50 protein-coding genes, 2 rRNA genes and 1 pseudogene (1 of these 53 cut by a window edge) are annotated in these 57671 nt (G+C 63.5%); 24 read left to right on the top strand and 29 right to left on the bottom strand.

The window, feature by feature from the left end; genetic code table 11:
• The 5 genes from tolB to ftsH all read left to right on the top strand — a co-directional run.
• Positions 1-1168, top strand: the 3' portion of a protein-coding gene (gene tolB / locus AB6N07_RS05215; RefSeq protein ID WP_370676751.1) for a Tol-Pal system beta propeller repeat protein TolB. The gene continues 149 nt to the left of window position 1, outside the view; 1168 of the gene's 1317 nt are visible here — the last part of the coding sequence; the start codon falls outside the window, past its left edge; its stop codon occupies positions 1166-1168.
• Between the two features lie 168 nt (positions 1169-1336).
• Positions 1337-1843, top strand: coding sequence for a peptidoglycan-associated lipoprotein Pal (gene pal / locus AB6N07_RS05210; RefSeq protein WP_370676750.1), 507 nt, complete (start codon positions 1337-1339; stop codon positions 1841-1843).
• A 287-nt stretch (positions 1844-2130) separates the two neighbouring features.
• On the top strand, positions 2131-3276 hold the full coding sequence (gene ybgF, locus AB6N07_RS05205) for a tol-pal system protein YbgF (RefSeq protein WP_370676749.1): 1146 nt from the start codon (positions 2131-2133) through the stop codon (positions 3274-3276).
• 1 nt (position 3277) lies between these two features.
• Positions 3278-4585: a tRNA lysidine(34) synthetase TilS gene (tilS, locus tag AB6N07_RS05200; protein WP_370676748.1), complete on the top strand. Its 1308-nt coding sequence runs from the start codon at positions 3278-3280 to the stop codon at positions 4583-4585.
• A gap of 81 nt (positions 4586-4666) precedes the next feature.
• Positions 4667-6589, top strand: a complete 1923-nt coding sequence (gene ftsH / locus AB6N07_RS05195) for an ATP-dependent zinc metalloprotease FtsH (RefSeq protein ID WP_370676747.1) — start codon at positions 4667-4669, stop codon at positions 6587-6589.
• A 170-nt stretch (positions 6590-6759) separates the two neighbouring features.
• Here the strand turns inward: ftsH and AB6N07_RS05190 are convergent, their stop codons facing one another.
• Entirely contained in the window at positions 6760-7602 is an 843-nt protein-coding gene (locus AB6N07_RS05190) for a tetratricopeptide repeat protein (protein ID WP_370676746.1), read from the bottom strand.
• 206 nt (positions 7603-7808) lie between these two features.
• Positions 7809-8036, bottom strand: coding sequence for a 30S ribosomal protein S21 (gene rpsU / locus AB6N07_RS05185; RefSeq protein ID WP_370676745.1), 228 nt, complete (start codon positions 8034-8036; stop codon positions 7809-7811).
• A gap of 400 nt (positions 8037-8436) precedes the next feature.
• Here rpsU and AB6N07_RS05180 point away from each other — a divergent pair, with 400 nt between their 5' ends.
• Positions 8437-9246 (top strand): class II glutamine amidotransferase, encoded by an 810-nt coding sequence (locus AB6N07_RS05180; RefSeq protein WP_370676744.1) that lies wholly within the window; start codon positions 8437-8439, stop codon positions 9244-9246.
• 2 nt (positions 9247-9248) lie between these two features.
• Here the strand turns inward: AB6N07_RS05180 and AB6N07_RS05175 are convergent, their stop codons facing one another.
• From AB6N07_RS05175 to AB6N07_RS05165, 3 genes are all read right to left on the bottom strand, one after another.
• Positions 9249-10331: a 5-(carboxyamino)imidazole ribonucleotide synthase gene (locus AB6N07_RS05175; RefSeq protein WP_370676743.1), complete on the bottom strand. Its 1083-nt coding sequence runs from the start codon at positions 10329-10331 to the stop codon at positions 9249-9251.
• Positions 10321-10815 (bottom strand): 5-(carboxyamino)imidazole ribonucleotide mutase, encoded by a 495-nt coding sequence (purE, locus tag AB6N07_RS05170; RefSeq protein ID WP_370676742.1) that lies wholly within the window; start codon positions 10813-10815, stop codon positions 10321-10323. Before purE ends, AB6N07_RS05175 begins: the two co-directional genes overlap by 11 nt.
• Before the next feature lie 207 nt (positions 10816-11022).
• Positions 11023-11235, bottom strand: a complete 213-nt coding sequence (locus AB6N07_RS05165; protein ID WP_370676741.1) for a YdcH family protein — start codon at positions 11233-11235, stop codon at positions 11023-11025.
• A 500-nt stretch (positions 11236-11735) separates the two neighbouring features.
• On the opposite strand from AB6N07_RS05165, the gene AB6N07_RS05160 reads away from it, so the two are divergent.
• Both AB6N07_RS05160 and AB6N07_RS05155 read left to right on the top strand, forming a co-directional pair.
• On the top strand, positions 11736-12533 hold the full coding sequence (locus tag AB6N07_RS05160; protein WP_370676740.1) for a sulfite exporter TauE/SafE family protein: 798 nt from the start codon (positions 11736-11738) through the stop codon (positions 12531-12533).
• 120 nt (positions 12534-12653) lie between these two features.
• Positions 12654-13847, top strand: a complete 1194-nt coding sequence (locus AB6N07_RS05155) for an OpgC family protein (protein WP_370676739.1) — start codon at positions 12654-12656, stop codon at positions 13845-13847.
• 85 nt (positions 13848-13932) lie between these two features.
• On the opposite strand, the gene AB6N07_RS05150 is transcribed toward AB6N07_RS05155, so the two are convergent.
• Positions 13933-14115, bottom strand: a complete 183-nt coding sequence (locus AB6N07_RS05150; protein WP_370676738.1) for a YdcH family protein — start codon at positions 14113-14115, stop codon at positions 13933-13935.
• 299 nt (positions 14116-14414) lie between these two features.
• On the opposite strand from AB6N07_RS05150, the gene AB6N07_RS05145 reads away from it, so the two are divergent.
• The gene (locus tag AB6N07_RS05145) at positions 14415-15407 is read left to right on the top strand and encodes a hypothetical protein (protein WP_370676737.1); all 993 of its coding nucleotides are present in this window, start codon (positions 14415-14417) and stop codon (positions 15405-15407) included.
• Between the two features lie 63 nt (positions 15408-15470).
• Here AB6N07_RS05145 and AB6N07_RS05140 read toward each other — a convergent pair whose 3' ends face one another.
• The 3 genes from AB6N07_RS05140 to AB6N07_RS05130 form a co-directional block, all read right to left on the bottom strand.
• Entirely contained in the window at positions 15471-16166 is a 696-nt protein-coding gene (locus AB6N07_RS05140) for a DUF1013 domain-containing protein (RefSeq protein ID WP_370676736.1), read from the bottom strand.
• Positions 16167-16300: 134 nt separating this feature from the next.
• Positions 16301-17299, bottom strand: a complete 999-nt coding sequence (locus AB6N07_RS05135; protein ID WP_370676735.1) for an NAD(P)H-quinone oxidoreductase — start codon at positions 17297-17299, stop codon at positions 16301-16303.
• A 221-nt stretch (positions 17300-17520) separates the two neighbouring features.
• Complete coding sequence (locus tag AB6N07_RS05130; protein WP_370676734.1) at positions 17521-17814, bottom strand: hypothetical protein; 294 nt, start codon at positions 17812-17814, stop codon at positions 17521-17523.
• Positions 17815-18019: 205 nt separating this feature from the next.
• Between AB6N07_RS05130 and AB6N07_RS05125 the strand changes: the two genes are divergently transcribed.
• The gene (locus AB6N07_RS05125) at positions 18020-18211 is read left to right on the top strand and encodes a DUF1192 domain-containing protein (RefSeq protein ID WP_370676733.1); all 192 of its coding nucleotides are present in this window, start codon (positions 18020-18022) and stop codon (positions 18209-18211) included.
• Between the two features lie 451 nt (positions 18212-18662).
• Positions 18663-19196, top strand: a complete 534-nt coding sequence (locus AB6N07_RS05120; RefSeq protein ID WP_370676732.1) for a DUF1465 family protein — start codon at positions 18663-18665, stop codon at positions 19194-19196.
• A 234-nt stretch (positions 19197-19430) separates the two neighbouring features.
• On the opposite strand, the gene rpmE is transcribed toward AB6N07_RS05120, so the two are convergent.
• The 3 genes from rpmE to AB6N07_RS05105 all read right to left on the bottom strand — a co-directional run bounded on the left by rpmE (position 19431) and on the right by AB6N07_RS05105 (position 21969).
• A complete protein-coding gene (gene rpmE / locus AB6N07_RS05115; RefSeq protein ID WP_370676731.1) occupies positions 19431-19658 on the bottom strand; it encodes a 50S ribosomal protein L31 in 228 nt (75 codons plus the stop codon).
• Between the two features lie 247 nt (positions 19659-19905).
• Positions 19906-20802 carry an RNA polymerase sigma factor RpoH gene (rpoH, locus tag AB6N07_RS05110; protein WP_370676730.1) on the bottom strand — a complete coding sequence of 299 codons (897 nt, stop codon included), beginning with the start codon at positions 20800-20802 and terminating at the stop codon, positions 19906-19908.
• 135 nt (positions 20803-20937) lie between these two features.
• Positions 20938-21969, bottom strand: a complete 1032-nt coding sequence (locus AB6N07_RS05105; RefSeq protein WP_370676729.1) for an RluA family pseudouridine synthase — start codon at positions 21967-21969, stop codon at positions 20938-20940.
• Between the two features lie 183 nt (positions 21970-22152).
• Here AB6N07_RS05105 and AB6N07_RS05100 point away from each other — a divergent pair, with 183 nt between their 5' ends.
• Complete coding sequence (locus AB6N07_RS05100) at positions 22153-22506, top strand: hypothetical protein (RefSeq protein ID WP_370676728.1); 354 nt, start codon at positions 22153-22155, stop codon at positions 22504-22506.
• A gap of 74 nt (positions 22507-22580) precedes the next feature.
• Here AB6N07_RS05100 and AB6N07_RS05095 read toward each other — a convergent pair whose 3' ends face one another.
• Positions 22581-24434: a hypothetical protein gene (locus tag AB6N07_RS05095; RefSeq protein ID WP_370676727.1), complete on the bottom strand. Its 1854-nt coding sequence runs from the start codon at positions 24432-24434 to the stop codon at positions 22581-22583.
• 131 nt (positions 24435-24565) lie between these two features.
• The gene (locus AB6N07_RS05090; RefSeq protein WP_370676726.1) at positions 24566-25861 is read right to left on the bottom strand and encodes an adenylosuccinate synthase; all 1296 of its coding nucleotides are present in this window, start codon (positions 25859-25861) and stop codon (positions 24566-24568) included.
• Positions 25862-26116: 255 nt separating this feature from the next.
• On the opposite strand from AB6N07_RS05090, the gene AB6N07_RS05085 reads away from it, so the two are divergent.
• Complete coding sequence (locus AB6N07_RS05085; RefSeq protein WP_370676725.1) at positions 26117-27037, top strand: DMT family transporter; 921 nt, start codon at positions 26117-26119, stop codon at positions 27035-27037.
• A 70-nt stretch (positions 27038-27107) separates the two neighbouring features.
• Here AB6N07_RS05085 and AB6N07_RS05080 read toward each other — a convergent pair whose 3' ends face one another.
• The 5 genes from AB6N07_RS05080 to AB6N07_RS05060 all read right to left on the bottom strand — a co-directional run bounded on the left by AB6N07_RS05080 (position 27108) and on the right by AB6N07_RS05060 (position 32047).
• The gene (locus tag AB6N07_RS05080; protein WP_370676724.1) at positions 27108-28475 is read right to left on the bottom strand and encodes an outer membrane beta-barrel protein; all 1368 of its coding nucleotides are present in this window, start codon (positions 28473-28475) and stop codon (positions 27108-27110) included.
• Between the two features lie 152 nt (positions 28476-28627).
• Positions 28628-29086, bottom strand: a complete 459-nt coding sequence (locus AB6N07_RS05075) for an NfeD family protein (protein WP_370676723.1) — start codon at positions 29084-29086, stop codon at positions 28628-28630.
• Between the two features lie 14 nt (positions 29087-29100).
• Positions 29101-30084: an SPFH domain-containing protein gene (locus AB6N07_RS05070; protein ID WP_370678191.1), complete on the bottom strand. Its 984-nt coding sequence runs from the start codon at positions 30082-30084 to the stop codon at positions 29101-29103.
• A 211-nt stretch (positions 30085-30295) separates the two neighbouring features.
• Positions 30296-30820: a GNAT family N-acetyltransferase gene (locus tag AB6N07_RS05065; protein ID WP_370676722.1), complete on the bottom strand. Its 525-nt coding sequence runs from the start codon at positions 30818-30820 to the stop codon at positions 30296-30298.
• A gap of 81 nt (positions 30821-30901) precedes the next feature.
• Entirely contained in the window at positions 30902-32047 is a 1146-nt protein-coding gene (locus AB6N07_RS05060) for a type III PLP-dependent enzyme (RefSeq protein WP_370676721.1), read from the bottom strand.
• Positions 32048-32951: 904 nt separating this feature from the next.
• Here AB6N07_RS05060 and AB6N07_RS05055 point away from each other — a divergent pair.
• The 3 genes from AB6N07_RS05055 (at position 32952) to AB6N07_RS05045 (ending at position 35711) form a co-directional block, all read left to right on the top strand.
• Positions 32952-33911: a LysR family transcriptional regulator gene (locus AB6N07_RS05055; RefSeq protein ID WP_370676720.1), complete on the top strand. Its 960-nt coding sequence runs from the start codon at positions 32952-32954 to the stop codon at positions 33909-33911.
• Between the two features lie 70 nt (positions 33912-33981).
• Positions 33982-34647 (top strand): DUF1007 family protein, encoded by a 666-nt coding sequence (locus tag AB6N07_RS05050; protein ID WP_370676719.1) that lies wholly within the window; start codon positions 33982-33984, stop codon positions 34645-34647.
• On the top strand, positions 34638-35711 hold the full coding sequence (locus AB6N07_RS05045) for a nickel/cobalt transporter (RefSeq protein ID WP_370676718.1): 1074 nt from the start codon (positions 34638-34640) through the stop codon (positions 35709-35711). Before AB6N07_RS05050 ends, AB6N07_RS05045 begins: the two co-directional genes overlap by 10 nt.
• A 23-nt stretch (positions 35712-35734) precedes the next feature.
• Here the strand turns inward: AB6N07_RS05045 and AB6N07_RS05040 are convergent, their stop codons facing one another.
• Positions 35735-36481, bottom strand: a complete 747-nt coding sequence (locus tag AB6N07_RS05040) for a gamma-glutamyl-gamma-aminobutyrate hydrolase family protein (RefSeq protein WP_370676717.1) — start codon at positions 36479-36481, stop codon at positions 35735-35737.
• Positions 36482-36769: 288 nt separating this feature from the next.
• On the opposite strand from AB6N07_RS05040, the gene AB6N07_RS05035 reads away from it, so the two are divergent.
• Positions 36770-37876 (top strand): TRAP transporter substrate-binding protein, encoded by a 1107-nt coding sequence (locus AB6N07_RS05035; RefSeq protein WP_370676716.1) that lies wholly within the window; start codon positions 36770-36772, stop codon positions 37874-37876.
• Between the two features lie 69 nt (positions 37877-37945).
• Here AB6N07_RS05035 and AB6N07_RS05030 read toward each other — a convergent pair.
• Positions 37946-39495: pseudogene (locus tag AB6N07_RS05030) on the bottom strand (TRAP transporter large permease subunit).
• 19 nt (positions 39496-39514) lie between these two features.
• Entirely contained in the window at positions 39515-40054 is a 540-nt protein-coding gene (locus tag AB6N07_RS05025) for a TRAP transporter small permease subunit (protein ID WP_370676715.1), read from the bottom strand.
• 275 nt (positions 40055-40329) lie between these two features.
• On the opposite strand from AB6N07_RS05025, the gene hemH reads away from it, so the two are divergent.
• The 3 genes from hemH (at position 40330) to AB6N07_RS05010 (ending at position 43742) form a co-directional block, all read left to right on the top strand.
• Positions 40330-41343 (top strand): ferrochelatase, encoded by a 1014-nt coding sequence (hemH, locus tag AB6N07_RS05020; protein WP_370676714.1) that lies wholly within the window; start codon positions 40330-40332, stop codon positions 41341-41343.
• Between the two features lie 285 nt (positions 41344-41628).
• Entirely contained in the window at positions 41629-43059 is a 1431-nt protein-coding gene (locus tag AB6N07_RS05015) for a homospermidine synthase (RefSeq protein WP_370676713.1), read from the top strand.
• 305 nt (positions 43060-43364) lie between these two features.
• The gene (locus tag AB6N07_RS05010) at positions 43365-43742 is read left to right on the top strand and encodes a hypothetical protein (protein WP_370676712.1); all 378 of its coding nucleotides are present in this window, start codon (positions 43365-43367) and stop codon (positions 43740-43742) included.
• On the opposite strand, the gene AB6N07_RS05005 is transcribed toward AB6N07_RS05010, so the two are convergent.
• From AB6N07_RS05005 to AB6N07_RS04995, 3 genes are all read right to left on the bottom strand, one after another.
• Entirely contained in the window at positions 43743-44873 is a 1131-nt protein-coding gene (locus tag AB6N07_RS05005) for a radical SAM protein (RefSeq protein ID WP_370676711.1), read from the bottom strand.
• Positions 44873-45844, bottom strand: coding sequence for a WD40 repeat domain-containing protein (locus tag AB6N07_RS05000; RefSeq protein WP_370676710.1), 972 nt, complete (start codon positions 45842-45844; stop codon positions 44873-44875). The genes AB6N07_RS05005 and AB6N07_RS05000 overlap by 1 nt, the downstream gene beginning before the upstream one ends.
• Positions 45845-46046: 202 nt before the next feature.
• Positions 46047-47120, bottom strand: coding sequence for a GTP-binding protein (locus tag AB6N07_RS04995; RefSeq protein ID WP_370676709.1), 1074 nt, complete (start codon positions 47118-47120; stop codon positions 46047-46049).
• 187 nt (positions 47121-47307) lie between these two features.
• Between AB6N07_RS04995 and AB6N07_RS04990 the strand changes: the two genes are divergently transcribed.
• From AB6N07_RS04990 to AB6N07_RS04975, 4 genes are all read left to right on the top strand, one after another.
• Positions 47308-47847 (top strand): MarR family winged helix-turn-helix transcriptional regulator, encoded by a 540-nt coding sequence (locus AB6N07_RS04990; RefSeq protein ID WP_370676708.1) that lies wholly within the window; start codon positions 47308-47310, stop codon positions 47845-47847.
• 119 nt (positions 47848-47966) lie between these two features.
• Positions 47967-48896 carry a DMT family transporter gene (locus tag AB6N07_RS04985; RefSeq protein WP_370676707.1) on the top strand — a complete coding sequence of 310 codons (930 nt, stop codon included), beginning with the start codon at positions 47967-47969 and terminating at the stop codon, positions 48894-48896.
• Positions 48897-49007: 111 nt separating this feature from the next.
• Positions 49008-50042 (top strand): LacI family DNA-binding transcriptional regulator, encoded by a 1035-nt coding sequence (locus AB6N07_RS04980; protein WP_370676706.1) that lies wholly within the window; start codon positions 49008-49010, stop codon positions 50040-50042.
• A gap of 114 nt (positions 50043-50156) precedes the next feature.
• Positions 50157-50789, top strand: coding sequence for a bifunctional 4-hydroxy-2-oxoglutarate aldolase/2-dehydro-3-deoxy-phosphogluconate aldolase (locus tag AB6N07_RS04975; protein ID WP_370676705.1), 633 nt, complete (start codon positions 50157-50159; stop codon positions 50787-50789).
• A 67-nt stretch (positions 50790-50856) separates the two neighbouring features.
• On the opposite strand, the gene AB6N07_RS04970 is transcribed toward AB6N07_RS04975, so the two are convergent.
• The 4 genes from AB6N07_RS04970 to AB6N07_RS04955 form a co-directional block, all read right to left on the bottom strand.
• A complete protein-coding gene (locus tag AB6N07_RS04970; protein ID WP_370676704.1) occupies positions 50857-53106 on the bottom strand; it encodes a putative bifunctional diguanylate cyclase/phosphodiesterase in 2250 nt (749 codons plus the stop codon).
• Positions 53107-53284: 178 nt separating this feature from the next.
• On the bottom strand, positions 53285-53863 hold the full coding sequence (locus AB6N07_RS04965; RefSeq protein ID WP_370676703.1) for a biotin transporter BioY: 579 nt from the start codon (positions 53861-53863) through the stop codon (positions 53285-53287).
• Positions 53864-54553: 690 nt separating this feature from the next.
• Positions 54554-54669, bottom strand: a 5S ribosomal RNA gene (gene rrf, locus AB6N07_RS04960).
• A gap of 142 nt (positions 54670-54811) precedes the next feature.
• Positions 54812-57639: ribosomal RNA gene (locus tag AB6N07_RS04955) — 23S ribosomal RNA — on the bottom strand.
• Positions 57640-57671 lie beyond the last annotated feature (32 nt).

Genomic DNA, 57671 nt, shown 5'->3' with positions numbered 1-57671 from the left:
CGCCGACACTGCCGCCATTGGCCAGCAGATGTCCGGCGTCATTGCCGCCGACTTGCAGCGTTCCGGCCTGTTTCAAGTGCTGAATCAGGCCTCCTACGTCGACCGCATCACCGATCCCAACGCGGTGCCCAATTTCCAGAACTGGCGGGTAATCAACGCCCAGGCCCTGGTTTCGGGCGGCCTCATCCGCGCCGCCGATGGCCGGCTGCAGGCCGACTTCCGCTTGTGGGACGTATTCGGCGGCACCCAGCTCGCCGGCCAGCAGTATTTCACCACGCCCGAGAACTGGCGCCGCATCGCCCACATCATCGCCGACGCCATCTATGAGCGGTTGACCGGCGAAAAGGGCTATTTCGACACCCGCATCGTCTTCGTCGACGAAAGCGGCCCCAAGGGCAATCGCGTCAAGCGCCTCGCCCTGATGGACCAGGACGGCGCCAACGTTCGATTCCTGACCAATGGTAAGGACCTCGTGCTGACGCCGCGCTTCTCGCCGACCTCCCAGCAGGTCACCTACATGTCCTTCGGCACCAGCGATCCGCGCGTCTATCTTCTGAACATCGAGAATGGCCAGCGCTCGCTCGTCGGCAACTTCCCGAACATGACCTTCTCGCCGCGCTTCTCTCCGGACGGCGCTTCGGTGGTGATGAGCCTCGAGCAGGACGGCAACGCCAACATCTACGCCATGCCGATCGGCGGTGCTCCGGCGCGGCTGACCAACACGGCGGCGATCGACACCTCGCCCTCCTACTCGCCCGATGGCTCGCGCATCGTCTTCGAAAGCGACCGCGGCGGCAACCAGCAGCTCTATGTGATGAGTGCCGGCGGCGGCGGCGCCACCCGCATCTCCTTCGGCAACGGCCGCTACGGCACGCCGGTCTGGAGCCCACGCGGCGACCTGATCGCCTTCACCCGCCAGTCCAGCGGCGGCTTTGCCATCGGCGTGATGAAGCCGGACGGCTCGGGCGAGCGCATTCTCACCGAGGGCTTCCACAACGAGGGTCCGACCTGGGCTCCCAACGGCCGCGTCATCATGTTCTTCCGTGATGCCGGTGGCCCGAACGGCGGGCCGCAGCTCTTCTCGGTCGATCTGACCGGCCGCAACGAGCAAAAGATCCCAACGCCGAACTTCGCCTCCGACCCCGCATGGTCGCCGCTGCTCAAGTAATGAAATTATCGGCGCCGGAGGTCCTTCGGCGCCGATTCACCATCAAAAGGTCGGAAATTCGGGGCTTTATATTTTATTAACCATGTCTTTGAACGCGGGCTTAACCAAAGCCGTTTACCAAGACTCTCGAAACATCCGGTCAGAACGTATTCGAGGATTACCGGTATCATGACGACATCGACCAGAATTTTCAGCCGCCGTGGAGCACTTGCTCTCGGCCTTGCCCTCCTCGCCGCCGCTTGCGCGAAAAGCCCGAGCGAACTCGACGGCCAGCTCGCCGGTGGAGCGGGCGGTGCAGGCGCCGCGACGCCCGGCAGCGCCCAGGACTTCGTGGTGAACGTCGGCGACCGCGTTTTCTTCGACACCGACTCGACCTCGCTCAACACCGAGGCCCAGACCGTCCTCGGCCGTCAGGCTCAGTGGCTGGCGCTCTACCCGCGCTACACGGTCACCGTCGAAGGCCACGCCGACGAGCGCGGCACGCGCGAATACAACCTCGCCCTCGGCGCTCGTCGTGCCAAGGCAGCCCAGGACTTCCTGGTTGCCCGCGGCGTCACCAGCGTCCGTATCAAGACCATCTCCTACGGCAAGGAACGCCCGGTCGCGCTCTGCGATCAGGACAGCTGCTGGGCGCAGAACCGCCGCGCCGTCACCGTGCTGAACACGGGCGGCTAGTCTCCGTCCGTCGCCGCTGCCACACCCCAGGCACGATCATCCCGGAATCCCTCGTGGAGTCCGGGATTTTCGTTTGACGGCCGCAATGCCGCCGAAGTCCGGCGCTTTAGTCCGTGATGAGGGACCAAAGCAACCACCGCGGTGTCCGAAAGTCCGTCCGTCGCCATCCCCAGGGGTTGCGCCCGTGGCGGCATCATGGTCCTGTCTTCGATGAAGGCGTCCTCCGGCTGGCGGACCACCGGCCGTAAGGAAAGACGCCGCTAGATTTGTCTGGGATACTCGCGTTGATGACCAGCCGCCTTTTCCGCCCACCGAGCCGCTTCCGTTTCGCCGCGCTGGCCGTCGCCGCGCTGGGCACGGCTTTGCTCACCGCCGCCCCCGCCTCGGCCGGCTTGTTCGGCTCCGATCCGACACCACCGGCCATCGGCCAGCAGGACGCGGCGCAGCAAGCGGTTCGCATCGACAACATGGAACAGCAGGTGCGCACCCTCAACGGCCGCATCGACGAGCTGACACATCAGATCGAGCAGCTTCAGCTCATGTTGAAGCGCGCCCAGGAGGACAACCAGTTCCGCCTGCAACAGCTCGAAGGCGGCAAGGGACAGAAGCGGTCGGAGGTTGCTCCGTCGACAGCGCCCTCCGCCGGCAACGCGGCAACATCCACCGCCGAGGCACCGATGGACTCGGTCGGCGAAGGTGGCCCGCTGCCGGCTGGCTTTGCCATCGACGCGCCCGGAGCGGTGGCCCCCAGCCAAGCGGCTGGGAGCGCCCCGCTTGGCACGCCCCCTGCCCCGCTCGGCACCCTTCCTGGCACCATGGCGGCGGATACCGCCGCCCCCTCGGCAAGCGCCGTCGGCGGGCCTCTCGACCTGTCGGCGATTGCCCGCGGAGACTTGGGACCGAGCAATACCGACATCACTAACTCCGGCGGCCTCGCGGCCGCCGCCAGCCAGGATCTCGCGGCCGCCGGTACGCTGGCGCCGCCTCCTGGCGCCAATAGCGGCCCCGCGTCGCCACAGCAGATGGCCTCGGTGGCGCCGGCCGCCGTCGACCCTGGCGCCGACTACGACCGCGCCTATTCATCGATTCTCAACGGCGATTACGCGGCGGCGGAAAACGGCTTCAAGAAATTCCTCACCGATTTTCCCGGCGACGCACGCGCCGCCGATGCCCAGTACTGGCTCGGCGAGAGCTATTTCTCGCGCCATCAATATCGCGACGCCGCCACCTCCTACCTCGCTACCTACAAGAACCATCCGACCAGCCAGAAGGCACCCGACAGCCTGTTCAAACTGGGCCTGTCGCTCGAAGGCCTTGGCGAGACCAGCGCCGCCTGCGCCACCTATGGCGAATTGGGCAAGAAATTCCCCAAGGCCCAGTCTGGCCTTGTGACGCGTGTCGCCACGCAGAAGCAGAAGCTCGGCTGCAGCTGATATGAACGACTGGTCCGCCTCGCCCGATCTCCCCATGGCGAAGCTGCGCGACCGCCTGTTTTCTCCGCTCGCCGGCCTTTGCCGCGTCGGCATCGCCGTCTCAGGCGGCCCCGATTCGACGGCGCTGCTCGTGCTGTTCGATCTCTGGCAGCGCGAAAGTCCGGCCGCCCCAAATGTTTGCGTGCTGACCGTCGATCATGGGCTTCGCCCGGAAGCCTCGCAAGAAGCCGACACCGTCGTTGACCTCGCCAAGCGTCTCGGCCACCCGGCCGAAAAGCTCGTCTGGCATCATGAGGGACCGCCGCCGACAAGTGACATTCAGGCCGAAGCGCGCGTCGCCCGCTATCGCCTCCTCGTCGAAGCCGCCCACAGGCGCCGGCTGGATGCCGTCCTTCTTGCCCATACCCGCGACGATCAGGCCGAAACTCTGCTGATGCATCTGGCGCGTGGTTCAGGCGTCGCCGGCCTCGCCGGCATTCCAACAGAACGCATGATCGACGGAATCCGCTTTCTGCGCCCGCTCCTCGGCGTCGCCAAGACCGATCTCCTCGCCGTACTCCAGCAAGCCGGCGTCTCCTACATCACCGATCCCTCCAATGCGTCGGATCGCTACACCCGCGTCCGCATTCGCAAGGCCTTGCCCGCCCTCGCCGACCTCGGTCTTACCGCCGACCGCCTGGCCGGCACGGCCCAGCGCATGGCCCGCGCCGAGGTGGCACTACGATCATTCACCGACGATCTTGTTCGCCGGGCCGCCATCAATCACGACGGCGTCTGGTCGGTCGAGACGGCAGCGCTCGCCGCCGCGCCCGACGAGATCGGGCTCCGCCTTCTCGTCCGACTAATCCGCGCCATCCGTTCGTCGAACTATCCACCACGCGCCGACGCCCCGGAGAATTGGCATGCGGCGTTCCGTGCCGACGCGGCCCCGCGACGCGCCACCATGGCCGGCGTCGTGCTGCATCTTCGCAGTGATCGCTTATGGCTCTATGCCGAGGCCGGACGTACCGGCTTTCCGGAGGTCATCGTCGACGCCGACGGCGATTATCCCTGGGATGGCCGCTTTGTGGTCTCGATCTCCGGCGCGGACGGCCACCACCTCGTCATCGGTCCGCGCGGCTCTGCAGAGCGAAAAGGCGACATGCCCGCCGCCGCGATTGCCAGTCTTCCCGCCGTCAGCGCGGTCGATGGCGGGGACCTGCCAACCGGATTGGCGACCGTAATTCGTCCAATCGACCAGGAATCGTCCGCCGCAAGCGACGATTGCCGGCCCGTGGCTTGGCAAGGCGGCACCGACAACCTATCTTAACCCGACATGGGCTAGGGTGATGAAGGCCGGACCCACTCGCCCGCCCCTCCCGCATCGCGCGATGCGCTTCAAAGGTCGACGATGAACGCAAATTTCCGCAATTTCGCACTCTGGGTCATTATTCTGTTGCTGCTGGTCGCGCTGTTCCAGCTGTTCCAGGGCTCGGATACTCGCCAGCCCGGCAACGACGTGGCTTTTTCGGAGTTCCTCAAGAACGTCGATCAGGGCGCCGTGCGCGACGTGACCATCGTCAACCAGACGATATCGGGTCACCTGCAGAACGGTTCGGCCTTCCAGAGCTACGCGCCTTATAATGCCGATTACATCGGAGAGCTGACCAAGGCCGGCGTCACCATCGTCGCTCGCCCGCCCACCGAGAGCATTTCGCTGATCGGCACGCTGCTCAACTGGCTGCCGATGCTGATCCTGCTCGGCCTGTGGATCTTCTTCATGCGCCAGATGCAGGGAGGAGCCGGCGGCAAGGCGATGGGCTTTGGCAAGTCCAAAGCCAAATTGCTGACCGAAGCGCATGGCCGCGTCACATTCGAGGACGTCGCCGGCATCGACGAGGCCAAGGAGGATCTCCAAGAGGTCGTCGAATTCCTGCGCGACCCGCAGAAATTCCAGCGGCTCGGCGGCCGCATTCCGCGCGGCGTGCTGCTGGTCGGCCCCCCGGGTACCGGTAAGACGCTGACCGCCCGCGCCGTCGCCGGCGAGGCCAACGTGCCTTTCTTCACCATTTCCGGTTCGGACTTCGTCGAGATGTTCGTCGGCGTTGGCGCCTCGCGTGTCCGCGACATGTTCGAGCAGGCCAAGAAGAATGCCCCGTGCATCATCTTCATCGACGAAATCGACGCAGTCGGCCGTCATCGTGGCGCCGGCCTCGGCGGTGGCAACGACGAGCGCGAGCAGACGCTGAACCAGTTGCTGGTCGAGATGGACGGCTTCGAACAGAACGAAGGCGTCATCATCATCGCCGCCACCAACCGTCCGGACGTGCTGGACCCGGCGCTGTTGCGCCCCGGCCGGTTCGACCGTCAGATCACCGTGCCGAATCCCGACGTCAACGGCCGCGAGAAGATCCTGAAGGTGCATGTGCGCAAGGTGCCGATGGCGCCCGACGTCGACCTCAAGGTGCTGGCTCGCGGTACGCCCGGCTTCTCCGGCGCCGACCTGATGAACCTGGTCAACGAGGGCGCGCTGCTTGCGGCCCGCCGTAACAAGCGCATCGTCACCATGGCCGAATTCGAGGACGCCAAGGACAAGGTGATGATGGGCGCCGAGCGCAAGTCGCTGGCCATGACGCCGGAAGAGAAGCGCAACACCGCCTATCACGAGGCCGGCCATGCCGTCATCGCGCTGATCCTCGACAAGACCATCGACCCGATCCACAAGGCGACCATCATTCCGCGCGGACGCTCGCTCGGCATGGTGATGACCCTGCCCGAAAGCGACCGTTACAACTGGACCTACGAGAAGGCGGTGGCCCGCCTGACCATGCTGTTCGGCGGCCGCGAGGCGGAAATCCAGACCTTCGGCCCGGAAAAGGTGACTACCGGCGCTGCCGGCGACATCCAGATGGCCACCAGCCTCGCCCGTTCGATGGTGATGGAATGGGGTATGAGCGAGAAGCTCGGCCGCGTTCGCTATCGCCCCAACGAGCAGGAAGTGTTCCTCGGCCACTCGGTGAGCCAGTCGACCAACATGGCCGACGAGACCGCCAAGCTGATCGACGAGGAAGTTCGCCGGTACATTGAGGAAGGCGAGCAGAACGCCCGCCGCATCATCACCGAGAACCACGACAAGTTCGTCGCCATCGCCGAAGCGCTGCTGGAGTTCGAAACGCTGACCGGCGAGGAACTGCGCGGCATCATGGCCGGCCACCCGCCAGTGCGCACCACCTTCGACGACACGACGCCACCGCGCGGATCGGCGGTTCCGACCACCAAGCCGCGTCCCAAGGGCGAAGAGCCCGACGGCGCCGCGCCACAGCCGACGGCCTGATCGAGCCGGACGACAAAACCGCGTATGAAATTGAAAGGCGCCTGAACGCAAAGTTCCGGCGCCTTTCTCTTTAGCTCGCCATTGCCTTGGTCTGACACCGGCCCTCTGAAAGCAAAACGGCCGCCGAAACCGGCGACCGTGACCTTTCGACCAGGAAACTTTGTCGGGCGTCAGCCCTGCGCCGCCGCCGACTGCAACGCGTCGCGGGCCGGGCCATAGCCGGGCTTCAGCACCATGGCGCGGTTGATGGAATCGCGACCGCGCTGCGCGTCGCCAGTCCGGATCTGGGCGATACCGAGGTTGGTCCAGAATTCGGCCGACTGCTTGTTGCGGTTGACGGCCGCCGCGAAATCCTGCAACGCGTCCTTGTTCTTGCCGACCTGCAGGCGGCTGAGGCCACGCGCATTGTAGGGCTCGGAGGCATTGGCGTCGAGAGCGATAGCGGCATCGAGATCGGCGATGGCCCGGATATGATTGCCGCGGCTCTGGTAGATCAGCGCCCTGTTGTAATAGGCCTTGGCATCCGACGTATTGAGCGTCACCGCCTGATCGAAATCAGCCATGGCGAGGTCCAACTGGCCGGACTGGCGATAGAGGATACCGCGACCAAGATAAGCTGGCTGGTAGGCCGCGTTGAGTGTGATCGCCTGATTGTAATCGGCGAGCGCCGCCTGAGGCTGATCGAGCTGGCGATAGATCAGGGCGCGGTTGTTAAAGGCCTGTGAGAAACCGGGATTAAGCTGGATCGCCATGGTGAAGTCGGCAAGCGCAGCCTGAAACTGACCGGCTTGGCCGTAAGCCGAGCCGCGCACATTGTAGTTCACAGGGTTCTGGGGATCGCGCTGGATCGCCGCCGTCAGTGAACCGATATTAGCTGTCGAACCAGCGCTGGCGTCGATAACCCAGCTTGGCTCGTTCGTCGGGCCGGACGTCGTGCAGGCGGAAGCCAGAAGGCCGAGGGCGAGAGCACCCGTAAGACCGCGAAGAGCCGAAGACGTCGCAATGAACCGCATCAATCCATCCCTTTCAGGCGTTACCGGACAAGCCGGACCGGCGGGCACCCTTGCTCGGCGCTGTCGTCCGCACAATATAACCAGTTGGCAGCTCATTTGTGCCACCCCTAGCCAACTTTAGAAAGCGGACATAACAAAAGAGACGGTCGACTCGCGTGACCGTCCCTCGACTTCGACAAACAGCATCGGGCGACGGAGCCCGTATATTAGTGGGTGCGGGCCTTGACCGACACCAGACCCTCGCGCTGGGCCCGCTTGCGAGCCAGCTTGCGCGAACGGCGTACCGCTTCGGCCTTTTCACGGGCCCTCTTCTCTGACGGCTTCTCGTAATGGCCGCGCAGCTTCATCTCGCGGAAAATGCCTTCGCGCTGCATCTTCTTCTTCAGCGCCTTGAGAGCCTGGTCGACGTTGTTGTCGCGAACGAGTACCTGCACGCCTGTTCTTCCCGTGGTCGGTCACCGTGAAACCCACATGGCCGGGGGGCAGACACACCCGCGGCTTCGCGTCTCAGGCGACATGATGATTCCAATCTCGCGGGAACGACACATTCCCGCCGCAGCGCGCCAAGGCACCGCAAGAGTGGTGGTTCTCTAGCAAATCGCCGGGAGCCTGTCCACTATAGATCGGCGGGACAGAGCGGAAAATGCGCCGGCCTGCCGACCCGCTGTCGCAGGCGCAACCTCGAAGCCACAACTGAGCCGCCTTATGAGGCCAGTAGGTCGTGGTTAACGCATTTTCGCCAAGATGGTCGGCATGAGATTTGCGAAGATGGAATCGGGTCAGCACTGCTGCCCCGCTCTGAATTGAAGCGTCCGCGTTGGGATCGCCCTTACCATGTGTCGTTGGCTCGCATATTCCGGTCGTCCGATCTTCCTGGATACCTTGGTTTCCAAGCCCTGCCATTCGTTGGTCCATCAGAGCCAGTCGGCGACTGAATGCCTCGCGGCGACCAACGGCGACGGGTTCGGCCTCGGCTGGTACGGCGCCTGGGAAGAACCGGGACTGTTCCGCGACGCCATGCCTGCCTGGAATGACGACAATCTGAAGAGCCTCACGCATCAGATTTCATCATCGCTGTTCTTCGCACACGTGCGCGCCTCCACCGGCACGCCGACCACCCGCGTCAATTGCCACCCTTTTGCCAGCGGGCGCTGGATGTTCATGCATAACGGCCAGGTCGGTGGTTGGGACCGGATCCGCCGCCGTCTTGAGGCGCGCCTGTCCGATGCCCGCTATCATGAGCGCTGCGGCGCCACCGATTCCGAGGTGTTGTTCCTGCTGCTCGACGCCGACGACCTCGACGCCGACCCGATCGCCGCCATGCAGTCGGTGCTCGTCGAGACGCGGCGGGCCATGATCGATGCCGGCGTCGACGAACCGTTGCGGCTCACCGCCGCGCTCTCCGACGGCAGGAACCTGCACGCCTTCCGCTATTCATCCGACGACAAGCCGCCCAGCCTCTACTGGCGGCACGGCGACGACGGCATCACCGTGGTGTCCGAGCCGATCGACGCCGCCCACGATCAGTGGACCGCCGTTGCGCCCAACACGGTTTTGACGGTGGAGCCGGGCGGCCACGTCCGCCTCGACAGCTTCGAGGTGGAACTCGACCGCCGGGTCGCGGCTCGCGTCGCCATCGCCTGAGGTCAGACACCCACCCGGTTGACGTGCCCCATCTTGCGGCCGGGGCGGCTCTCGGCCTTACCATAAAGGTGGAGCCGCGCCCTGGGATCGGCGGTGATCGTCGCCCAGGCGTCGGCCTCGGCGCCAATCAAGTTTTCCATCACCGTCGGCGCAATGGTCGCCACCGAACCGATCGGCCAGCCGGCGATCGCCCGCACGTGGTTCTCGAACTGCGAGGTCACCGCGCCATCTTCCGTCCAGTGGCCGGAGTTATGAACGCGCGGCGCGATTTCGTTGACGACGAACCGCTCGCCTTTGTCGTCGCGCACCACGAACAACTCGACGCCGAGTACGCCGACATAGTCGAGCGCATCGGCGATGCGGCGACCGAGCGTCGCCGCGGCCCTAGCCGTGTCAGCGCTGATTCGCGCCGGCACGCGGGTTTCCTTCAAGATATGGTTGGCATGCGAGTTTTCGCCGATGTCGTAGACGGCGGTGGCGCCGTCGGCACCGCGTACCACGATGGCCGAGACTTCCAGAGCGAAGGGAACGAGCGCTTCGAGGATCAGGTCGCCGCCGCCGAGTTCGGTTACCGCGGCGGCAAGCGACTCCCGGCTCTCCACCTTGCGCTGCCCCTTGCCGTCATAGCCGAAGCGGCGCGTCTTGACGATGGCCGGCAAGCCGGTCACGGCGATTGCCGCGTCGATATCGGCCACCCGGTCGATCGGTGCGAAAGCCGCCACCTCGGCGCCGGCCTCGCGCAGGAATGTCTTCTCGACGAGCCGATCCTGCGAAGTGGCGAGCGCCAGCGCGCCGGGCCTCAGCAGGGTCCGCTCGGCGATCACCTCGGCGGCGCGGGCCGGCACATTCTCGAACTCGTAGCTGACGACATCGCAACGATCGGCAAAGGCGGCAAGCGCTGCCTCGTCGTCATAAGCGGCGATCGTATGCGCCTTGGCGACGTCGAAAGCCGGGCTCTCGGGATCGGGACAATAAACGTGGACCGAAAGGCCGAGCCGGGCGGCGGCGAGCGCCATCATGCGGCCGAGTTGACCACCACCCAACATGCCAATGACCGAACCGGGAGGAAGCATTTCAGGCGTCATTGACCGGTTCCTCGGCAACGGCCGCCGTCTGACGGGCGCGGAAATCATCGAGCCGAGTGGCCAGTGCAGCGTCCGACAACGCCAGAACGGCAGCGGCGAGCAGAGCGGCGTTGATGGCGCCGGCCTTGCCAATGGCCAACGTACCCACCGGGACGCCGCCAGGCATCTGCACGATGGAGAGAAGACTGTCCTGCCCCTTGAGGGCGTGGCTCTCGACGGGAACGCCGAGCACCGGCAGGGGCGTCAGCGCCGCCACCATGCCGGGCAAGTGGGCCGCCCCACCGGCACCGGCGATGATCACCTTGAAACCCTCGGCGCGCGCGCCCTTGGCAAAGGCAACCATGCGATCGGGTGTACGGTGGGCGGAAACGATCATCGCCCTGTGCGGCACGTCCAACGTGTCCAGCGTGTCGGCGGCGTACTTCATGGTCGACCAGTCGGACTGGCTGCCCATGATGATGGCGACAAGCGGTTTATCGGTCATCTCAGGAAATCCCCGGCTCGCGTCGTGGTGCCCATGGCGGTAGGGGAAATAACGAGCTCTGGCAAGCCTCGGGCGCAAATCTCCCGCCAGAAAGCAAGGCCCTGTCGCGCCCCTTCTGGCGTTGCGACATCTCCGCGCATCTCAGCGGGCTATCAAAGGACGGGAATCCACCGCTCATCTTCGACATTCGCCCGCATCAGGCAATCGTCAGGCAATGATGTCGGGAACCGTTTGATCCTCGAGTTGCTGTATCCGGTCCTTCAGCACAAGCTTGCGTTTCTTGAGGCGCTGGATCTGGATGGAATCGGCGGTGCCGAGCAACACCATCGCATCGATGGCGGCGTCGAGATCTCGGTGCTCCTGGCGGAGCCGCGCCAGTTCCAGCTGCACCTGCTCATTGGCTTCTTCCTGCCCGGTCATCCAGCAAACCCTTCGCCTCGTCCCCGCCGGCGACCACGCGCCGACATTTGTCACAGTCTAGCAGATCCGCGCCGCCTTTTCATGGCCCTCGGCGGGAAAGCCCCCGCCTTTCGAGAGCGACCCCGTCCGACCTTTGCTCGCCCGGCAGCGTTTTTGACCACGGCGAGCTCAGCCGTCGTCCCTCTCCCCTCAAGAGACGACGGGGCGGCAAACTTAGCCAGCTCACAGCCATTATCCCGCATTTTGGGGCGGAAGACCGGATAGTCGGCGTTTCTCTACCTTGCCGGCCTCATCGAATGTGTCTAACAACGATGGTTCCCGTGCCCGCCGTGAAGGGTGCGCACGGGCAATATGACCTTTCTCGGACCACCCATGACCGGTTGCAAGCCGGCGGCCCGCCCCATGCGACGCATGGTCCGTACCTGGGCTCCGAATCGATACAAGCCGGCTGCGACCATGCGAACCTGTCGCTTTTCCGCGCTGGAATAGGTGACGACGCAATGATCGACGACCCCTTGTTCTACCTCGCCGCCATCCCAGCCGTTATCCTCACCGGCCTGTCGAAAGGTGGGCTCGGAGCTGCCTTCGGCCTGGCGGCGGTGCCGATCCTTGCGCTCGTGGTCTCGCCGGTCCGCGCCGCCGGCCTGATGCTGCCGATCCTTCTGATCTCGGACGTGGTGGCCATGTGGTCGTACCGGCGGCATTTCAGCGCCGATCTCATCTGGCATCTGATGCCCGCCGCTGTGCTCGGCACGCTATTCGGCTGGGCGACCGCTCGCTACGTCTCGGATGATGCGCTCCGCCTCGTCGTCGGCGTCCTCGCCATCGCCTTTGTCGCCCGCATCTATTTCCTCGAGCGGGCACACGCACGCAAGGTCGCGGCCGGCACGGCGATCGGTGAACCGGCGCCGACCGGAAAGTCGGCCCTGGGCGCGGCGGTCTGGGGCACGCTCACCGGCTACACGTCCTTCGTCGCCCATGCCGGCGGTCCGCCCTTTCAGACCTATGTCCAGCCAATGCGACTCAGTCCCATGCTGTTCGCCGGCACCTCGGCCATCTTCTTCGGCGTGCTCAACATGATGAAGGTCATCCCCTACGCGCTGCTCGGCCAATTCACCACCGAAAATCTGCTCATGTCCGCCATTCTGGCGCCGTTGACCGTTGGCTCGACCTATGTCGGCGTGAAGCTGGTGAAGGGGATCGACCAGCGGCTTTTCTACCGAATCCTGACGATCTCGGTGTGCGCCGTCGGCCTCAAATTAATTTATGACGGCGCGATGCATCTTTTTGGCTTCTGACGCGTTAGTGCCGTTGGGCCACACTTCCGCCGCGTCTTCGCCGAGGTCGGAGCTTACGTTTTCCGTCGGAACTTGGTTTCCAGAAAGCCCGAAAGGGGCGCCCGAGAAGGGAGAAAATAGATGAATATCAAGCCTCTCGGCAAACGCGATCACCGTATCGACGTCCTCCGCGCCCTGGCGCTTCTGTCGATCTTCATCAACCACATTCCCGGCAACGTTCTCGAGCCTTTCACCCATAAGAACTTCGGCCTGTCCGATTCCGCCGAGGCTTTCGTGCTGCTGGCCGGCGTTGCCTCGGCCTTCGCCTACTTTCCCCGCTTTAATGCCGGGGCCATAGCCTTGCCGCTCGCCAAGATCGCCAAGCGCGTCGTGGTGCTTTATGTCGCCCACATCGCCTCCCTGATGGTCGGTCTTGGCATTTTCTGCTTTGCGCTTCAGCGGTGGGGCATGCCCATTCTCAACACGCCGCTCAACATCGACGCCATCTATGCCGAGCCGACCAAGGCCCTCATCGGCATTCCCCTGATGACCCAGCAGATCGGCTACCACAACATTCTGCCGCTCTATGTCTGCCTGTTGATTTTCCTGCCCGTGCTGATGGCGGTGGCCCGATATTTCGGCCTCGGCGCCATGCTGGCGACGTCCATCGCCATTTACGCCGCCGCCCAAATCTTCGGCCTCAATATGCCGAGCTATCCGAGCAGCGGCGGCTGGTTCTTCAATCCGTTCACCTGGCAGCTGATCTTCGGCGTCGGCTTTTTTATCGGCGTCCGCGTGTTGCGCGGGGAAACGCCAGTGCCCTTCTATCGGCCGCTCTGGTGGCTGGCGCTCGCCTACCTGGTCGCCGCCTGCATTTATCACCGCTTCAATCTCTACGGCAGCATTCCCACCGTCAGTTGGTTGCCCGTCAACTTCCAGATCAACGAGAAGCCTTGGGTGGCGCTGCCTCGCCTCCTCCACATCCTATCGCTGGCCTACGTCATCGGCCATAGCCGGCCGATCATGGGCTGGCTGGGTCGCTTTTCGCCCGAAGGCGTGCTGTCGCGCATCGGCCGCAATTCCCTGCCGGTGTTCTGGCTGGGAACGGCCTTGTCGGTGGTGGGCCAAGTGGTGCTGTTCACCGATCAGCCCGGTCCAGCCGAACAGATCGCCTTCATCGCCGTCGGCATCGCCGCCCAAGCGGCGCTTGCCTATTTCCTCGATTATCTTGGCAATGCCAGCAAGGCGAAGGCTAAGGCCGTTCCGAGCAGGGTCCCGGTGGCTAGCGAAAAAGACACGGCAACCGCCGCCGGCAAGGACACGGTGACCGCTTGAAGCGGTAGCTCTTCACTAAAGCAAAACGCCACGGACCAGAGGCCGTGGCGTTTGCGGGATTAAGGTATTCCGAACCGCATTGTCCTTAGTGCAGGACCTTCTCGTCGGTAGATAGCTTGACGATCTCGTCCTTCAGGGCCAGTTTTTGCCGCTTCAATTCGCGCAGTGTCGTGCCGTCCGTACTCGGATGCTGTCTAGCCTCGTCGAGTTCACGCTCTAGAGCGGCGTGACGGCGTTCAAGTTCTGCAATATGCGACTGAACAGACATTCGGGCCTCCTTGCTGTGGGCTAAGCCTCAACACAGTGATCGTGTCACAATTTTGATATGAAGTCGATGGGCCCGCCTTTCAAGGCGTCTCGGGCTGTTAATAAATTGCGCGTTGCTGCGTAATCTTTGTGTATAATTGCGCGTGATAGCTACATATGTTCCCATTTGTTGCCGTATCGACCAAGGTCTCACCAAGTGCCCATCAACTTCGCGTTCGCTTAGTCCAAAGTCGAATGCGACATGCGGCTACTCTGTCAGCAGCGGGCTGGCTTTGAAGTAACCCGTCAACCAATCACCAAATGTTCGCTGATATGGACAGGCAGCATGGGGCTGCCGCGCGTCGTCGCGTCACCCGCTATGAGGTGAACATGCGCGCCGGGAAAGCTTTCGCCTTGCTTGTCACCACTGGGCTGGTCATTGCCGCCGTGCCGGCCGAGGCTGTCGTCATTCTCGACTCCACCTGGGCCAAGGAAGGCGGCGAACCGGGCAACGAGGGCGGTGGGTTCGGCGCGGCTTTGCGACTTGCCGCCGAACCACAGTTCCGCGCGGTACTGGCGCTGTCGAGCGACGGCGAGGCCTGGGGCGAGGCCTCAGGAACCTGGCTGGGCAACAGGGATGGCCATGCCTATATCCTGTCGGCCGCCCACATTTTCGACTTTCCACCCACCACCGACCAGTATGTCGTGCGCACGCCCGACGGTGACACACTCGGCATCGACCGCGTCTGGGTCCTGCCCGAATGGGACGGCGACCCCAATATCCGCGCCGGCTACGATCTGACCATCCTCCGTCTCGAGGACGAGATCGACGATGCCGGGCCGCAACCGGTGCTTTACACGGGGGCGGGCGAAGCGGGAAAGCTGATCACCTTCGTCGGCTACGGCAGCCGCGGTATCGGCTCGTCCGGTGAGAAGGACGAGTATTACGAAGGGTCCGACAAGGCAGCGGCCCAAGGCGTCGTCGACAGCTGGGAGGAATTGGTACGTCCACCGGTGGATGGCGAGGAGGCCGGCAACGAGCTCGGTGTATTTCTGCCCAAGGAAGACGGATCGATCGACAATTCGCTCGGCGGCTCCAACCGGCCGGCCACACCGCTGGTTGGCCTGCTCGGCTCCGGCGACAGCGGCGGCTCTGCGTGGATGAAGACCAAGGCCGGCTGGCTGCTGGTCGGCGTCAACTCCAATGGCACCGGCGAAGCGACCTATGGCGAGACGTCCTGGTTCTGCCGCGTGTCACCGCACCGCAAATGGATCGCCTCGATCTTTCCCGGTGTCCGCTTCTCGCCGCCGTGAGTCTTTCCCTAACGAAAACGGCCGCCCCCAAGGACGGCCGCCATTGCAACGCTTGCGCGATAATCAGAGATCGTCGTCCTCGTCGGGCTTCGGACCGGAGAGCGCGTTGAGCTTGGCGAACACCGCCTCGGCGTCGAGTTCCTCTTCGTGGCGCGACGGGGCGCGGAAGCCGGTGAGCGCGTCGGGCGACGTCGTCTCCTCGACCGGCAGCAGCGTCTGCGTCAGCACCTTTTCCGGCGACACCTTGCCCGCCTTCTCCACTTCCATGTCCAGCTCGATCTGCGAGCAGAGGCCGAGCGTCACCGGATCGGACGGCGTCAGGTTGGCCGAGTTCCAGTGGGTACGGTCGCGGATCTGGGCGATCGTCGTCTTGGTCGTGCCAACGAGGCGCATGATCTGCGCATCCTTGAGCTCGGGATGGTTACGCACCAGCCAGAGAATGGCGTTCGGCCTGTCCTGACGGCGCGACACCGGCGTATAGCGCGGACCACGGCGTTTGGCCTCGGGAACGCGCACCTTCGGATCGAGCAACTTCAGGCGGATCGAACCATCCCTCTCGGCTCTCTCGATATCGTCACGGCTGAGCTGGCCGGTCAGGATCGGATCGAGACCTTTGATGCCCTGGGCCGCCTCGCCATCGGCGATGGCTTTGACCTCGAGGGCATGCAGCTTGCAGAAGGCGGCGATCTGGTCGAACGACAGAGCCGTGTTCTCGACCAGCCAGACGGCGGTTGCCTTGGGCATCAACGGGGTCGACATCGATAAATCCTCTTCGCTGGTCCACCGGCTCTCGCTGGCGGCCCTCCGTCTCGTATCACGATGACTGGGGAATGCACCCTATATACAGATCACACTGGTGTTCCGCAATCGCAATGGGCCGGGAAATCGGGGCTTCAGCCTGATGTCAGCACGATCTTGCCCACGTGATCCGCCTCAAGGCGGGCGTGCGCCTCAGCCGCCTGTTCCAAAGGCATCACTTGGTCGATCACTGGTGCGACGGAGCCAGCGGCAAGAAGGGGCCATACCTTGTCGGCAAGCGACGAGGCGATCGCCGTTTTGAAGGCCGCTTCGCGCGGCCGCAACGTCGACCCGGTATGGACGAGCCGCTTCTGCATCAGATTGGCAAAATTGGCCATGGTCTTGGCCCCGCCGAGAAAGGCAATTTGCACGATGCGCCCATCCACGGCGGCAAGCTCATAGTTCCGGTCGACATAATCACCGCCCACCATATCCAGGATCACGTCGACGCCCCGCCCCTCGGTGGCAGTCTTGAGCACTGCGACGAAGTCCTCCTTGCGATAGTCGACGGCGATCTCGGCACCAAGCCGTCGGCAGGCATCGCACTTGTCCGGGCTGCCGGCGGTGGCAAATACGCGTGCGCCAAAAGCGCGAGCCAGTTGGATTGCCACGGTCCCGATGCCCGACGTACCACCATGGACGAGGAAACTCTCGCCAGCCTGGAGCCGCCCCCGGTCGAACACGTTGGACCAGACGGTGAAAAATGTCTCCGGCAACGCCGCTGCCCGCACGGCGTCATAGCCGTCGGGCCAGGGTAAACAGCTTCCGGCCGGCGCAGCGCAATACTGGGCATAACCGCCACCGGCGACCAGCGCGGTCACCTTGTCGCCGACCGCAAGTCCACGCACCTGCGAACCCACGGCGGCAATGGTACCCGCCACCTCCAGACCGGGAATATCGGATGCGCCGGGCGGTGGCGCATAAGCCCCCTGCCGCTGCAACGCGTCCGGACGATTGACGCCAGCCGCCTCAACGGCAATGAGCACGCTATCGGCAGTCAACGAAGGCACGGGTCGCCGTGCCGGCTTCAAAACCTCCGGTCCGCCGGGATGGCTGATTTCGATCGCCAGCATATCGGTGGGTAGCGTGGCCATGTCTTGGGTCTCCATGAAATGAAATGTGGACGCCTTCCGCCAAGCAACAGCTAGAGATGCTTTTGCATGATCGAGAACAATTGGCCACGTTTCTCGAAGGTCTCGATCGTCTTCCACCCCGCCCTGGCATAAAGGCCCTCGGCACCGGTGGTGTACAGGGAAAGGCGAGGAATGCGCGAGGTGCGGGCAAGAGTTTCAAGTTCGGCAACCAGGCACAGACCTTAGCCTTTTCCGCGATTCCCTGGAGCGACATAGAGACCTGCCAGCCAAGGATTGAGCTCGGGGCGACCTTCGAGGTCATCAAGGCACAGTGCCACCATGCCGACAGGTCGCCGGTCCTCGATCATCACTAGGACTGTGGGCATCAGATCCCGGCTACGCGCGCAATCGACATCCAAGGCGAGCACATCCGCCAGCGGAACATCGTCCGCGCTGAAAAATGCCTCCCACCGCCACGTACCGGTGGTCAAGGCAAGATCGGGGCGATCCTTAGTGGAGACAATGGTCAGGGTCATTCGGGACTCCGGAGCACGAAGGTCCACGCGGAGCGGCACCCTCTGCATGTTGCCGCACCGGTGAAACAAGCCCCTGGCTCAGGCGGAGCAATTCACCATGCGGGAGCTGCCTCGTTGTGGCAGTTGCGATACCATCTCTTCGCCGACTTGACACGCCGGGCAAGCGAGCCTTCACTTTCCTGTGCCATAATGAGGAGAAAGCCCGATGACCACCGATGACGATCGGCCTCAGCCGCCACCGCCCGCCCATGTCGTTGGCCAGGATCTCTCACGCCTGTCCGTTGCCGAACTTCGCGCACGCATCGACCTCCTGCAGGAAGAGATCCACCGGATCGAAGACGCCCTGCGCCTTAAGGATAATGTCCGCAGCGCCGCCGACTCCTTGTTCAAGTTCTGAGGCGCATGGCGAATGGAATCCATCGAAATATATTCATTGGTAAGGATCTATTTACCAGTTTCGTTTATCAAAAAGGTGATCCGCACGGTTGGATCGCGAGTGGCTCTTGTCACTCTTTTGACGCCTCCCTGTTTAACTTAATAAGGGCCGCCCATGGCGGCCTTCTTTTTTGATCACTCGGATTTGCCGAGACTCTCCCACCGCTTTGCGTTAACCTTTTGTTCATGTCTGGGATGGCCTAAGCTGTCTCTGGCATGCCGGTTGCGACCTTGATCGCAAAGTCGGGCAAGTGTTCCGGAAAGGGATGCGATTTTGTCTCCTTCTGGGGATTGCGGGGAAGAGCGGCGACATTCGTCAGCTTTTTCTTTGCGGCGGCGTCTCCACGGTCCAACTCATGGGCGGCGGAACGGTCCGGGCCAATCGTCCGAGCGTCTGGTGCAGAGGTGGCGTGATGAGTGATTTTTCCGGCAAGTCCTATTCCGGCACGGAGGCCATTGCCTTCGGTGCGCGCGCGCTCAATTCGGAGCTGTTCCGTGAGCTGTTCCGCGAGGGCATGGCGCTGGTCGAGGAGACCGCCGGCTATCTCGATGGCGACGGTCGCACCGAGAGCCGCGCTCTCGGCCGCGCTGCCACGTTGACTTATTCCACCGAGTCGATGCGCCTCACCACTCGGCTGATGCAGATCGCTTCCTGGCTTCTCATGCAGCGCGCCGTCAACGAGGGCGAGATGTCCTCCGAGCAGGCCCGTAGCGAGAAGAACAAGGTCCGTCTCGACTTCCAGTCGCCGGTGATGTCCGGCCCGCTATGGAGCGAGCTGCCGGCGACGCTTCGCTCGATCATCGAACGCACCGACCGCCTGCACGAGCGCATCGTCCACATGGACAAGGCAGCCTACGAAGTCGCCGCCGAGCCAACCGCCAACCTCGTCGCCCGCGACCTCGACCGCCTGGCCAGCGCCTTCGGTGCCCGCCGCATCGACAGCTGATCCATTCCAGCAAAGCGCATCGCGGTTCTGCGCCAGAAATTGCTTGAGAACAAAGACATGGAGCGCTTCCGGAGAACATGTTTTCACCGGAAGCGCTCTAAGCATTTCTGGAGGTTCGTTGGTGGGGGAGCCGGCCAAAGGCCACCGTTTCGCAGCCGCCCTTCGTCACTCAAAACAAAAACCCCGGCGAGCAGCACTCGCCGGGGTTTTTCATATCTGAGTCTTCGCCAAACCTTACTTGGCGGCGAAGAGACCACCGAACTTGGAATTGAAGCGCGACAGACGGCCACCGCGGTCCAACAGCTGCTGCGTGCCGCCGGTCCAGGCCGGATGCACCTTCGGATCGATGTCGAGATTGAGCTTCGCATCCTTCGCGCCATAGCACGAACGGGTAATGAACTCGGTGCCATCGGTCATGATGACCTTGATCTCGTGATAGTCGGGATGAATGCCCTCTTTCATCTTCTCGGTCCTTTCCGGCGTCGCTTGGACGCATCAGAGACGCCGGCCTTGTCGGGGCGCCCGGTGTTGGATATCGGCCTTGCAGCGGCTCATCAGAGGAACGAGCCGCCCCGAGGAACTTCTCGGGCGGCTCGTCTCCGGTCCACCGCATGGCCCGGTCGGGCGCCTCTATAGCGCAAAGGCTCGACGCGAACAAGCGCTCAGGAGGCGAGCAGGCGCTTTTCGCGCCGGTTTCCGGCGCTTACCCTCAGTCGGCGTCGACGAGGGTCGGCAACTGCTCGCGAGCCATGGCTTTCATCGCTTCCTGCACCTTCTCGAAGGCGCGCACTTCGATCTGGCGGACGCGTTCGCGACTGACGCCGAACTCGGTGGAAAGATCTTCCAGTGTCATCGGGTCCTCGGCGAGACGGCGCGCCTCGAAAATACGGCGCTCGCGCTCGTTGAGCACGCCGAGCGCCCGCTTCAGCATGGCCCGGCGCTGATCGAGCTCCTCGGTCTCGGCCAGCACTGTTTCCTGGCTGTCGCGGTCGTCGACCAGCCAATCCTGCCACTCGCCACTTTCGCTGTCCGAACGCAGCGGCGAATTGAGCGAGGCATCACCGGACAAACGCCGGTTCATGGAAACGACGTCTTCCTTGGTCACGCCGAGCTTGGTGGCGATCGCATCGACCTGATCGGGCTTGAGGTCGCCGTCGCCCAGCGCCTGCAACTGGCTCTTGGCCTTGCGCAGGTTGAAGAACAGACGCTTCTGGTTGGCCGTCGTACCCATTTTGACCAGCGACCAAGACCGCAGAATATATTCCTGGATCGCCGCCTTGATCCACCACATGGCATAGGTGGCGAGACGGAAGCCCTTGTCGGGTTCGAAGCGCTTGACCGCCTGCATCAGGCCGACGTTGCCTTCGGAAATGACCTCGCCGATCGGCAGGCCATAGCCGCGATAGCCCATGGCAATCTTGGCAACGAGGCGCAGGTGCGAGGTTACGAGCTTCTGGGCGGCGTCACGATCACCGTAATCCGCATAGCGCTTGGCCAGCATGTATTCTTCCTGCGGCTCAAGCATCGGAAAGCGACGAATCTCGTCGAGATAGCGGCTAAGGCCACCTTCTCCCGCGGCGATCATCGGCAATGTGGTACGGGCCATTGAGCACCCCCCTTTCGTTCGCGGGACCGCTCCCGGACGGACACGGCATCCCCTCCGGCGCCTTGCCACGCAAGCGCACCGAAAATCGAATATAGGGACGATCCCGGCAATTTCATGGGAAACTTATGAAAAAGCCTAAAGTTCCCGAAACGTAGCCACCAAGTCTGCCATATCCGGCGGCAGTCCGCTCTCAAAATGCAGCAGTTCGCCGGTAACGGGATGCTCGAAGGCGATCAGGAAAGCATGCAGCGCTTGGCGCCAGAAGGTATGCACTGCCGACTTGGCGGCTTCCGGCAGCCGGTTGGCCTTGGTGAGGAAGTGCGAGCCGTAGACCATGTCGCCGACCAATGGGTGGCCAGCGGCCGTCAGATGCACGCGGATCTGGTGCGTCCGCCCCGTTTCGAGGTGGCATTCGACGATCGAGGCAACGGCGCCCCGCCCCGACTCGGCCGGAAAGCGCTCCGCGACCTCGTAATGGGTGATCGCCTCCTTGCCGGTGCCGCCCCGTACGATGGCCATCTTGGTACGATCGGACGGTGAACGGCCGAGCGGCGCGTCGATGGTGCCCCGATATGGATCCGGACTGCCCCAGACGAGCGCCAGATAGCCACGCTCGAGCGGCCCAGTGCGACCGTGGTCGGCGAACTGGGCGGCGAGGCCGGCATGCGCACGGTCGGTCTTTGCCACCACCATCAGGCCGGTGGTGCCTTTGTCGAGGCGATGAACGATACCTGGTCGACGGACGCCACCAATGCCGGACAGGCTGTCGCCGCAATGGGCGATCAGCGCATTGACCAGCGTACCGGTCCAGTTGCCAGCGGCCGGATGCACCACCAAGCCAGCCGGCTTGTCGATGACGATCAGCTCGGCGTCCTCGTAAACGACGTCGAGCGGAATGTCCTCGCCTTTCGGCTCGGCCTCCTCGGCCGGCGGCACCACAACGGTGAGCGTCAGGTTGCCCATCAGCTTTCCGGACGCGTCAGTGATGACGGCACCGTCGACGGCCACCGCCCCCGCTTCGATCAACGTTTTGAGGCGCGACCGACTGGTGTCGGGAAAAGCGTCGGCGACAAGCTTGTCGAACCGCGTCTTCGCTGCCACCTCGACGGTGGCCCTCCGCGTCTCGCCAGACTCGTCTTCCAGGCCAATATCGTCCTCGTCTGCCATCGCTACCCCTAACGCATCCGTCCGAAAAATTGGGAGACTTTTCGCAAGAGCGGATGCATGAAAACCGTGAACCAGAGAAAAGACGATCGGCTCCGATCGCTTGCTCCCAGCGGCGCGTCGACAAACCGCGCCGGATTCGCTAAACGCCGCCTATCGCAGAAATCCGCGCTGAAGGAAAGTATCATGGCAGGGCCGATCGACGAAGACCGCGAGGCGCCGCTCGATCCGGCGATCGCCCGGGTACAGGCTCGCCTGCGCACCATGATGCTGATCGCCGCCGGCACGCTCGGCATCGGCCTGATCGCCGTCTTCGTTGCCATCGCTTTCCGGGTGGCGCGGAGCGGCGAGGCGGCAGCACCGGCCGGCACACCCTTCCAGACCCTGATCGAGGTGGTCACGCCCGGCACCATCGTCAGCACCGAGGTCGACGCCGACCGCCTGTCGCTGACCATCGACGGCCCCGAGGGTAAGGTGATCGAGATCCACCACCTGCCCTCCGGCAAGCTGGTCGGCCGCGCCGTGCTGCTGGCGAAGTAACGTCGAGACTTAAAGCTATTGAACCACCTTTAAGACAACACCGGCGCCGTTTGGAAGGCGCCGGTATCGAAAGGTTACTCTCCCCAGGCCGCGAAGGCGTCGGCGAACGCCTTCTCACCGGGCGCGCCCTTCTCGAAGGTGAGAATAGCGCGACGCCGGCTGCCATAACGGATCGGAATATCGATCCAGGACCGCTCCTTCAGCAACTGAACGTTCCGGGTAACGTCCTGCTCGAGGCCGGACAGCGCCAGCCAGAACAGGCTGTCGGATACTTTGGCGACGGCGCCTGTGATGGTGTCGCCGCGCGCTTCCTCGGTCTGCTTGGCGATCATGCCAGGAGCGGCGTCGATGAACTTGCCGGCGAACGACGGAGGCACATCGAAGGAAAATTCCACGATGTGACTGGCCGGCAGCGCCTGATCGTCGTTCTTGTGAATGGAAAGGCGCATCTTGAGGCCCAGTTGCGGGATCTCGACATCGCCCCGGATCTGCGGCACCGGCTTGTCGCCGGGCAGCGCTGGTTCGTTGACGAAGGTCCACAGCACCGTGCCATCGAGCTTGGTTCCCGGAGCGCCCGGAATAGGCTCCTCGTAGAGGATGGCCTTCTGAGCGACGCCGATGGTTTGGCCGCTCTGAGCGGCGGCCGGCGGGGTCGACGGCGCGACGGGGGGCGCCAGGACAGGTCCTGCGTCGGCCAGCGGGGTCGTCTGGCTCGGCGCCGCCGGAGCCATGGCCGTTGCACCACCAGGCGCCGGTGGCAGGTCGGGATCGACAGTAGCTGGCGCGGGCACCGCCTCCGTCTGTACTGCGACGGCATCCGGTGCGACCGGCGCCGCCGGCGCCTCGCCCTCAGCCGGCAGCCGATCGAGAATCTTGGGAGCAAGGCCGTCGTCGCTCGTCGTCGCCGCGTTGCTCTCGGTCTGCGGCGCACCGGCGAACAATCCCGACAAGGTATCGCGATACGCGAAGACGGCACTACCAAGCGCCACCACCAAGATTACGGCGGCGCCAATCAGCAGCAAGCGAAGGCGCCGCCCCGAACCGGCGCCATCGTCCGGCCACGGCAGCGTTGCCGTCTCGCGCTGAGGCTGCAAGCGGTCGGTTTCAAGATTGTCGGGCGTCGCCAGGATAACGGCTTCCTGGCGCGAACTGGTCGGACGGGCATGTCCGAAGTCCGGCTCAACCCTTGCCCCGGGGGCCGGTTCTTCGACCTCGTCCACCTCGTTCATGGCGTGGCGCGCGGCGCGCAAGGCCGTGGAGGATGCCTCGCCCAGCGAATCGGCCTGCTTCAGCGTCCGAGACAGCGCACTGACACCAACGCCGATACGCGGCTCGCCATGCTCGTCGGGCAGGCGCGCGGTCGGCAATCTCGGCCGCTCGGTCGGCAGGCTCGCCGGTGCGCGGGGCGCGTCCCGGCCAGAAGACTCAGCGCGAACTGGCGGCTCCGAACGGGCGGGCGCACCGCGCGCCGTCAGCGGTTCGATGTGTCGGAACGGATTCATGTCCGGCGTCGCGAGCGGCTCGATATGGCGGAACGGATTCATATCGGGTGTCGCGAGCGAGGCCAAGCCACCCTTGCGAGACGGGGCCGAGGGTTCCTCGTGCCTGGGTTCGGGGTGCGGCTCCGGCTCGGCGCGCGGCGCGGGTTCCGCTGGGGCCGGCGGCGGCGCCTTGACAACGGGCGCAGGCTCCGCCCTGGTCGAAGCTTCTTCGGCGATGCCCGCCACCTCGGCCTCAACTCTACGAATGCAATCCTCAAGCGCCACACGCTGGTCGGCGATGTCGGTCGGCGACAGCGGCGGATTGTACGAGCTGAGCTGGCGGAGCAGCGCGACCCGAGCCTTCTCGTAGACGGCGCGCCTCGCCTCGCCCGACCCAGACGGCAGCGAGGAAATGGCACGCTTCAATACGGGATAGTAGTCGGCCATGTACCGCATCTCTCGGCTTGGCGCCCCGCCTTGCGGCGGAACGCTGTTTCGATAGGACACCCGGCGGCGAGCCATGCGATGGCGGCCGGGCTTTTTTGCGGCAGGAAAGCCAGCAAAACGTGGTGAATCACTTAATCCTGAAACGGATCACGCACAAGAATCGTGTCGAGACGATCGGGACTGGTGGACAACATGGCCACAGGCGCGCCGATCAATTCTTCGATATGGCGCACATACTTGATCGCCTGCGCCGGCAGCTCGGCCCACGAGCGGGCACCGGCCGTCGATTCCTTCCAGCCTTCCATCGTCTCGTAGATCGGCTTCACCCGCGCCTGCTCTTCCTGATTAGCCGGCAGGTAATCGAGGGTACGGCCATCGATCTCGTAGCCGATGCAGACCTTGATTTCGTCGAGGCCGTCGAGCACGTCGAGCTTGGTGAGCGCGATGCCGTTGATGCCCGAGGTGACCACCGTCTGGCGCACCAGCACGGCGTCGAACCAGCCGCAACGGCGCTTACGGCCGGTGACGGTGCCGAACTCGCGGCCGCGCTCGCCGAGGAAATCGCCAACCTCGTCGAACAGCTCGGTCGGGAACGGCCCGGAACCAACGCGCGTCGTGTAGGCCTTGGTGATGCCGAGCACGTAGTTGAGCGCCCCCGGCCCCATGCCGGCCCCAGCGGCGGCCTGTCCGGCCGTGGTGTTGGAACCAGTCACGAAGGGATAGGTGCCATGATCGTTGTCGAGCAGCGCGCCTTGGGCGCCCTCGAACAGGATGCGGGCGCCCGACTTGCGCTTCTCATCGAGCAGCCGCCAGGTGACGTCCATATAGGGCAGGATGAAATCGGCGACTGCCATCAACTCGGCGCGGATGGTCTCCGGCGCGATTTCCGGCTGACCGAGGCCGCGGCGAAGCGGATTGTGGTGGGAGAGCAATCGCTCGATACGATTGTTCAGCGTCTCGGGGTGGGCGAGATCGACGAGGCGGATGGCACGGCGGCCAACCTTGTCCTCATAAGCGGGGCCGATGCCGCGCTTGGTGGTGCCGATGCGGGTCGATGGCGAAGCGGCGTTCTCACGCAGCTCGTCGAGCTCCTGATGAATGGACAGGATGAGCGTGGCGTTCTCGGCGATGCGCAGGTTATCCGGGCTGATCTTGACGCCCTGCTCGCGGATACGCGTCACTTCGGCAACGAAGGCACGCGGATCGACCACGACGCCGTTGCCGATGACGGAAAGCTTGCCCGGGCGGGCGACACCGGAGGGCAGCAGCGACAGCTTGTAGGAAACGCCGTCGATCACCAGCGTGTGGCCGGCGTTATGACCGCCCTGGAAACGGACGACCACATCGGCCCGCTCGGACAGCCAGTCGACGATTTTGCCTTTGCCTTCGTCTCCCCACTGGGAGCCGACCACCACTACGTTCGCCATTGAAAAGGTCCTGTCGTTCAAGTGCCAGACCTTTCCGCGCCGCGCCGCCGATGGCAGCACCCACACGGAAAGCCCCGATGCTTTGGGCACCGGGGCTTGACCGACTATAACGGCCCCCGCCTCTCAATGAAAGTCGCGATGTCGGAAATCTGCCACTTATCCGGAAGCCGGCGTACCGGAATTCGCGAAAGAGACGTGCGGGGCGATCTCGAACCCACTAGGAAGAGATGACCAGAGATCGACGAGAGGTGCTTTGTGACCGATGATAGTATTTGGTCGCGTCTCTACAGCCGGCCCTATCTTCTCCTGATATTGTCGCCGCTCTTCTGGGCCGGCAATGCCGTGGCGAGTCGCCTCGCCGTTGGCCATGTATCGCCCATGGCACTCACCACCTTTCGCTGGTCCGGCGTGTTGCTTTTGCTTGTCGTCTTCGCCCGCAAGCCCGTGGTTGCCGACTGGTCGGTAATGAAAAGTCGGCTGCCCTATATGCTGGCGATGGGCGCGCTCGGCTTCACCTTTTTCAATGCCTTCTTCTATATCGCCGCCCATTTCACATCGGCGGTCAACATCGGCATCATCCAGGGCGCCCTGCCCGGCCTCGTCTTTGTCTTCGCCTACCTGATCGCCGGCACGCGGGCCGGGTCCGGCCAGTTGGCCGGCATGGCAACGACGCTTGTCGGTGTCGGTGTCATCGCCATCAAGGGCGACATCAGCACCCTCGCCTCGCTCGACCTCAATGCCGGCGATCTGATGATGCTCGGGGCCTGCGTCGTCTATGCCCTTTACACCGTGCTGTTGCCCCGCAGGCCGAAGATTGCCGGTCTCTCTTTTTTCGCCGGCCTTTCCGTCGCCGCCTTCCTTACCTCTCTGCCCTTTCTCGCCGTGGAGATCGCCATGGGGCAATATGTCGCCCCGACGCCCTTCGGCTGGTTGGTCGTGGCCTATTGCGCCGTCTTCCCGTCGGTGATCTCGCAGATCTTCTTCGTGCGCGGTGTCGAACTGGTCGGACCGGGACGGGCCGGCGTGTTCATCAACCTCATCCCGGTCTTCGCCTCGGTTCTCGCCGTGCTGGTGCTCCGCGAGAGCTTCCATGCCTATCACGCCGTGGCGCTGGCGCTCGTGCTCGGCGGCATCTTCTGGGCCGAATGGAGCAAGCGCGGCGGGGTCACCGCCTGAGGGAGGCGAGACCTTCTGGGACCGTTTGAGAATTCGCGCCGGCGGCCGTCTGAGTAGAACTTAGAAATGGTCACTGGCGCAGCGTCAGCGTCGCGGTCACGCTGCTGTCGGTATAATCGCCGCCAGCCGTGTCGGAGCGGACGATCTTGTGCGCGCCGTCGAGGCCGAGTTCCACCGTTCGGTTCAGCTTGTAGCCGACGCCGGCCTTCAGCGTCGTGGTCGTCACCTGATGATCGATACCAGCGTAATCTTCCAGCGTCAGTTCGCCACCGGTCACCACGAAGGCGTTCGGCGTCAGCGCATAGGTCACCGTCAGCTCGCCGGTGCGCTTGAGTACGCCCGACGCGCCAGCCGTCGATGTCGGCGCGAAACTGGTCGAGGCGGCCCCCGTCAGACGGAGCAACTCGCTGGGATCCCACGTCAGTGAGGCCGAGCCGATCACGCCGGAAATATCGGAAAGCGAGCTTTCCTTGAGCCACTCGTAGCCGTAGCCGAGGGCGATCTCGCCGGTGACGTCGTCGCGCGACACGGAAACGCCGGCCTTGGCCTCGCCACCCACACCGCTCCGGCTGACACCATCGCCGGCTGCCGGCCGATCGAAGGTGCGTCCGAAGGCGCCAAGCTCCACAAATGGCTGAAACACGGCGCCGCTGTCGAGCGACAGGCGCAACGACGACGACAAGTCGGTATTGTCGAGCGTCGTGTCGGTCTCGTTCACGGTGCGATCAATACCGATACCGGTCTTGAGACCGATAAGGCCGCCGAACCGTTCGTAGCCGAGCGTGCCGGAGAAAGTGTTTTCCTTGCCGTCGCCAGATGTGTCGTCGCGAAGCGTCCAGCCAGCCGACGCCGTGAGACGATCGGCATTGGTGAGATCGAAGCGGCCGACGATGCTGGCATCGCCCTCGGGCAGCTTTTCATCGATGCCGGAAAGCGAGCGGCGGTAGGCGCCGGAAAGCCGCATCTCCAGGCTGTTGCGCTCCCAGTCGGAACGGGCGTCGATTTCGCCGGTGGAGCGGACGAAGGTTTCGTTGCCGTCCACCGAATGATGGCGAAGGCCGATGCCCGTCGAGGTGGTGGCATTCACCACGAAACTGCCAAGACGAAGACCGAGCGGCTCATATTCGGCGCGGGCATCCGCCTCGCGCGTCACGGCCGGCAAGCTCGGCGCCACCGCCGCCAGTTTGGCCGAAAGGCTGGGCGGCACCGGCCGGACAACCGTCCTGAGGTCGGTCGCCGGCAAGCTGGCGCGCAAGGACGGAATGACAAACTCGGCGGCATCAGGTTTGGCGGCAGCGGTGTCCGCCGCCTCTCCGAGAGTCGCGTCGGCGGTGGTGTTGACCGGCTTGGCGGGCAGTGTGGTTCTGAGCGCCGGCACGACGTCCGGGTCGCCGCCCTCCTGCGCGTAGGAGGGCGCGGCGAGGAGAACGGACGCCATCGTCAGAGCCCGAAAGGTCTGCCGCCGATGCACGCCCCGCCTCCGTCGCCGCGCTCACCGCCCCGAGCGGTGTCCAGTGTTGACGAAGAGTAAAGGATGTAGGTTAACGAGCCGTTAGGCAGCTGTCCGGCGGTGAACAGCCCGAGCCGGGATTAGCCCCCGGACTCCGGCTCGACCAGGAAACGGCCGTTACGGTGACCGACGATCCGCACCCGCGTGCCGCTTGCCAGGTCCGGCCCGTCGGCCCGCCAGATGGTGTCGTCGAGGCGTATATGGCCGGATCCGCCCTCGATCGCCCGATCGACCACAGCCAGACGACCGACCTGCCGGCCGAGCCGGTCGTTGGCAAAACCGTCTCCCTCCTTGGACGCCCGGCCATAGAAGCGCCGGCCGATCAGCACGGCCGCCGCCGACAACAGGACGAACAGCACCGCCTCCACCTGCCAGCTCATGGCGATGGCGAGGGCCAGCAAGCCGACGACCATCGCCGCTGCGCCGAACCAGATGAAGAACGTGCCCGGTACCACCACCTCGATGCCGGCCAACAGCAACGCCAACAGCAGCCATGACCACGGCCCGAGATAGACGATCAGCCCTTCGAGAAGGCCCATGATGTATCCTTCCCTCAACCGCCGACCGGCGGCACGGCGCCACGCCGGCGCGGCGACGTGTCGGCCGGTCCGCCCCGCGCGCCGTCGTCGCTGAAGGCGGCGCGGGCCAGTTCGGCAATGCCGCCCAGCGAACCGAGCAAGGCAGTCGCCTCCATCGGCAGCATCAGGATCTTCTGGTTGGGCGAATGGGCGAACTGGCTTAGCGCCTGCGTATACTTGTCGGCGATGAAGTAGTTAAGCGCCTGCACGTCACCGTTAGACACCGCCTCGGACACCAGCGCCGTCGCCTTGGCTTCGGCCTCGGCGAGACGCTCGCGCGCCTCGGCATCGCGGAAGGCCGCTTCGCGCCGGCCCTCGGCCTGCAACACCTGCGCCTGCTTCTCGCCCTCGGCCTTCAGGATGGCCGACTGGCGCGAGCCCTCGGCTTCCAGGATCTGAGCGCGCTTCTCACGTTCCGCCTTCATCTGCCGGGCCATGGAGGCGACAAGGTCGGCCGGCGGATTGATGTCCTTGATCTCGATGCGGGTGATCTTGACGCCCCAGGCCTCGGTCGCCGCGTCGACGACGCGAAGCAGGCGGGAATTGATCTCGTCGCGGTTGGACAGGAGATTGTCGAGGTCCATCGAGCCCATCACCGTGCGGATGTTGGTCATGGTGATGTTGAGGATGGCGCGCTGCAGATTGGATATTTCATAAGCGGCACGCGCCGCGTCGAGCACTTGATAGAAGGCGACGCCGTCCACCGTGCAGGTGGCGTTGTCGCGGGTGATGATCTCCTGGCTCGGCACATCCAGCACCTGCTCCATGCGGTTGAGCTTGGCGCCGATGCGATCGAAGAAGGGAACGATCAGGTTGAGTCCGGGCTGTAGCGTTCGCGTGTAGCGGCCAAAACGCTCCACCGTCCAGTTGTAACCTTGCGGCACCTGCTTGATGCCGGCGAACAGGACGATGATGGCGAGCAGAACCAGCGCGATGATGGCGATGTCGCCGCCACTCAAAAAGACATCCATGACGATCCTCCCGAAAATGCTCAGTAAGTCTAGGCATTTCCGGGGAGGATATCAAATGACACGCCGAGCGGGCGGACATATCCAAGCCGCGTGACCGACTTCCGGCGCCAGGCGGTGCCAGCGTGGCAAGCACGAAAGCCCATAGCCAGGCCGCCGGCGATTGAGACGGATAAAGCAATCGCCGGTGGCGATTGCCACCTTAAGCGGCAACCGTCGCGGGCTGGGCGGGAATAAGCCGGCCGACCGGCTGAAGCACGCCTTCGGCGCCATCGAGCGCGCCGGACACAAGTTCAAGGCCAAGGAAGCGGGCCCGCTCAAAAGGACCGGGCATGGCGAGCTGCTCCATGCCATGCGTCGAGAAGCCGAAGCGCCGGTAGTAGGGCTCGTCACCGACCAGCACGATGGCGCCATGACCGAACGCCCGCGCCCGATCGGCGGCAAGCCGCATCAGCGCGGCACCGATGCCAGAGCCCCGGCAGTCGTCATCGACGGCGAGCGGACCGAGCAGCAGCAGCGGCTTCCGTCCGGCCGCCGCGTCCCACAGGCGCACGCTACCGACGAGGCGATCGCCATCGCGGGCAACCAGCGCCAAACCTTCGGAAGGGAGACGCCCCGAGCGAATCTTTTCCGACGATTTACGAAAGCGGGCCGGGCCGAAGGCGCGGTCGAGCAGCATTTCGCGGGCGAACACATCACCCGCCTGTTCATTCATGTAGGCGATCATCAAGGCAACCCCGCCCCCCGCCGCAACAGGCGGGGCGATGAAGTCACAAAGGGAGCCGGACGGACCCCGTCCGGAGCGATGTCAAATCACGTAGGACTTGAGCGGCGAGAAGCCATTGAAGGCCACCGCCGAGTAGGTCGTCGTGTAGGCGCCGGTGCCTTCGATCAGCACTTCATCGCCGATCTCCAAGCTGATCGGCAGCTCATAGGGCGTCTTCTCGTAGAGAACGTCGGCGCTGTCGCAGGTCGGGCCAGCCAAGACGCAGGGCGCCGTGGCGCTGCCATCGTGGCGGGTGCGAATCGGATAGCGGATCGCCTCTTCCATCGTCTCGGCGAGACCGCCGAACTTGCCGATGTCGAGATAGACCCAGCGCTGCTCGTCGTCGCGATGCTTCTTGGAGATCAGCACCACTTCCGCCTTGATCATGCCGGCACCGCCGACCATGCCGCGGCCCGGCTCGATGATCGTCTCGGGCACGTGGTTGGCAAAATGCCGACGCACCGCCTCGTCGATCGAGCGGCCGTAGGCCTCCGTCGCCGGAACGTCCTTGAGATAGCGGGTCGGGAAGCCACCGCCGAGATTGACCATCTTGAGCTGGATACCGCGATCGGCCAGCTCGCCGAAGATGGCGGCGGCCGATGCGAGCGCACCGTCCCAAGCATCAAGGTTGCCCTGCTGCGAGCCGACGTGGAAGGAGATGCCATGGGCGGTGAGGCCGGAGCGATGGGCGTGCTCAAGTACCTCGGCGGCCATCGACGGCTCGCAACCGAACTTGCGGCTGAGCGGCCATTCGGCGCCGGCACCGTCGCACAGGATGCGGCAGAACACCTTGGCGCCAAGCTTGCCGGTCGCCTCGGCCTGACGGGCAACCTTGTCCACCTCGGCCTCGCAGTCGACGGCAAACAGGTTGACGCCCAGCTCGAGAGCGCGAGCGACATCGCGCTCCTTCTTGATGGTGTTGCCGAAGGAGATGCGGTCGGCCGTTGCGCCGGTGGCCAGCACCATCTCGATCTCCGGGATCGAGGCGCAATCGAAGGACGAGCCGAGGTCGGCGAGCAGCTGCAGCACTTCCGGCGACGGATTAGCCTTCACCGCATAATAGATGCGGGTATCGGGCAACGCATGGCGGAAGGCGTTGAAGTTATCGCGGACGACATTGAGATCGACCACCAAGCAGGGGCCTTCGGGTCGTCGGGCGGCAAGGAAATCAAGGATGCGAGCGGTCATGGCTCAGTGAACTCCGTCGTCCAAGCTCTGCGTTCCGAGGGTGAGCTATTCTCTCTCCGCGACCGGTGTGGACCCGGCACGCGCAAGCGAATGCACCCTCACCTTCCGTTTCCGAAAGGCGGTGAAAGTCAGTTGCGACCTCGGATCCCAAACACTCGGCGAAGAGGCGCCGAGCGGTTATGACCGTTGGTCGTAGAGCCTTTGATTGGACGGATTACTCCAGTCCGCACGTCCGGCAAGGAAGTAAGTGCCTCTTTAGTAACGCCAGCGTTTGGAGCGCCAGCAGAGACCAAAAAAGCCCTCTACGTCGTTGCTTTAAGTCGCGTCCGCCGCTTGAGAAGCAGCTTAGACCCGGTTTAACTCCGGTCACCGGTTGCCCTCGCCGGAACCGCCGTTAAGCGGCCCTAGCGAAACCGGCACGCAACCACAGGCACGTGCGAAATTGGGCAAGGACGCATGTACTCTGCGTTGCCCCCTTCTGCAAGACCTTCGAACTCGAAAATTCGTTTGTGACGACAATTTCACGCGATGCGCCCTCCTGGCGGCACCTCAGCCAAACGAATGCCCGCCATCCTTTGCGGCGTCACAGGTCAAGTGCAACAGGCACTGTCGAAGCGGCAGTAGTTCAACAGGAAGAATTCGATTGTCCACTCACGGGAAACGATACGTAAAACAGCAGAAAATCGCATGATTCTGCGATGGAGACCTTATTTTTCATATTGACGGCACTAAGCGGATTCAGGTCATTAGGATTAACGGGCGTGACTGTCGGTTGGCCGATTGCTGGGCTGCTACAAAGTCGGCCCTAAAGCGCTTTCGCCATCTCGCGGAGGGTTTCGGAGGCCACGGAACTGCTCGTGCTGGGATGTCGAAGGCGGAAACGTGCTCGAACTGGCGGCGGACAATGGACACATTCACACGCATGCGGACTTTCGTGGAGGTCGTCGAAGCGGGAGGGTTCTCGGCGGCGGCACGAAAGCTCGGCAGGTCGAAGGCCCTGATCTCGAAATACGTAAAAGAACTTGAAGACGAGTTGGGCGCCCGCCTGATGAACCGCACGACGCGGCGTCTGTCGCTCACTGAACTCGGGCAGGCTTATTTTCGCGACGCGGGTGAGATCCTCCAGCGGGTCGACGATCTTCAGGACATGGTGCGCGAACGCCACGGCGAGCCGACCGGTCTGCTACGCGTCGCCGCTCCTCGCACCTTCGGCGATTCGACGCTCGGCAAGGCGATCATGGATTTCGTGGCGGCCAATCCCGCCATCCGCCTCGACCTCAGGCTCGACGATCGCTTCGTCGATCTGATCGACGAGGGCTTCGACTGCGCCATCCGCGTCAGCGAATTATCCGATTCGAGCCTGATCGCCCGCAAACTCGCCGACTATCGCTTTGCGACGGTGGTTCATCCCGACGTCGTCGCCATCCACGGCTTGCCGGACACACCGGACGACCTGACGCGGCTACCCTGCATCATCGATTCCAACCTTCGCAACCGTTTCAACTGGCGCTTCCTGGTCGCCGGCATCCGGCAGACGGTGCCGGTATCCGGCCGTGTTGAGGTGAACTCGCCGTCCGCCGTGCGCCTCGCCGTGCTCGCCGGTCTCGGTTACGGGTCCGTACCCTACAAGATGGTCGAGGACGATATCGCCGCCGGCCGGCTTAAAATCGTGCTGGCCGACTTCGAGCTGGGCGCCGCCAATATCTACGTCGTCTACCCGCATCGTCGGCACCTCTCCGCCAAGATCCGCGCCTTCGTCGACTTCATGGCCGACTGGTTCCAGAAAAACGGCGACGAATGCAATGGCGGGCCAGAGACGGCACAGGTCGAAACCGGACAGGTCGAAGTCGAACAGCCGAGTTGACATCGTCCCGCCTTGTTTGGCAGCGATGTGTCGCCGAAGGCGCTGCTGCCACCGCCACGGGATGCCGCTCGTGACCAAGAGGACTAATTTCTTCGCCGCCGCCTTTGCCGGCGCCCTTGCAGTGGCCGCGCCAGCCGCTGCCCATCCCCACGTCTGGGTCGATGCCAAAGCCGAGGTGGTGTTCGACGGCAAGGGCGATATCACCGCCATCCGCAACATCTGGCGCTTCGATGACGCCTATTCGGCCTTCGCAAGCCAGGGCCTCGACACCAACGGCGACGGCAAGCTCAGCGCCGACGAACTGAAGCCGCTCGCCGACCTCAATGTCAAATCGCTGAAGGACTACGCCTACTTCACCTTCATCACCGCCGCCGACGGCAAGGACATCGACTTCAACAAGCCCACTGAGTACTGGCTGCAGCAAGACGGCGATCACCTCATCCTGTTCTTCACGCTGCCGACCAAGGCGCCGCTCAAATCCACAGGGAAGATAAGGCTGGAGGTCTACGACCCCACCTTCTTCGTCGCTTTCCGCATGATTGACGACAAGAACGGCCCCATCGTCCTCGACGGCGCTCCCGCCGCCTGCGCCATCAAAACATTCCGGCCGCCGGACATGGACCCAGCAGCCGCCGCCGCGCTGGCCGCCATCCCGGCTGACCAGCGCAACCTGCCACCCGAGCTGCAGCTTCTGGCCGACGACCAGACCAATGGGGCCGACATCACATGCCCTTGACCGTTCGCCCTGCCCCCATCGTCGGCCTCGGCGTCGTCGCACTCCTCCTCTTAGCAGCTCCGGCGCTCGCTTCGACCGGCCCGTTCGGCGTCGGGCTGCCGGAGCCGGCCGCCACCGGCGGCGCTTTCCTGCCGGGCCTGTTCCGGTTCATAGCCGGCTGGCAGGCCACCTTCTACCGCGACCTCACGGCGACCATCACCGCCATGAAGACCAACGGCAACGCCGGTGTCTGGCTGATGACGCTGTCGTTTCTTTACGGCGTGCTGCATGCCGTCGGTCCCGGACATGGCAAGGCGGTGATCTCAACCTACGTGCTTGCCAATCGCGAAACGGCCAGGAACGGCGCCATTCTCGCCCTCGTCTCGGCACTCGCCCAGGCGGTGACGGCGGTCGTCATGGTGCTCATCGCCGCCGTGCTGCTCGGCGCCACCTCGATCGCCATGACACAAGCGGCCGCGGCGATGGAAACGGGATCCTTCGCGCTGATCGTCCTGCTCGGTCTTTGGCTGGTCTGGCGCAAGATCGTCCGCCCCCTCGGTGACTGGTTTGCCGAACGCTACGCTCCGGTCGCCGTCACGATCGGCGGCGCTCCCGCCGTAATGACCACCAGCTTTGGCGCCGCCAGCCATGACGGGTGCGGCCACGATCACCACAGGCTTGGCCTGAAGCCGGCTCGCCACGTCCACGACGAGTCTTGTGGTCATGTTCACGCGCCGTCGCTGGAGGTCGCCACCGGCCGCCTCGACTGGAAGAAGGCGTGGTCGGCGGTCGTCGCCGTCGGTCTTCGGCCCTGTACCGGCGCGCTGATCGTGCTGGTATTCGCCCTGAGCCAAGGCCTGTTGGCCGCGGGCATCGCCTCGGCTTTCACCATGGCTTTCGGCACCGGCTTCACCGTCGCCGTCTTGACGCTCGCCGCCGTCATGACACGCGGTTTGGCCGTCCGCCTCGCCGCCACCGGCGGCGGCGACTTCGGCCACCGCCTGCACACCGTTATCGAAGCCGGCGCGGCGGTGACTGTGCTGCTGTTCGGCCTGCTGATGTTCGGCGCGTCTCTCTGGGGTTGATCTCGACCCCTTGGAGAGACCGCTTAGCGTTTGGCGGCTTCGGCGGCGATTGCCGCGCCAAAGGCTTCGAGGATGGCCTTCGACGGACCGTCGGTCGCGCCCCAGTATTCGGGGTGCCACTGAACACCCAGCGTGAAGCCAGCGGCTCCCTTCACCGACACCGCCTCGATGGTGCCATCCGGCGCCGTCGCCTCGACGGCGAGACGGTCGGAAAGCCGCGCCACCGCCTGCCGGTGCAGCGAGTTCACCTGTATCTCCCCCTCGACGATGCGGCCAAGGCAGCCGCCAGCGGCGATCGTCACGCCATGGCGGATGGCAAACTTGCCGTCCATGTCGGCAACGTCGGGATGGCGATGGTCCATGCGATCCGGCAGATCCTGAACATCGGAGGCGAGCGATCCGCCGAGCGCCACGTTGAGTTCCTGCAAGCCGCGACAGATGCAGAGCAGCGGAACGCCGCGCTCGATCGCCCGCCGGATCAGCGGCAAGCTGGTTGCATCGCGCACTTCATCATAGGGGCCCATCGCCTCGGTCGCCGCTACGCCATAATGCGACGGATGGACATTGGTTCTCGATCCCGTGGCGACGACGCCATCGACCCTATCGAGAACGGCGTCGAGGTCGAGGCGCGGTCCGAAGGCCGACAGGATCACCGGCAGGCCGCCCGACACCCCGAGCACAGCCTCGAGGTAGGTGGTGGGCGCGCAGTGCCAAGTGTAGCCGTCAAAATCACGGGTATCGGCTGTGAAGAGAACGACGGGAGCAGTCATGAATGGATCCGAAGCGTTGAGAACCCAACCTTGTTAGCCGATTGTCCGGATAAGCGGGAGACACATTGTTGCCTGAGTTTTGGCCAGGCTGCCACGCATGACGATTTTGCGCAACTTTCGGAAAAGTTTGCAGGATTGTAGCATCACCTAATTGCGTGATGCCGAATTTTCCGTTTTTAATGCCGCGCGCGCCGGTTCCGGCCTCCCTTCGGAAGCTGAGCGGCGTTGGAATTTAAGCGATGCCGTCGCGTCAAGCGGGGCATGAAATAGGGGCAAGGGGAGGATCGCATGGATCGTCGTCAGTTCATCAGGAAAGCCGGGCTCGTCTCCACCGGCGCCGCGGCGAGCGTGGGGACGCTCGCCATGCCGGCCATCGCGCAGTCGCAGCCGGAGATCAAATGGCGCCTCGCCTCGAGCTTTCCGAAATCGACCGACGCCATCTTCGGCTCTTCCGAACTGTTTGCCAAGACGGTGTCCGAGGCGACCGACGGCAAGTTCCAGATCCAGGTGTTCCCGGCCGGCGAGCTGGTGCCGCCGCTGCAGGTGCTCGATGCCGTGCAGAACGACACCGTCGAGATCACCCACACCGCCTCCTATTACTTCATCGGCAAGGACTTGACCTTCGCCATCGCCACCTCGCTGCCCTTCGGCCTCAACACCCGCCAGCAGCAGGCCTGGATCTACCAGGGCGGCGGCCTCGAACTGATGAACGACTTCCTTGCCAACTATAACGCTGTGATGCTGCTCGGCGGCAACACCGGCACGCAGATGGGTGGCTGGTTCCGTAACGAGATCAACACCGTCGCCGATCTCAAGGGGCTGAAGTTCCGCGTTGGCGGCGTCGGCGGCAGGGTGCTGGCGACCCTCGGTGTCGTGCCGCAGCAGATCCCGGCCCCGGACATCTACCCGGCGCTCGAGAAGGGCACCATCGACGCCACCGAGTGGGTCGGTCCCTATGACGACGAGCGGCTCGGCCTCTATCAGGTGGCCAAGTACTATTATTATCCGAGCTTCTGGGAAGGCTCGTCGGCGCTGCAGTACATGATCAACAAGAAGAAGTGGGAAGAGCTGCCGCAGGCCTACAAAGCGGTGCTGAGGGCCGCCGCCGCGCTTGCCAACGACGACATGACCGCCGCCTATGACGCCCGCAACTTCGCCGCCCTGAAGCGTCTGGTGGCGCAGGGCGTGCAGCTGAGGCCCTTCAGCCGCGAGATCCTCGACGCCGCCTATGACGCCTCCTTCAAGCTCTACGCCGATGAATCGGCCAAGAACCCGGCCTTCAAGAAGATCTACGAGCCGTGGAAGCAGTTCCGCGCCGAGAGTTACCAGTGGTTCCGCGTCGCCGAATACAACTTCGATTCTTACGTCTATTCGCAGCAGGCTGCCGGCAAGTAAGCCGGCGCGCATCGCACAAAGCAAAAGGCCGGCGGAGCGATCCGCCGGCCTTTCGCTTTTCGGTCCGCATCAGGGCTTGGCGCCAAAGTCCGGCGCGGGAGCCCCAAAGGACGGCGCTGGCGCCCCGAACGAGGGCGCGGCCGGTGTTCCGAACGGGCTGCCCCCCGCTCCCGGTGCGCCAAAAGCCGGAGCCGCCGGTGCCGGCGCCATGATGTCGATCTTGACGTTGTCGAGGTTCACCGCCGGGCGATCGCCCTTGTAGTGCGTCACCATGCCCGGGAACAGGATGACCAGCGCCACCATCAGCACCTGGATGAAGACGAAGGGGATGGCGCCCAGATAGATCTGCGACGAGGTAACCGGCGCCGTCCTCTGGCCGGAGATCTTGTCGACGTAAGGGTGATTCGGCGCCACCGAACGCAGGAAGAACAGCGCGAAGCCGAACGGCGGGTGCATGAAGGACGTCTGCATGTTGACGCCCAGGAGCACGCCGAACCACACGAGATCGATGCCCAGCTTGTCGGCAACCGGCGCCAAGAGCGGGATGATGATGAAGGCCAGCTCGAAATAATCGAGGAAGAAGGCGAGGAAAAACACCAGGAGGTTGACGACGATCAGAAAGCCCACTTCGCCGCCCGGCAGGCCGGCCAGCAGGCTCTCCACCCAGAGATGACCGTTGATGCCGTAGAAGGTCAGCGAAAAGACGCGGGCGCCGAGCAGCACGAACATGCAGAAGGCGGACAGCTTGGCCGTCTGCTCCAGCGCCTGCACCACCATGGTGAAGGTGAGGCGGCGGTTGACGATGGCGAGCAGCAGCGCGCCGACCGACCCCATGGCACCCCCTCGGTCGGCGTCGCAACACCGATGAAGATGGTACCCAGCACCAGGAAGACCAGCACCAGCGGCGGCACCAGCGATGTCAGCACCCTAGCGAGGAGGCGCCAGCCGCGCAGCGTTCGCGCCTCCGGCGGCAGGGCCGGCACCCAGTTGGGCCGAATAATGGAGACGACGAAAACAAACAGCGCGTAGAGGGCGGTGAGGATCAGGCTCGGATAGAGCGCGCCCTTATACATATCGCCCACCGACTGGCCGAGCTGGTCGGCCAGCACGATCAGCACCAGGCTCGGCGGGATGATCTGGGCGAGCGTGCCCGAGGCGGCGATGACGCCCGAGGCGATGCGGCGGTCATAGCCGTAACGCAGCATGATCGGCAGCGAGATGAGCCCCATGGCGATCACCGACGCGGCAACGACGCCGGTGGTGGCTGCGAGCAACGCGCCGACGAAGATCACCGCGTAGGCGAGGCCGCCGCGGATCGGCCCGAACAGCTGGCCGATGGTGTCGAGCAGATCTTCCGCCATGCCCGACCGCTCCAGCACCAACCCCATGAAGGTGAAGAACGGGATGGCGAGCAGCGTGTCGTTGCTCATGATCGACCAGACGCGATCGGGGATCGCCTGGAATAGGTTGGGCGACAACAGGCCGAGTTCGATGCCGATCAAGCCAAAGCCGAAGCCACACGCAGCCAGCGCGAAGGCTACGGGATAGCCGATCAGCAGGAACAGCAGCATCGAGCCGAACATGATCGGCGCGAGGTTGGCGACGAGGAAGGCGGTCATGGCAAGCAGTCCTCGTCGGTCAGATTTGGGATCCGTGAGTCGGCAACGGATCCGGTCCATCGCCCGTCAGGAAGGCGATGCGCTTGATGATCTCGCTCACCCCTTGCAGACCGAGCAGCGAAAAGCCGACGGGGATCAATATCCAGGCCGGCCACAGCGGCAGGCCGCCGGCGCTCGACGACACCTCGCCGCTCACCATCTTGGACACCACCTGCGGCCAGCTGAGCCAGATGGCCGCCGCGGTGAACGGCAGCAGGAACAACAGCGTGCCGACAATGTCGATGATCACCTGGGTCCGCCGGCTCAGATGCGAAGCGACGATGTCGATCCGGACGTGCTCGCCCTTCAAAAGCGTATAGCCGGCGCAGAGCAGAAACACCGCCGAAAACAGGTACCACTGTCCCTCAAGGAGTGAGTTGGACGAGTAGTTGAAGACCTTGCGGACGATGGCATTGCCAGCCGACAGCAGAATGGCCGCCAACACCAACCAGCGAGCGAAATAATTGACGCCGACATTCAAAACGTCGATCGCCGCGCACACCTTGAGCAAGCCTCGCATCATCTTCCCCCGGCCGGATGGCCGCCATTCCCCGTAAGTGCGATCGTCATCAGAGCCAACCCACCGCGTTTTCCGCGGAAGCCGGGCTTCAATAGCTCATTTTCGGCAAGAAACACAAGCAACCCGCAGGGAATACGCAATACCTATATGGTCTTGGCGGATTTTCTCCAAGACCTGTAAGCGATGCGACCGCCTCGCTAGGTACGAAGCTGGGCTCGCGCACCAGACCGGTTTCCGCTAGAAAGACTCTAAACTTACAGACGGATTGAGCCGAGATGCCGCTGCCGACCGATCACCCCAGGATTCCCCATGGCAAAGTTGGCGTCCTGCTCGTCAACCTCGGCACGCCCGATGGCACAGACCGACGCTCGATGCGTCGTTATCTTGAAGAGTTCCTGAGCGACCGGCGGGTGATCGAAACCTCGCGCCTGATCTGGTACCCCGTGCTCTACGGCATCATTCTCAACACGCGGCCGCAAAAGAAGGGCCGCGACTACGAAACCATCTGGAACCGCGAGCGCGACGAAAGCCCCTTGCGCACCTACACGCGCTCGCAGGCGGAGAAGCTTTCGGCCCGCCTTGGAGAGGGTGTCGTCGTCGACTGGGCGATGCGCTACGGCAATCCATCAATCGCCTCCCGTCTCGACGCCTTGCAGGCGGCGGGCTGCGAACGCATCCTCATCTACCCGCTCTATCCCCAATATGCCGCCGCCACGACGGCCACCGTCAACGACAAGGCCTTCGCCCATCTTCTCACCAAGCGCTGGCAGCCGGCGCTGCGCACCGTGCCGCCCTATCACGACGACCCCGTCTACATCGACGCTCTCGCCCGCTCGGTCGAGGAGCATCTATCGACGCTGTCCTTCGAGCCGGAGGTGGTGCTCGCCTCCTTCCACGGCATACCCAAGAGCTATTTTGCCAAGGGCGACCCCTATTACTGTCATTGCCAAAAGACGGCCCGCCTTCTCCGCGAGCGCCTCGGTTGGAGCGAAGACCGTCTTCGCATCACCTTCCAGTCGCGGTTCGGACCAGAGGAATGGCTCCAGCCCTACACCGACAAGACCGTAGAGGCGCTGGCGCAATCCGGCGTCAAGTCGCTTGCCGTCCTGACACCGGGCTTCGTCGCCGACTGTCTGGAGACCATCGAGGAGATCGGGGTCGAGAATGCCGACATCTTCCGGCAGAACGGCGGTGTCAACTTCGCCCGCATACCCTGCCTCAACGATGGCGATGACGGCATGGTGGTCATTGAACACGTGGTCCGCCGCGAACTTCAAGGCTGGTTTTGATCGGGACGATTGCGGGTTTTCTTAGCGTTCGCGAAGTTCACTGCGCGGCACAACCTTACTTTAAGCGACTATTACCCGGCTTTTCAGAGAAAGGCCGGATGTCGAACTTTGGCATTTCCGTTGCGAGTGCGACTAGAAAACTTGTTGCCGGCATGCTCTAATGTGTCGAGGGAACGGCATGGAAGGTACAGGCGCCGCCGTTTCACCCTTTATTAGCTATTCCCGTTGACCTGAAAGACGCGGAGATCTTCCGGCACCAGGGGTGCCGCGACAGGAGAGGTTTGAATGAATTCATCGCCCGTGCATGGCACGATCACCGGTCCCATTGTCATGATCGGTTTTGGCTCCATCGGACGCGGTACGTTGCCGCTCATCGAGCGGCATCTTGAATTCGACCGATCGCGCTTCGTCGTCATCGACCCGAGCGACTCCAGCAAGGATATCCTCGCCTATCACGGCATTCGCTTCATCCAGGCGAAGATTACCATCGACAACTATCGCGACATTCTGACGCCGCTGCTGACCGTCGGCGGCGGGCAGGGTTTCTGCGTCAACCTCTCGGTCGACACCGGTTCGCTCGACATCATAAAGCTGTGCCGGGAAATCGGCGCGCTCTACATCGACACCGTTACCGAGCCCTGGGAGGGCTTCTACTTCGACAAGGAAGTCGAGCCGGCCCACCGCACCAACTACTGGCTGCGCGAAGCGGTACGAACCGAGAAACGACAGAATCCAGGCGGCACCACCGCTGTTTCCTGCTGCGGCGCTAACCCCGGCATGGTGTCCTGGTTCGTCAAGGTCGCGCTCGAAAACCTCGCCAATGACATGGGTATCGCCTTCAAGCACCCACAAAACCGCGAGGAATGGGCGAGGCTGATGCAGACCGTGGGCGTCAAGGGCATCCACATTGCCGAACGCGACACCCAGCGCACGCTGATTCCCCATTCGATGGATGTCTTCCGCAACACCTGGTCGGTGGATGGTTTCGTGTCGGAAGGCCTGCAGCCGGCCGAACTGGGCTGGGGCACCGGCGAGACCTGGGAGCCGGAGACCGCACGTCGCCATGATGGCGGCTGCCAGGCGGCGATCTATCTTCTCCAGGCCGGCGCCAACACCCGCGTCCGAACCTGGTGCCCAACGCCGGGCTCTCAGTTCGGCTTCCTCGTCACCCATAACGAGGCGATCTCCATCGCCGACTATTACACGGTCGGCGAAGGCACCTATCCCGAATATCGGCCGACCTGCCACTACGCCTATCACCCGGCCAACATCGCGGTGCTCTCCCTGCACGAGATGTTCGGCGGCGGCGGCCAGGTGCAGACGACGACAGAGGTGCTGTCCGAGGACAAGATCATCGACGGCGCCGACGAACTCGGCGTGCTGCTCTATGGCCATGGCAAGAACGCCTACTGGTACGGCTCTCAGCTGACCATCGAAGAGGCGCGCAAGCTGGCCCCCTACCAGAACGCCACCGGTCTGCAGGTTACGTCGGCGGTACTGGCCGGCATGGTGTGGGCGCTCGAAAACCCCACGGCCGGCATCGTCGAGACCGACGAGATGGATCACAAACGCTGCCTTGAAGTGCAGATGCCCTATCTCGGACCGGTCAAGGGCTATTACACCGACTGGACGCCGCTTGCCGGCCGGCCGGGCTTCTTCCCCGAGGATATCGACGAAAGCAACCCCTGGAGCTTCCGCAATATTCTCGTCCGTTGACGGGAGGCTTTGCCGGTCCGGGGCGCTCAAGTAGCGCCCCGAACAACTGGCCTGTAGCGTTCGCTTGATAGTCCGATGCGTCCATCGGACCGGCGAACGCTTCATGAGCGACGGTCGGTTACGAACGTTACAGACCCACTATATTTCTACGTATAATGTAGTATGCTTATCCTGACCGGCCGTTTGCCGGCATGCGTATCCGCGCCCGACGCCGGGGGGCTTCGGGCAGCCGAGTATCTGTAAAATCAAAAGATTGGAGCAAACGGTCGATCCACGTCGATCGGCTTTTGCCGACGGGGGCCATTTTGAGTAATTCCATTTCGCTGTTGTTCTTTCGTACCGCCGCCATCTTACTGATCGTCGGCATGCTCTTCGGCATCTACATGTCGGCGAGCGGCAACCATGCCGCTACCGGGGCTCACGCCCATCTCAACCTGATCGGTTTCGTGCTGATGTCGATCTATGGCATCTTCTTCGCTCTCAACCCGCTGAAGAGCACTGGCCGCCTGCCCAAGATCCTCTGGGCGCTCAACACGATCGCCGCCGTGGTGATGTTCCCCTCGCTGGCACTACTGCTCAACGGCTACCCGAGCTTCGAGCCGCTGGTCGTCGCCGCGTCCTTCCTGGCGCTCTCGGGCGCCATCCTGTTCGCGGTGCTGCTGTTCCTGCCGGTCGCGGCTTGATCAACCCTTCCAGAGCAGGGTGTCGCGCGCGCCGGGAACGTCGAGCTCCTCAGGAAAGTCGGGGAAGACGAAGCGCTTTCCCGCCTTCTCGAAGGTGACGAGGCCGGTCGCCCGGTCGCGCGCCACGATATGCTCGCGCCGAACCTTGCCGACCGGACTGTCGAGAGTGAAGCGGATGGCGTTGATCCAGCTCGGCGTCGTGGCGGTGAGTTCGTCCTGCAGCGCGAAGAAGCGATCGAGCGTCACCCGGAAGGGGGCCGAATGGCGGATCGGCTCCGGCACATAGACCGAGAGCGTGCGAACCCGGTGGTCGTCGAGCGTCTCGATCAGCCGCGCCAGCACGTCGCGATGATCGTTGACGCCGCGCAGCAGCGGAAAATGGTTGTAGAGGCGGATGCGGTGCCGATCGAGCCGGTCCAGCACGTCGCCCACCTCGCCGCAGATCTCGTAAGGGTGGGCGAAGTGCAGCACCAGCCGCACGTCGGCCTCGGCCAGGAGATCAAGTTTCCGGTCGTCGGCGAATACCTTCGGCGCGAAGGCCGGCGTGCGCGTGTGTAGGCGGATCGACCGGATGGTCGGCACGGAGCGAATGCCGGCGAGCACCAAGCCGAGGTCGCGCATCGACAGCGTCAGCGGATCGCCGCCCGACAGCACGACTTCCGATACCTCCGGCCGCGTACCAAGATAGGCCGTCAACCGGCCCATCTCGGCGGCAAGACCCTTGAGGTCGCCGCCCTCGGCGTGGGCGTCGGTCAGGACGTCCTGTCGGAAGCAGTATTGGCAATGGCCGGCACAGATCGACGTCGGCATGAACAAGACGCGGTCGGCGTATTTATGGATGATCGCCTGCGAACCGGGCACCGGCATGTTGGAACGATCGTCGACCCAGTCCGGCACCTCGCCGCCGGTGGGCGCGCCGAAGCGCTCGCGCGTCGGCCGGACCATGCGGTGGAGCGGCCCCTCGGTATGGCCGAGCGCCGCCGCCTCCTCGTCAAGCTTGCGCTGATAGAAGGCGGGAACCTTGATGGGCAACAGCCGCTCGCTGGTGGCGAGCGCCGCGTAGGCGGCATCGAGGTCGTGCTGTTCGCCCGGTGTCGTGCGGCCAGAGGGAAGGGATCGAAGCGCGGTCATCAGAGTGTCAGGTCGACCAGGCCGGCGGCGCCGCTCTCGCAGCCGAAGGCCAGCTCGAGGCCGTTGGCGCTCCAGGCCAGCGCCGACACCGGCGCGCCATTCGGGCGAGCGAGCAACACTTCTTCACGGTCGGAGAAGCGGCTGAGCAGGATCATGCCGTCGTCATAGCCGAGGGCTGCGATCTCCTCCATGGGGTGGCAAGCGACACGGGTCACCAGCTCCTGCCGGCCGCCCAGTTCCAGCGGCCGCTGGCCCATCGGTCCGTCCTTGTGGAAGAACGGCCAGAGGACCGAGACGCCGGCCCCGGACGAGGCAAGATACCGTCCCTTGACCGACCAGGACATCGACTTCACCTTGGCCGGATATCCGGACATGCGCATGTGCTGGCCATCCCTGAGACGCCAGCCGTGCAGCGCCATCTCCTGCATGGAGGTGACGACGTTGGCGCCATCCGGGGACAGCGTCACCGCGATATGCGAGCCCTTCCATTCGAGCTCCTGCACCGGCGCGGCGGTCCCGGGGAACCACAGGCCGACGCCGTTGTAGCCGGCAATGGCCAATCTGAGGCCTTTGGGAAAGAAGGTGAGGCCGAGGGCAGCGCGCGGCCGCTCAAGCTCGTGCACCTTGCCAGTTCCGTCGATCACCACCACGGTCCGCCCCGAGGCGAAGGCAACGGCGCCGCCCGGCCCGGCGGCCACCACGTCGATCCACTTGCGGCCACGTTCGGCGATCAGCGTGCTCGTGCCATCGGCGGTGGTGCGCATCACCTTGCCGTCGTCGCCACCAGTGATCACCGACTTGCCATCGACGGCCAGAACCGAGGCGAGAATACCACCGGCGTGCGGCTTCACCACGCGGCCAGCCGTGCCCAGCGCGATGGCGCCGTCGCCTGTGATGAAAGTCGGCACACCGCCGACATAATGAACATCGATGACATAGCCGGAAAGCGAAAGCGGAGTAACCTCGGGCAAGTTAGCGGCTCCGGAGCGGTGTTGGAACGTGTCGACGGGAGTGCGGCATCCCGCCTGCAAATGCAAGAGCCCCCTTGAAGCCGCATGGCAGCTTCCGGCGCCAAGTGGCGCCGCGCGGAGCGGGCCTGACGTGGCAAAGCCCCGTCAGGCGAAAGCAAAGCGGAAGCCAAGGGCCGGAGGCCCGCCGGCGACTGAGGCTGAATTAAACAGCCGCGGCCTTGAAGCCAGCCTCGAGCTCGGCGCGGTCGAGCCTGCGGCCGATGAACACCAACCGGCTCTCGTGCGCCTCGCCCGGCTTCCAGTCCCGCTGCAGGTCGCCCTCGACGATCATGTGCACACCCTGCACCACGTAGCGCTTCGGCTCGTCCGGGAACGCGAGGATGCCCTTGAGACGCAGGATGTTCGGCCCTTGCGCCTGGGTGATCTCGGTGATCCAGCCCAGAATCTTGTCCGGGTCGAGTTCACCGCCCTTGAGCGACACCGACGTCACCTCGGTATCGTGGTGAGTCTCGTGGCCATGATGGTGATGCTCGCCGTCATGATCATGGTGGTGATGGTCATGATCGCAATCCGGACCGCAGACATGATCATGGTCGTGGTCATGCTCGTCGGCGTCGAGGAAGGACGGGTCGAGTTCCAGCACCCGATCGAGATCGAAGGAACCCCGATCGAGGATCGCATCGAGCGCCACGCCCGAGCGCGTCGCCCGGTGGATGCTTGCGTAAGGGTTCAGCTGACGCAGGGTCTTCTCGACCTCGCGCAGCTGTTCCGGCGTGACGAGGTCGGTCTTGTTGAGGACGATGACGTCGGCGAATGCCACCTGATCCTCAGCTTCCGGCGCATCCCCGAGCCGGTCGAGGAAGAACTTGGCGTCGACCAGCGTCACGACGGCGTCGAGGCGGGCAAACTTCCTGACTTCCTCATCCATGAAGAAGGTCTGGGCGACGGGCACCGGATCGGCAATACCGGTGGTTTCCACCAAGATGGCGTCGAACGTGCCGCGCCGCTTGGCGAGATTCTCGACGACGCGGATCAGATCGCCGCGCACGGTGCAGCAGATGCAGCCGTTGTTCATTTCGAACACTTCCTCGTCGGTGTCGACCACGAGGTCATTGTCGATGCCGATCTCGCCGAACTCGTTGACGATGACGGCATAACGCTTGCCGTGATCCTCGGTGAGGATCCGGTTGAGCAGCGTCGTCTTGCCGGCGCCGAGATAGCCGGTGAGGACAGTGACGGGAATGGGCGGGGTGGCGGCCGGAGCGGACATGCGCATCTCCACGGATGAGAGGACCGCTGTCCTAGCACGCCCTCCTGACGGGCGCACGACAAAGGCGGACGGCGGTTCATGGAAAAATCTTCGGCCCCTAAATAAGTGTCATAGTTTCGTGTGAAAAGGGGATCACTCAAAGGTGTACAATGGCGACCGGCTAGATCGGCGCCGACGAGGGAGACGAAGCGGCATGAGCTTCAACCATCGCAAGAGTGTTACTCACCGTCTGGTACAGGCGGCTCGCGTCCATCGCACACGCGCCGCGGTCCACCTCGGCCGCATCGGATTGCACCCAGGTCAGGAGGCGGTGCTGAAAGCGCTCGCCGACCGCGACGGCCAGTCGATGTCGGAACTCGCCGCCGAACTCGCCGTGCAGCCGCCGACCGTCACCAAGATGATCTCCCGCCTCGGCGCGCAGGGGCTGCTCACCCGCCAGACCTCCAGCGCCGATGGTCGCCTCGCCCGCGTCTTCCTGACCGACGCCGGCCGCGAGCGCGCCGGCGCCGTCGACGCCGTCTGGAAGCGCGTCGAGAAGGAGGCCCTGGCCGGGCTCGACGAAAAGGATCGCAAGCGCCTCAAGAGGCTTCTGCGCCAGATCGAAAAGAACCTCATGCCGGCCGGTGTCGCCGCCCACGCCGACGACGACAACGACGACGAGGGGCCCGAAACGACGAGCAAGCCAGTCGCAGCGATCCTCCACGACGAAGCCGAGGAAGGCGCCACCGACTGAACCGCGCCGTCTCGAAGCGGGCTTACATCGGCACTGACAATACTTTAGTATGACTTTGAATCGATCCGGAGGCGGATTCCGCGCCGGTGACCTGTCCTTATGCGCCAGCGAAAACCTCAATGTCTTCTTCTGGGCCCACCCCGCCCTCGCCGTCCATTCCGCCTGCCCGCGCACCTCTCAAGGCCTTGCTGCCGCTGTTCGGCTCGACGATCGTTTTCGCCTGCCTCGACACGACGGCCAAGGCGATGAGCTACCACCTGCCGGTGATCGAGATTTCCTGGTTCCGCTACGTCATCAATCTGTTGATGGCGATGGCGGTGTTGAACCCGATCTCCTCGCCCGGCGCCTGGCGGTTCAAACTGCCGGGACTGCAGATCGTCCGGGCGCTGCTTTTGACGGTGATGACGCTCGCCAACTTCAGTGCCCTGCATTACCTGCAGGTGGCCGAGACGACGTCGATCGGCTTCCTGTCTCCGTTGGTGATCACGCTCCTGTCGGTCATCTTCCTTCACGAGAAGATCGGCATCCGCCGCGTCGTCGCCATCGTCGTCGGCTTCTTCGGCGTGTTGCTGATCACCCAGCCGGGCTTCGGCACCTTCCACCCGGCCATGCTGCTCGCACTCACCTCAATGGCGTCGGGCGCCGTCTACAATCTTGTCACCCGCCATCTGGCCACCCGGGTCAATCCGGGCTCGCTGGTGATCTCGCTTGCCGCCGTGCCAAGCCTCCTGCTGGTGCCGGCGTTGATCGTCGTCTGGCAGACGCCATCGTCGCCGCTCGTTTGGGGCCTATTGGTCTTCATGGGGGCCGCTGGCGGCTTTGGCCACTTCCTGGTGATGACGGCCCATCGCTTCGCAACGGCCGCCACCCTCGCCCCCTATGGCTACGTCCAGCTCATCTGGACCATCATCTCCGGCTATCTGATCTTCGCCGACCTACCGTCGGTCTGGACGCTGGTCGGCGCCAGCGTGGTCATCGCTTCGGGGCTATACTTGCTCAACCGCGAGCGCGTCCTGCACGCCCGCGCAATTGCCGCCGCCCGCGTTTGACGGAAAGAAAGCCGGCGGAAGGTCAGCGGCTCCGTACGTAAGCAATTCAGTTGACGTCGCCCGCTCTTATGTTTCATGTGATCGATTGAGAAGGCAGAAACAGGACCCTCTATGACCACCAGCAAACGGGAAGACCTCCGCCGATTCCGCCGCCGCCGCGTGACGCTGAGCCAGCTCGCCGCGCAGCTTGAGGTGTCGACCGCGACGGTATCCCTGGCGTTGCGCGACAACCCGGCCGTATCGGCCGAGACGCGCAAGCGCGTGCAGGCGCTGGCTGTCGAAATGGGCTACATCTACAATCGGCAGGCTGCCTCGCTGCGCACCGCTCGTACCGACATCGTCGGCGTCGTGGTGCATGACGTGCTCAATCCCTATTTCGCCGAGGTGTTCCGCGCCGTCGAGGCCGAGCTCGAGACCTACGGGCTCACCATCCTCATCTGCAATCACCGCGACAGCATCGAGCGCCAGCGCAATTTCGTCCAGGTGCTGCAGCAGCAGAACGCCGACGGCCTGGTGCTCTGCCCGTCGGTCGGCACCACCGTCGCCGACATCGATGCCATCATGCGCACTGGAACTCCGGTGACGCTAGTCTGTCGCGACGTCGATGGCGCCAACGCGCCGAGCGTGCGCGGCGACGACCGCCACGGCATGTACGAGATTACCCGCCTGCTGATCGACAAGGGGCACAAGAACATCGCCTTCGTCGGCGGCTTGCGCTACACCTCGTCAGGCCGCGACCGCTACGCCGGCTTCCTCGAAGCGATGACCGAGGCCGGCCTCGTGCCAGTGCTCGACATTCCCGAACTGATGACCCAGGGCGACGGCCGCAAGGCCGCCGAGATCATCGCCGGCCATTCGCCGCGCCCCTCGGCCGTCGTCTGCTTCAATGACGTTCTGGCCTTCGGCCTGATGAGCAGCTTTGCCCGCCTCGGCATCCGCCCCGGCATCGATATGGCCGTCACCGGTTATGACGATGTCGATGGCTCGGAGACATGGGCGCCGGCGCTGACCACGGTTGAGAACGGTTCGGAAGAAATCGGCCGGGAAGCGGCGCGCGCCATTTACGCGCTGATCGTCGGCGAGGAGCCGCCGTTCGAGCATAAACTCATAGCTCCGCATCTGGTCATTCGGGAATCGAGTGGCTGAGCAGGTGGTTTTCTGCCATACCACACTGGAATGGCAGGACGTTCCTGGGCGCTTTTTCCGGCAGTCCTGCCGCCGTCTTCCGGCGACCCGGTCGCCGACGAAAAAGGATCCGTCATGTTCGACACAGCCGCCCTTCTCGCCGTTCTCCGCCGCGCGCCGGTGGTTCCGGTGCTGATCATCGACCGCCTCGAGGACGCAGTGCCGCTCGGCACCGCGCTGGTCAAGGGTGGTCTGCCGGCACTGGAAGTGACACTGCGCACGCCGGTCGCCCTCGAAGCGATCCGGGCCATGAGCAGCATTCCGGGCGGCGTAGTGGGCGCCGGTACGGTGCTCGATCGCGCCCAGGCCAAGGCGGCCGTCGAGGCCGGAGCCAAGTTCCTGGTCAGTCCGGGCGCCACGCCCGACCTGCTCGACGCGGCGATCGAACTCGGCGTACCCCTGCTGCCGGGCGTCGCCACGGCATCGGAAGCGATGGTTGCCCGCGACAAGGGCTACCGCATCGTCAAGTTCTTCCCGGCCGGCCCGGCCGGCGGCCCGAAATACCTGCAGGCGCTCGCCTCGCCGCTCGGAGAGATGGTGTTCTGCCCGACCGGCGGCGTCAGCCTCGACAACGCGACCGATTACCTGAAGCTCAAGAACGTCATCTGCGTCGGTGGCTCCTGGGTCGCGCCGACTGACGCCGTCAAGGCTGGCGACTGGGCCCGCATCGAGCAATTGGCCAGGGAAGCGGCGGCGATCGCCGTCTGAATTTTCTGAAGCAGGCCTGAGCCTTTTTATTCGCCGATCGGGATGCCCGGTCGGCGAAGTCGTTTGATCAGGCTCGGGCCGGCGTAGCCACAACGTTGACCAGGCCCGACGACTCGATCTGCGCCGGCAACATGGCGCGGGAAAACAGGTAGCCCTGACCGAAATCGACGCCGAAATGCCTGAGCATATCGCGTTGCGCCGCCGTCTCGACGCCTTCGGCGATTACCGGGATGCCGAGATCGTGGGCGAGCGCGGTAATGCCGCGCACGATGGAGCGGCTCTCCCGCTCCTCGGTCAGCGTTGCCACGAAGGAACGATCGATCTTCAGGAGGTCGACCGGAAAATCCTTGAGATGGCTCAGCGAGGCATAGCCGGTGCCGAAGTCGTCGAGAGCGATCTTGATACCCTTGCTGGCCAGTTGCGAAAGGGTCGTCTGCACCTCGTCGGCGACCTTGGACAGCAGCACGTTCTCCGTCACTTCGACCATCAGCGCCGACGACGGCACGCCATACTCCTCAAGCGCACGGGTCAGGCAGTCGCAGAGGTCGCCGCGCCGAAATTGCGGCGTGGCGACGTTGATCGCTATGTGATCGAAGACGATGCCGCGGGCACGCCAGTCGGCCGCCTGACGCACGGCCTCGCGAATGACGAGGTCGCCGATGGCAAGGCCCAGCTGCGAATCGTCGAGGGCGATGCCAAAGAAGCCGGGACTGGCGATGAAGCCATCCGGCCGATGCCAGCGCAGCAGCGCCTCGAAGCCGGCAAGCACGCCGGTGCGAAGTGAATATTTCGGCTGGTAGTGCAGGCGGAGATCACCGCGATCGATGGCCTGACGGATGGCCCTCAGGATGGAGTGGCGCAGCTCGATGGCTTCGCGCATGGCCCGGTCAAACAGCACGAAACGGTTTCGTCCCTCGCCCTTGGCCTCGTAGAGGGCGATGTCGGCGTCCTTGAACAGCTGGTCGGCCGCCGTACCTGAGAGGGCACGGGCAATACCGACCGAGATGGTCACGGGAATTGATTCGGCATCGTAAGAGATCGGCTCCTGCAGGCCGCGCATCATCTGCTCGCCGATGGCGGTCAGTTCGTCCTCGCCGCCACAATCGGGCATCAACAGCGCGAATTCGTCGCCGCCAAGCCGGGCGACGATGCCAAGCTCGCCGACTGCTTCGCGCAGCCGCCGCCCCACCTCGGCCAGCAGGACGTCGCCGGCATGGTGGCCGAGCGTGTCGTTGACCGACTTGAAGTGGTCGACGTCGATCAGATAGAGGCCGACGGTACGGGCTGGTGTGCGAAAGGCCAAGGCACGATCGAGCCGCTCCTGAAATACGGCGCGGTTGAGAAGCCCCGTCACCATGTCATGAGTGGCGATGAAGTTGACTTCCTCCTCGGTGGCACGCTGCAGCGTCGTGTCCTGCACCGTCCCCAGAAGGCGGACGACCTTGCCGCGCTGAACTTCCGCCTCGCAGACGCACCGCGCCCAGCGGCGGCGACCAGATTCGGTGATCAGCGGTATTTCCGTTTCGAAGGACTCGCCGCGCTTCAGCACCCGGACGATCAGCCGCCTGACCTCGCCGGCAGCCTCCTCCTGACAATAGGCCAGCAGCGTCAGCAAATCGGGCGGCGTAGCCGTCTCGTCGAGTTCCAGAAGGCGGTAGATTTCGGCCGACCAGATCATGCGGTCGGCGGCAACGTCATATTCCCAACCGCCGATACGGGCGAGGCGCGCCGTCTGCTCGAGAAGGCGCCGCTGTTTGCCGATCTCCCATTTCTGGGCGGCGATCTCGGCATCCTTCTTGGCGCGGGTGATCTGGTCGAGTTCGCGGTCGATGCGGATGCGGCGGAGATGCAGTCGATCGATGATCGCATGTGTCAGGCGTTGCAAATTCTCGATATCGGAACTCGAAACCCGACGCCTTTCGCCGAACATCAACACCACGGCGCCGATGCACAGCCCCTTCTTCACTTCGATGGGAACACCGACAGCGGTCCGAAAGCCGCACTCGCCATGGACAAGCGGATGATCGCGAAACACCGGCTCGCTTGCCAGATCCTCGAACACCACCACATGGCCTGCGAGCACGGCCTGCTCGCTCACCGACGCCGATCGCGGCAAGGCGACGACATGCCGGCCAGCGGAAGCCTTGCACCAGGAACGATCGGTATCCTGAAAGGTAATGACGGCGACATCGGCGCAAAGCAGGCTGCGCGCCAGTTCGCAGAGACCGTCGAATTCCGGTTCGGACGGCGTATCCAGAATGCGGTAGCGATAAAGCTCGCGCAGCCGCTTCTTCTCGATTGCGCCCGATCTGGTCATCACCCTCGTCACTCCCCGGCTCGGAAGAATCACCGCAGCCGTCCCCGAGTGGGGGAGTGTGAGTGGGGATCGTTTCAAAACCCTGAATACGACCGGTAAAAAGCGAGTTATCCAATAAACGAACGGCCGCCGGATGAACCGACGGCCGTTCCAACCTAGGCTTTGTCAGGAGGTGCGCTTAGAGCGCGCCCGGCAACGACAGACGTCCGACACCACGGGCAACCGCCACGGCCAGCACGATCTTCAGCAGATCGCCGAGGACGAAGGGAATCAAGCCAAAGGTAACGGCCTTCTCGGCGCCAATCAGCCAGGCCAGGAAGGCAACACCCAGGGCCATCAGCACCACCTCGCCTGCGAAGGCGGCGGCAACGACACCCCAGAACCGACCAGCCGTACGCTCGGCGATCAGGCCGGCGACGAAGGCGGCACCAACGAAGCCGACGAGGTAACCGGCGGTCGCCGGCTTGACGAACATCATCGCCATCGAAGCGCCGCCCGACAACACCGGCAGGCCAAGTGTTGCCTCCGCGAGGTAGGTAAGAACGGCGACGGCACCGAGGCGAGCCCCGAAGAGCAGACCGACCAGCAGCACGGCGAAAGTCTGCATCGTCATCGGCACCGGGAAGAACGGTACTTCGATCTGCGTCGCAGCGGCGATCAGCAGCGAGCCGAACACGACGGCGGCCGCTTTGACGGCGAGGTGCGAATTGGCAAGTGAACGGGTGAAGGCGGTGGACGGCTGGTTCAGAATGGTCAAGTCTCGGTCCTTTCCGGCGAGGCGGCGCGGCTTTGCCGATCACGGCATCGCAGCGCGCATGTGCGGCGGCTTTCCTGGGGACAAAAACATCTGCTTGATCCCGCGTCAAGATCGGTAGGCGGCAATTGATACGAGATACTACGTAGAGCAACGAAGGTCTCCACTGAAGCCTGCCGCCAATCGCAGCGACGTCCGCCAATTTTCCACCTGTCGACAGGCAGTTGTCCTCTCCGAAGGCTCCAGACTTCTGTGCTTGAGCTGGGACTTCTCAAACAGGATCGCGGACGTCGTCTATTGGCTGCTTCCTCGCGATCAGCATCAGGGGTCGATGTCGGAAGCGCTAGCGTTGGTGGTTGTGACATTGCCCCCTGCGGATCGCTCGGCTCCATCTTTGGCACTGTCGGCCCGGGCAACACCGCTTGTCTCGCTCTCCTCGCCCGGAGCGGCTTTCACCTGACCGGCGCGCACGTTCGCGCGTCGCCCAATCGTCAGGGCACTACCGTGGTTCTTGGGTATCAGCTGGCTTTGGGCTTGGTCTGTCGGGAGTGTCGCGCTTTGGGTTGGCGTGTCCCGAGGCGGCAGACAGCAAAAAGCCCTCGGCGATTTCTCGTCGAGGGCTTTGTGTTGGTTCGGGTTTCATGAAGAGCTATTATCGTGTGATGTTGATTTTGTTTGTCTTGCCCTTTGCAGGCCTGGCAGCGACCTACTCTCCCGCGTCTTAAGACGGAGTACCATTGGCGCTGGGGAGTTTCACGGCCGAGTTCGGGATGGGATCGGGTGCATTTCTCCCCGCCATGACCACCAGGCCGGCGAAGGGCAAGAGCTCATGGCTAGCTTTGAGGGCTGGTCATGAGCGAACGTATGGTCTTTGGCGGCTTATGAGGGCCGGATCGTGTTTTGTATTTCGTGTCCTTGTTTCATCCTTTTGGATGGACAGGGATAATGAGAGCGATAAAGCCGATCGAGCTATTAGTACCGGTAAGCTTCACGCATTACTGCGCTTCCACACCCGGCCTATCAACGTGGTGGTCTACCACGGCTCTGATAGGGAGCACTAGTTTTGAGGTTCGTTTCCCGCTTAGATGCTTTCAGCGGTTATCGAGTCCACACTTAGCTACCCTGCAATGCGGCTGGCGCCACAACAGGTCCACCAGAGGTATGTCCATCCCGGTCCTCTCGTACTAGGGACAGATCCTCTCAATACTCCTACACCCACGGCAGATAGGGACCGAACTGTCTCACGACGTTCTGAACCCAACTCACGTACCACTTTAATCGGCGAACAGCCGAACCCTTGGGACCTTCTCCAGCCCCAGGATGTGATGAGTCGACATCGAGGTGCCAAACGATGCCGTCGATATGGACTCTTGGGCATCATCAGCCTGTTATCCCCGGCGTACCTTTTATCCGTTGAGCGATGGCCCGTCCACGAGGGACCACCGGATCACTATGGCCGTCTTTCGACTCTGCTCGACGTGTCAGTCTCGCAGTCAGGCAGGCTTATGCCATTGCACTCGTCGACCGATTTCCGACCGGTCTGAGCCTACCTTCGCGCGCCTCCGTTACTCTTTGGGAGGCGACCGCCCCAGTCAAACTACCCACCACACACTGTCCCGGACCCGGATGACGGGCCGCGGTTAGACAGTCATGACGATAAGGGTGGTATTTCAAGGATGGCTCCATCTGAGCTAGCGCCCAAACTTCATAGCCTACCACCTATCCTACACATGCCGACACGAATGCCAGTGTGAAGCTATAGTAAAGGTGCACGGGGTCTTTCCGTCTGACCGCAGGAACCCCGCATCTTCACGGGGAATTCAATTTCACTGAGCCTGTGCTGGAGACAGCGGGGAAGTCGTTACGCCATTCGTGCAGGTCGGAACTTACCCGACAAGGAATTTCGCTACCTTAGGACCGTTATAGTTACGGCCGCCGTTTACCGGGGCTTCAATTCGGAGCTTGCACCCCTCCTCTTAACCTTCCGGCACCGGGCAGGCGTCAGACCCTATACGTCGCCTTATGGCTTCGCAGAGCCCTGTGTTTTTGTTAAACAGTCGCCACCCCCTAGTCTGTGCCCCCCGATTATGGTTGCCCACAACCGGGGCCTCCTTCTCCCGAAGTTACGGAGGCAATTTGCCGAGTTCCTTCAGCACAATTCGCTCAACGCCTTGGTATACTCTACCAGTCCACCTGTGTCGGTTTGGGGTACGGTCTGATGCAGGGGCTATTTCCTGGAACGCTGAGACAGCAAAGCCAATCCGATAAGGCCTTACGATCCTTCACATCCGTCACCACCTGCTGGCTGAGGAATATTTACCTCATTCCCATCGACTACGCCTTTCGGCCTCGCCTTAGGGACCGGCTAACCCTGCGAAGACTAGCTTTACGCAGGAACCCTTGGACTTTCGGCGAGGGTGATTCTCACACCCTTAGCGTTACTCATGTCAGCATTCTCACTTCCGATACCTCCAGAGGTCCTCACAGATCCTCCTTCACAGGCCTACGGAACGCTCCGCTACCGCTTGCACAAGTGCAAACCCATAGTTTCGGTGCACGGCTTGAGCCCCGTTACATTGTCCGCGCAGGAACCCTTGACTAGACCAGTGAGCTGTTACGCTTTCTTTAAATGATGGCTGCTTCTAAGCCAACATCCTGGTTGTTTTGGGATTCCCACATCGTTTCACACTTAGCCGTGACTTCGGGACCTTAACTGATGGTCAGGGTTGTTTCCCTTTTCACGACGGACGTTAGCACCCGCCGTGTGTCTGCCGGATAGTACTCTCGGGTATTCGGAGTTTGCTTAAGATCGGTAAGTCTGTAGGACCCCCTTGCCTATGCAGTGCTCTACCCCCCGAGGTATTCGTCCGACGCTCTACCTAAATAGATTTCGCGGAGAACCAGCTATTTCGAGGTTTGATTGGCCTTTCACCCCTAGTCACAAGTCATCCCCGACTTTTTCAACAGGCGTGGGTTCGGTCCTCCAGTGCGTGTTACCGCACCTTCAACCTGCTCATGACTAGATCACCTCGTTTCGGGTCTAATCCGTCGAACTGAACGCCCTGTTCAGACTCGCTTTCGCTGCGCCTACACCTAACGGCTTAAGCTCGCTCGACAGACTAAGTCGCTGACCCATTATACAAAAGGTACGCCGTCAGCATTGCAGCCTCCGACTGTTTGTAGGCATCCGGTTTCAGGAACTGTTTCACTCCCCTTGTCGGGGTGCTTTTCACCTTTCCCTCACGGTACTGGTTCACTATCGGTCGCTGAGGAGTACTTAGGCTTGGAGGGTGGGCCCCCCACGTTCAGACAGGATTGCACGTGTCCCGCCTTACTCAAGGATCAATTGGATATCTGTGCATACGGGGCTGTCACCCATAATGCCGGCCATTCCAAACCGTTCTGCTTTAAACCAATTGACCACTGGCCTGGTCCGCGTTCGCTCGCCACTACTTGCGGAGTCTCGGTTGATGTCCTTTCCTGCAGGTACTTAGATGTTTCACTTCCCTGCGTTCGCCTCTAATCCCCTATGTATTCAGGGATAAGATATCTTCATAATTGCAAACAGTAACCGGATGGCAGTTTTGCCGAGCCGCTTTCCCTGCCGGGCGCGCTTTCGACTGCCAACTGATCACTGTTCGCTGAAGATGGGTTCCCCCATTCGGAAATCCACGGATCAAAGCTTGTTCGCAGCTCCCCATGGCTTATCGCAGCGTACCACGTCCTTCATCGCCTCTCAGCGCCAAGGCATCCACCAGATGCCCTTACGTCACTTGATCGCTCTCATTACCCATGCCCATCCCTTGCAATG

It is taken from the genome of Pleomorphomonas sp. PLEO (assembly GCF_041320595.1).
Taxonomy (GTDB): Bacteria; Pseudomonadota; Alphaproteobacteria; order Rhizobiales; family Pleomorphomonadaceae; genus Pleomorphomonas.
Note: the sequence above shows the minus strand (reverse complement) of the source record. Positions and strands in the feature narration are given on the sequence as shown.

Coding starts and splice junctions, on each gene's coding strand:
- AB6N07_RS05125 (WP_370676733.1), top strand. CDS start 18,020: ATGACCACCGATGACGATCGGCCTCAGCCGCCACCGCCCGCCCATGTC.
- AB6N07_RS05055 (WP_370676720.1), top strand. CDS start 32,952: ATGGACACATTCACACGCATGCGGACTTTCGTGGAGGTCGTCGAAGCG.
- AB6N07_RS05130 (WP_370676734.1), bottom strand. CDS start 17,814: ATGACCCTGACCATTGTCTCCACTAAGGATCGCCCCGATCTTGCCTTG.
- pal (WP_370676750.1), top strand. CDS start 1,337: ATGACGACATCGACCAGAATTTTCAGCCGCCGTGGAGCACTTGCTCTC.
- AB6N07_RS05150 (WP_370676738.1), bottom strand. CDS start 14,115: ATGTCTGTTCAGTCGCATATTGCAGAACTTGAACGCCGTCACGCCGCT.
- rpmE (WP_370676731.1), bottom strand. CDS start 19,658: ATGAAAGAGGGCATTCATCCCGACTATCACGAGATCAAGGTCATCATG.
- purE (WP_370676742.1), bottom strand. CDS start 10,815: ATGACCGATAAACCGCTTGTCGCCATCATCATGGGCAGCCAGTCCGAC.
- AB6N07_RS04975 (WP_370676705.1), top strand. CDS start 50,157: ATGTTCGACACAGCCGCCCTTCTCGCCGTTCTCCGCCGCGCGCCGGTG.
- AB6N07_RS05165 (WP_370676741.1), bottom strand. CDS start 11,235: ATGACCGGGCAGGAAGAAGCCAATGAGCAGGTGCAGCTGGAACTGGCG.
- AB6N07_RS05065 (WP_370676722.1), bottom strand. CDS start 30,820: ATGATCGCCTACATGAATGAACAGGCGGGTGATGTGTTCGCCCGCGAA.
- AB6N07_RS05060 (WP_370676721.1), bottom strand. CDS start 32,047: ATGACCGCTCGCATCCTTGATTTCCTTGCCGCCCGACGACCCGAAGGC.
- AB6N07_RS05180 (WP_370676744.1), top strand. CDS start 8,437: ATGTGTCGTTGGCTCGCATATTCCGGTCGTCCGATCTTCCTGGATACC.
- hemH (WP_370676714.1), top strand. CDS start 40,330: ATGCCGCTGCCGACCGATCACCCCAGGATTCCCCATGGCAAAGTTGGC.
- AB6N07_RS04990 (WP_370676708.1), top strand. CDS start 47,308: ATGAGCTTCAACCATCGCAAGAGTGTTACTCACCGTCTGGTACAGGCG.
- AB6N07_RS04980 (WP_370676706.1), top strand. CDS start 49,008: ATGACCACCAGCAAACGGGAAGACCTCCGCCGATTCCGCCGCCGCCGC.
- AB6N07_RS05120 (WP_370676732.1), top strand. CDS start 18,663: ATGAGTGATTTTTCCGGCAAGTCCTATTCCGGCACGGAGGCCATTGCC.
- AB6N07_RS04995 (WP_370676709.1), bottom strand. CDS start 47,120: ATGCGCATGTCCGCTCCGGCCGCCACCCCGCCCATTCCCGTCACTGTC.
- AB6N07_RS05155 (WP_370676739.1), top strand. CDS start 12,654: ATGAATATCAAGCCTCTCGGCAAACGCGATCACCGTATCGACGTCCTC.
- AB6N07_RS05095 (WP_370676727.1), bottom strand. CDS start 24,434: ATGGCCGACTACTATCCCGTATTGAAGCGTGCCATTTCCTCGCTGCCG.
- AB6N07_RS05140 (WP_370676736.1), bottom strand. CDS start 16,166: ATGTCGACCCCGTTGATGCCCAAGGCAACCGCCGTCTGGCTGGTCGAG.
- AB6N07_RS05035 (WP_370676716.1), top strand. CDS start 36,770: ATGGATCGTCGTCAGTTCATCAGGAAAGCCGGGCTCGTCTCCACCGGC.
- AB6N07_RS05190 (WP_370676746.1), bottom strand. CDS start 7,602: ATGCGGTTCATTGCGACGTCTTCGGCTCTTCGCGGTCTTACGGGTGCT.
- AB6N07_RS05080 (WP_370676724.1), bottom strand. CDS start 28,475: ATGGCGTCCGTTCTCCTCGCCGCGCCCTCCTACGCGCAGGAGGGCGGC.
- AB6N07_RS05015 (WP_370676713.1), top strand. CDS start 41,629: ATGAATTCATCGCCCGTGCATGGCACGATCACCGGTCCCATTGTCATG.
- AB6N07_RS05005 (WP_370676711.1), bottom strand. CDS start 44,873: ATGACCGCGCTTCGATCCCTTCCCTCTGGCCGCACGACACCGGGCGAA.
- rpoH (WP_370676730.1), bottom strand. CDS start 20,802: ATGGCCCGTACCACATTGCCGATGATCGCCGCGGGAGAAGGTGGCCTT.
- AB6N07_RS04970 (WP_370676704.1), bottom strand. CDS start 53,106: ATGACCAGATCGGGCGCAATCGAGAAGAAGCGGCTGCGCGAGCTTTAT.
- AB6N07_RS05100 (WP_370676728.1), top strand. CDS start 22,153: ATGGCAGGGCCGATCGACGAAGACCGCGAGGCGCCGCTCGATCCGGCG.
- AB6N07_RS05090 (WP_370676726.1), bottom strand. CDS start 25,861: ATGGCGAACGTAGTGGTGGTCGGCTCCCAGTGGGGAGACGAAGGCAAA.
- AB6N07_RS05105 (WP_370676729.1), bottom strand. CDS start 21,969: ATGGCAGACGAGGACGATATTGGCCTGGAAGACGAGTCTGGCGAGACG.
- AB6N07_RS05075 (WP_370676723.1), bottom strand. CDS start 29,086: ATGGGCCTTCTCGAAGGGCTGATCGTCTATCTCGGGCCGTGGTCATGG.
- ybgF (WP_370676749.1), top strand. CDS start 2,131: ATGACCAGCCGCCTTTTCCGCCCACCGAGCCGCTTCCGTTTCGCCGCG.
- AB6N07_RS05045 (WP_370676718.1), top strand. CDS start 34,638: ATGCCCTTGACCGTTCGCCCTGCCCCCATCGTCGGCCTCGGCGTCGTC.
- ftsH (WP_370676747.1), top strand. CDS start 4,667: ATGAACGCAAATTTCCGCAATTTCGCACTCTGGGTCATTATTCTGTTG.
- AB6N07_RS05160 (WP_370676740.1), top strand. CDS start 11,736: ATGATCGACGACCCCTTGTTCTACCTCGCCGCCATCCCAGCCGTTATC.
- AB6N07_RS04985 (WP_370676707.1), top strand. CDS start 47,967: ATGTCTTCTTCTGGGCCCACCCCGCCCTCGCCGTCCATTCCGCCTGCC.
- AB6N07_RS05145 (WP_370676737.1), top strand. CDS start 14,415: ATGTTCGCTGATATGGACAGGCAGCATGGGGCTGCCGCGCGTCGTCGC.
- AB6N07_RS05175 (WP_370676743.1), bottom strand. CDS start 10,331: ATGACGCCTGAAATGCTTCCTCCCGGTTCGGTCATTGGCATGTTGGGT.
- tilS (WP_370676748.1), top strand. CDS start 3,278: ATGAACGACTGGTCCGCCTCGCCCGATCTCCCCATGGCGAAGCTGCGC.
- AB6N07_RS05025 (WP_370676715.1), bottom strand. CDS start 40,054: ATGCGAGGCTTGCTCAAGGTGTGCGCGGCGATCGACGTTTTGAATGTC.
- AB6N07_RS05040 (WP_370676717.1), bottom strand. CDS start 36,481: ATGACTGCTCCCGTCGTTCTCTTCACAGCCGATACCCGTGATTTTGAC.
- AB6N07_RS05135 (WP_370676735.1), bottom strand. CDS start 17,299: ATGGCCACGCTACCCACCGATATGCTGGCGATCGAAATCAGCCATCCC.